This is a genomic window from Collinsella aerofaciens (assembly GCF_039758965.1).
GTDB classification, from domain to species: Bacteria; Actinomycetota; Coriobacteriia; order Coriobacteriales; family Coriobacteriaceae; genus Collinsella; species Collinsella aerofaciens_BR.
The window spans coordinates 1-48,051 of sequence record NZ_JBDMSL010000020.1 but is presented as its reverse complement, the minus strand read 5'-3'; the positions used below and the strand labels follow the sequence as shown (position 1 = coordinate 48,051).

General features: G+C 60.0%; 51 protein-coding genes. 39 read left to right on the top strand and 12 right to left on the bottom strand.

Annotation, left to right across the window (positions count from 1 at the left end; genetic code table 11):
- Positions 1-434: 434 nt before the first annotated feature.
- Complete coding sequence (locus ABHU32_RS07695) at positions 435-1,169, top strand: 3'-5' exonuclease (RefSeq protein ID WP_346979552.1); 735 nt, start codon at positions 435-437, stop codon at positions 1,167-1,169.
- 556 nt (positions 1,170-1,725) lie between these two features.
- Here ABHU32_RS07695 and ABHU32_RS07690 read toward each other — a convergent pair.
- Positions 1,726-2,817, bottom strand: coding sequence for a DNA cytosine methyltransferase (locus tag ABHU32_RS07690; protein WP_195520883.1), 1,092 nt, complete (start codon positions 2,815-2,817; stop codon positions 1,726-1,728).
- Between the two features lie 100 nt (positions 2,818-2,917).
- On the opposite strand from ABHU32_RS07690, the gene ABHU32_RS07685 reads away from it, so the two are divergent.
- Together ABHU32_RS07685 and ABHU32_RS07680 are read left to right on the top strand one after the other, a co-directional pair.
- Positions 2,918-3,181, top strand: coding sequence for a helix-turn-helix domain-containing protein (locus ABHU32_RS07685; protein WP_195520882.1), 264 nt, complete (start codon positions 2,918-2,920; stop codon positions 3,179-3,181).
- The gene (locus tag ABHU32_RS07680) at positions 3,174-4,823 is read left to right on the top strand and encodes a hypothetical protein (protein WP_346979551.1); all 1,650 of its coding nucleotides are present in this window, start codon (positions 3,174-3,176) and stop codon (positions 4,821-4,823) included. The genes ABHU32_RS07685 and ABHU32_RS07680 overlap by 8 nt, the downstream gene beginning before the upstream one ends.
- Before the next feature lie 285 nt (positions 4,824-5,108).
- Here the strand turns inward: ABHU32_RS07680 and ABHU32_RS07675 are convergent, their stop codons facing one another.
- From ABHU32_RS07675 to ABHU32_RS07665, 3 genes are all read right to left on the bottom strand, one after another.
- On the bottom strand, positions 5,109-5,531 hold the full coding sequence (locus ABHU32_RS07675) for a hypothetical protein (protein WP_346979550.1): 423 nt from the start codon (positions 5,529-5,531) through the stop codon (positions 5,109-5,111).
- A 380-nt stretch (positions 5,532-5,911) separates the two neighbouring features.
- Complete coding sequence (locus ABHU32_RS07670; RefSeq protein WP_346979549.1) at positions 5,912-6,898, bottom strand: hypothetical protein; 987 nt, start codon at positions 6,896-6,898, stop codon at positions 5,912-5,914.
- Positions 6,899-7,021: 123 nt separating this feature from the next.
- Positions 7,022-7,675 carry a helix-turn-helix transcriptional regulator gene (locus ABHU32_RS07665; RefSeq protein ID WP_089573552.1) on the bottom strand — a complete coding sequence of 218 codons (654 nt, stop codon included), beginning with the start codon at positions 7,673-7,675 and terminating at the stop codon, positions 7,022-7,024.
- Positions 7,676-7,952: 277 nt separating this feature from the next.
- Between ABHU32_RS07665 and dpaL the strand changes: the two genes are divergently transcribed.
- The 6 genes from dpaL to hydA all read left to right on the top strand — a co-directional run bounded on the left by dpaL (position 7,953) and on the right by hydA (position 15,165).
- A complete protein-coding gene (gene dpaL / locus ABHU32_RS07660; RefSeq protein WP_118266260.1) occupies positions 7,953-9,167 on the top strand; it encodes a diaminopropionate ammonia-lyase in 1,215 nt (404 codons plus the stop codon).
- Between the two features lie 74 nt (positions 9,168-9,241).
- Positions 9,242-10,627, top strand: a complete 1,386-nt coding sequence (locus tag ABHU32_RS07655) for a YgeY family selenium metabolism-linked hydrolase (protein WP_055252228.1) — start codon at positions 9,242-9,244, stop codon at positions 10,625-10,627.
- Positions 10,628-10,828: 201 nt separating this feature from the next.
- Entirely contained in the window at positions 10,829-12,031 is a 1,203-nt protein-coding gene (gene ygeW / locus ABHU32_RS07650) for a knotted carbamoyltransferase YgeW (protein ID WP_195644111.1), read from the top strand.
- A gap of 14 nt (positions 12,032-12,045) precedes the next feature.
- On the top strand, positions 12,046-12,996 hold the full coding sequence (gene arcC / locus ABHU32_RS07645) for a carbamate kinase (protein ID WP_343006237.1): 951 nt from the start codon (positions 12,046-12,048) through the stop codon (positions 12,994-12,996).
- A gap of 177 nt (positions 12,997-13,173) precedes the next feature.
- Entirely contained in the window at positions 13,174-13,788 is a 615-nt protein-coding gene (locus tag ABHU32_RS07640) for a nucleotidyltransferase family protein (RefSeq protein ID WP_346979548.1), read from the top strand.
- 9 nt (positions 13,789-13,797) lie between these two features.
- On the top strand, positions 13,798-15,165 hold the full coding sequence (gene hydA / locus ABHU32_RS07635) for a dihydropyrimidinase (RefSeq protein WP_346979547.1): 1,368 nt from the start codon (positions 13,798-13,800) through the stop codon (positions 15,163-15,165).
- Positions 15,166-15,284: 119 nt separating this feature from the next.
- Here hydA and yqeC read toward each other — a convergent pair whose 3' ends face one another.
- Positions 15,285-16,019, bottom strand: coding sequence for a selenium cofactor biosynthesis protein YqeC (yqeC, locus tag ABHU32_RS07630; protein WP_346979546.1), 735 nt, complete (start codon positions 16,017-16,019; stop codon positions 15,285-15,287).
- A 102-nt stretch (positions 16,020-16,121) separates the two neighbouring features.
- Here yqeC and yqeB point away from each other — a divergent pair, with 102 nt between their 5' ends.
- The 23 genes from yqeB (at position 16,122) to ABHU32_RS07515 (ending at position 30,695) form a co-directional block, all read left to right on the top strand.
- On the top strand, positions 16,122-16,916 hold the full coding sequence (gene yqeB, locus ABHU32_RS07625) for a selenium-dependent molybdenum cofactor biosynthesis protein YqeB (protein ID WP_346979545.1): 795 nt from the start codon (positions 16,122-16,124) through the stop codon (positions 16,914-16,916).
- Between the two features lie 9 nt (positions 16,917-16,925).
- Positions 16,926-17,969: an XdhC family protein gene (locus ABHU32_RS07620; RefSeq protein ID WP_346979544.1), complete on the top strand. Its 1,044-nt coding sequence runs from the start codon at positions 16,926-16,928 to the stop codon at positions 17,967-17,969.
- A 312-nt stretch (positions 17,970-18,281) separates the two neighbouring features.
- A complete protein-coding gene (gene rplE / locus ABHU32_RS07615) occupies positions 18,282-18,839 on the top strand; it encodes a 50S ribosomal protein L5 (protein ID WP_006235260.1) in 558 nt (185 codons plus the stop codon).
- Positions 18,840-18,918: 79 nt separating this feature from the next.
- Complete coding sequence (locus tag ABHU32_RS07610) at positions 18,919-19,104, top strand: type Z 30S ribosomal protein S14 (RefSeq protein WP_022094280.1); 186 nt, start codon at positions 18,919-18,921, stop codon at positions 19,102-19,104.
- A 119-nt stretch (positions 19,105-19,223) separates the two neighbouring features.
- On the top strand, positions 19,224-19,622 hold the full coding sequence (rpsH, locus tag ABHU32_RS07605) for a 30S ribosomal protein S8 (protein ID WP_006235262.1): 399 nt from the start codon (positions 19,224-19,226) through the stop codon (positions 19,620-19,622).
- Between the two features lie 33 nt (positions 19,623-19,655).
- On the top strand, positions 19,656-20,192 hold the full coding sequence (gene rplF / locus ABHU32_RS07600) for a 50S ribosomal protein L6 (protein WP_006235263.1): 537 nt from the start codon (positions 19,656-19,658) through the stop codon (positions 20,190-20,192).
- 75 nt (positions 20,193-20,267) lie between these two features.
- On the top strand, positions 20,268-20,636 hold the full coding sequence (gene rplR, locus ABHU32_RS07595; RefSeq protein ID WP_006235264.1) for a 50S ribosomal protein L18: 369 nt from the start codon (positions 20,268-20,270) through the stop codon (positions 20,634-20,636).
- A gap of 14 nt (positions 20,637-20,650) precedes the next feature.
- Positions 20,651-21,175 carry a 30S ribosomal protein S5 gene (gene rpsE, locus ABHU32_RS07590; RefSeq protein ID WP_006235265.1) on the top strand — a complete coding sequence of 175 codons (525 nt, stop codon included), beginning with the start codon at positions 20,651-20,653 and terminating at the stop codon, positions 21,173-21,175.
- Between the two features lie 2 nt (positions 21,176-21,177).
- Positions 21,178-21,360, top strand: a complete 183-nt coding sequence (gene rpmD / locus ABHU32_RS07585; protein ID WP_006235266.1) for a 50S ribosomal protein L30 — start codon at positions 21,178-21,180, stop codon at positions 21,358-21,360.
- Positions 21,361-21,363: 3 nt separating this feature from the next.
- The gene (gene rplO, locus ABHU32_RS07580; protein ID WP_006235267.1) at positions 21,364-21,813 is read left to right on the top strand and encodes a 50S ribosomal protein L15; all 450 of its coding nucleotides are present in this window, start codon (positions 21,364-21,366) and stop codon (positions 21,811-21,813) included.
- Entirely contained in the window at positions 21,807-23,093 is a 1,287-nt protein-coding gene (gene secY / locus ABHU32_RS07575) for a preprotein translocase subunit SecY (RefSeq protein ID WP_035137447.1), read from the top strand. The genes rplO and secY overlap by 7 nt, the downstream gene beginning before the upstream one ends.
- An 18-nt stretch (positions 23,094-23,111) precedes the next feature.
- Positions 23,112-23,738, top strand: coding sequence for an adenylate kinase (locus tag ABHU32_RS07570; protein ID WP_346979543.1), 627 nt, complete (start codon positions 23,112-23,114; stop codon positions 23,736-23,738).
- The gene (gene map, locus ABHU32_RS07565; protein WP_006235270.1) at positions 23,735-24,523 is read left to right on the top strand and encodes a type I methionyl aminopeptidase; all 789 of its coding nucleotides are present in this window, start codon (positions 23,735-23,737) and stop codon (positions 24,521-24,523) included. The genes ABHU32_RS07570 and map overlap by 4 nt, the downstream gene beginning before the upstream one ends.
- Positions 24,524-24,627: 104 nt before the next feature.
- Positions 24,628-24,846, top strand: coding sequence for a translation initiation factor IF-1 (gene infA / locus ABHU32_RS07560; protein WP_035137443.1), 219 nt, complete (start codon positions 24,628-24,630; stop codon positions 24,844-24,846).
- A 150-nt stretch (positions 24,847-24,996) separates the two neighbouring features.
- Positions 24,997-25,110, top strand: coding sequence for a 50S ribosomal protein L36 (gene rpmJ / locus ABHU32_RS07555; RefSeq protein ID WP_006363204.1), 114 nt, complete (start codon positions 24,997-24,999; stop codon positions 25,108-25,110).
- Between the two features lie 14 nt (positions 25,111-25,124).
- A complete protein-coding gene (gene rpsM / locus ABHU32_RS07550; protein WP_022094275.1) occupies positions 25,125-25,499 on the top strand; it encodes a 30S ribosomal protein S13 in 375 nt (124 codons plus the stop codon).
- Positions 25,500-25,513: 14 nt separating this feature from the next.
- Positions 25,514-25,918 carry a 30S ribosomal protein S11 gene (gene rpsK, locus ABHU32_RS07545; protein WP_006235274.1) on the top strand — a complete coding sequence of 135 codons (405 nt, stop codon included), beginning with the start codon at positions 25,514-25,516 and terminating at the stop codon, positions 25,916-25,918.
- Between the two features lie 19 nt (positions 25,919-25,937).
- The gene (gene rpsD / locus ABHU32_RS07540) at positions 25,938-26,534 is read left to right on the top strand and encodes a 30S ribosomal protein S4 (RefSeq protein ID WP_006235275.1); all 597 of its coding nucleotides are present in this window, start codon (positions 25,938-25,940) and stop codon (positions 26,532-26,534) included.
- A 32-nt stretch (positions 26,535-26,566) separates the two neighbouring features.
- Complete coding sequence (locus tag ABHU32_RS07535) at positions 26,567-27,508, top strand: DNA-directed RNA polymerase subunit alpha (RefSeq protein WP_006235276.1); 942 nt, start codon at positions 26,567-26,569, stop codon at positions 27,506-27,508.
- Positions 27,509-27,538: 30 nt separating this feature from the next.
- Complete coding sequence (gene rplQ, locus ABHU32_RS07530; RefSeq protein ID WP_055252240.1) at positions 27,539-28,006, top strand: 50S ribosomal protein L17; 468 nt, start codon at positions 27,539-27,541, stop codon at positions 28,004-28,006.
- Between the two features lie 92 nt (positions 28,007-28,098).
- A complete protein-coding gene (gene truA, locus ABHU32_RS07525) occupies positions 28,099-28,923 on the top strand; it encodes a tRNA pseudouridine(38-40) synthase TruA (RefSeq protein ID WP_346979542.1) in 825 nt (274 codons plus the stop codon).
- Between the two features lie 161 nt (positions 28,924-29,084).
- Positions 29,085-30,125, top strand: coding sequence for a glycosyltransferase family 2 protein (locus tag ABHU32_RS07520; protein WP_346979541.1), 1,041 nt, complete (start codon positions 29,085-29,087; stop codon positions 30,123-30,125).
- A gap of 132 nt (positions 30,126-30,257) precedes the next feature.
- Positions 30,258-30,695 carry an arginine repressor gene (locus ABHU32_RS07515; RefSeq protein WP_006235280.1) on the top strand — a complete coding sequence of 146 codons (438 nt, stop codon included), beginning with the start codon at positions 30,258-30,260 and terminating at the stop codon, positions 30,693-30,695.
- Positions 30,696-30,870: 175 nt separating this feature from the next.
- Here ABHU32_RS07515 and ABHU32_RS07510 read toward each other — a convergent pair whose 3' ends face one another.
- Positions 30,871-33,057 (bottom strand): transglycosylase domain-containing protein, encoded by a 2,187-nt coding sequence (locus tag ABHU32_RS07510; protein WP_346979540.1) that lies wholly within the window; start codon positions 33,055-33,057, stop codon positions 30,871-30,873.
- Between the two features lie 225 nt (positions 33,058-33,282).
- Between ABHU32_RS07510 and ABHU32_RS07505 the strand changes: the two genes are divergently transcribed.
- The 4 genes from ABHU32_RS07505 (at position 33,283) to ABHU32_RS07490 (ending at position 39,523) form a co-directional block, all read left to right on the top strand.
- Positions 33,283-35,193: a U32 family peptidase gene (locus ABHU32_RS07505; protein WP_346979539.1), complete on the top strand. Its 1,911-nt coding sequence runs from the start codon at positions 33,283-33,285 to the stop codon at positions 35,191-35,193.
- Positions 35,194-35,290: 97 nt separating this feature from the next.
- A complete protein-coding gene (gene tyrS, locus ABHU32_RS07500; RefSeq protein WP_346979538.1) occupies positions 35,291-36,502 on the top strand; it encodes a tyrosine--tRNA ligase in 1,212 nt (403 codons plus the stop codon).
- A 279-nt stretch (positions 36,503-36,781) separates the two neighbouring features.
- Positions 36,782-38,602 carry an adenine deaminase gene (locus tag ABHU32_RS07495; protein WP_346979537.1) on the top strand — a complete coding sequence of 607 codons (1,821 nt, stop codon included), beginning with the start codon at positions 36,782-36,784 and terminating at the stop codon, positions 38,600-38,602.
- Between the two features lie 126 nt (positions 38,603-38,728).
- Positions 38,729-39,523, top strand: coding sequence for a Cof-type HAD-IIB family hydrolase (locus tag ABHU32_RS07490; protein WP_346979536.1), 795 nt, complete (start codon positions 38,729-38,731; stop codon positions 39,521-39,523).
- 108 nt (positions 39,524-39,631) lie between these two features.
- Here the strand turns inward: ABHU32_RS07490 and ABHU32_RS07485 are convergent, their stop codons facing one another.
- The 6 genes from ABHU32_RS07485 to ABHU32_RS07460 all read right to left on the bottom strand — a co-directional run bounded on the left by ABHU32_RS07485 (position 39,632) and on the right by ABHU32_RS07460 (position 44,241).
- Positions 39,632-40,474, bottom strand: coding sequence for a Cof-type HAD-IIB family hydrolase (locus ABHU32_RS07485; RefSeq protein WP_346979535.1), 843 nt, complete (start codon positions 40,472-40,474; stop codon positions 39,632-39,634).
- Between the two features lie 87 nt (positions 40,475-40,561).
- Positions 40,562-41,980, bottom strand: a complete 1,419-nt coding sequence (locus ABHU32_RS07480) for a citrate synthase (RefSeq protein ID WP_346979534.1) — start codon at positions 41,978-41,980, stop codon at positions 40,562-40,564.
- A gap of 77 nt (positions 41,981-42,057) precedes the next feature.
- Complete coding sequence (locus tag ABHU32_RS07475) at positions 42,058-42,345, bottom strand: ACT domain-containing protein (RefSeq protein WP_006235289.1); 288 nt, start codon at positions 42,343-42,345, stop codon at positions 42,058-42,060.
- A gap of 396 nt (positions 42,346-42,741) precedes the next feature.
- Positions 42,742-43,449 (bottom strand): site-specific integrase, encoded by a 708-nt coding sequence (locus ABHU32_RS07470; RefSeq protein ID WP_346979553.1) that lies wholly within the window; start codon positions 43,447-43,449, stop codon positions 42,742-42,744.
- 18 nt (positions 43,450-43,467) lie between these two features.
- Positions 43,468-43,719 (bottom strand): helix-turn-helix domain-containing protein, encoded by a 252-nt coding sequence (locus ABHU32_RS07465; RefSeq protein ID WP_006235292.1) that lies wholly within the window; start codon positions 43,717-43,719, stop codon positions 43,468-43,470.
- A 9-nt stretch (positions 43,720-43,728) separates the two neighbouring features.
- Positions 43,729-44,241 carry a hypothetical protein gene (locus ABHU32_RS07460; protein WP_346979533.1) on the bottom strand — a complete coding sequence of 171 codons (513 nt, stop codon included), beginning with the start codon at positions 44,239-44,241 and terminating at the stop codon, positions 43,729-43,731.
- Between the two features lie 134 nt (positions 44,242-44,375).
- Here ABHU32_RS07460 and ABHU32_RS07455 point away from each other — a divergent pair, with 134 nt between their 5' ends.
- The 3 genes from ABHU32_RS07455 to ABHU32_RS07445 all read left to right on the top strand — a co-directional run.
- Complete coding sequence (locus ABHU32_RS07455) at positions 44,376-46,598, top strand: hypothetical protein (RefSeq protein ID WP_346979532.1); 2,223 nt, start codon at positions 44,376-44,378, stop codon at positions 46,596-46,598.
- Positions 46,595-47,344 carry an ABC transporter ATP-binding protein gene (locus ABHU32_RS07450; RefSeq protein WP_117638119.1) on the top strand — a complete coding sequence of 250 codons (750 nt, stop codon included), beginning with the start codon at positions 46,595-46,597 and terminating at the stop codon, positions 47,342-47,344. Before ABHU32_RS07455 ends, ABHU32_RS07450 begins: the two co-directional genes overlap by 4 nt.
- Before the next feature lie 279 nt (positions 47,345-47,623).
- Positions 47,624-48,051: hypothetical protein (locus ABHU32_RS07445; protein ID WP_346979531.1), on the top strand; the 428-nt coding region annotated here is incomplete at its 3' end.

Below are 48,051 nucleotides of genomic sequence, written 5' to 3'. Positions count from 1 at the left end.
ATTGTGGCATCCCGAGCCCGCGGAAAGAAGCTGCGCCGCGGGGGAGGCGGCCCAAATGGCTTTCTCATATCGTCTTGCTTCGTACGCTGCTTAAGTGCCTCGGAAAGTCCGATAAGCGCCGTGAGGAGCGAGACCAAAGCGGTCAGGAGCTTCACGAAATCAATCAGATCGGTCATGGGCATCACCTCCCGTCGCATGGAGGGCGCTGCCCGGCACATGGAACTGCCGTCAACAATAACCAGTCTATCAAACTGCAGCCATAAATACGAATATATGTTCGATAATAACAGCGATCTGGCCATCTCAAAACGCAGCTTTACGCAAGGATGCCGGGTAGCCGCGCTGGGCGATTTCATGTCCGCACGGGCGCCTATCCTTACGGCAATGTAGCCACCTATGTAGCAAGCGGCAGTTGACGGAGAGAGGCCGTAACCGTGTCAGCTGAAAAGACGCCGTGTATCTCGGCTATCGATACGACGAACTTTGCGCGCCAAATTGTGCTGGATTTTGAGTTTGCGCCGGTGCCAAAGCAGCGCCAGCGCCGCGGACTGCGCAACGAGATTATCGAGGTCGGCGCTGTTAAGCTCGATTACCACGGCAACGTGATGGGCGAGTTCTCGCAGTTTGTGCAGACGGAATATGCCGAAGGCGTTGCGTATCCCGTCCGCGAGCTCACGGGGATATCGGCCGTGGATACCGCCATGGCTGATCCTCTCTACGTGGTGATGAAAAGGCTCAACGATTGGATCGGTCGCTACTCCGCCCAGGTGGTCTGCTGGAGCGGGGCGGACCGGCGACAGCTTTTGACCGAGTGTCAGGCAAAGCACATCGACCTTTCCGCATTTCCTACGGACTGGGCCGACCTGCAGGCGTTTTACACCTCGATCATGGATGTGGGCAGCCACGGGTGCGTCTCTTTGGGTGACGCGGCAACGTGGTTTGGCATCGAGTTCGACGAGTCGACGTGCCACGCCCACAGTGCCCTAGCCGATGCCCGCGTGACCGCCAAACTACTCAAACAAGTGATGGACGGGGACTACCGCGTGAGTCCGCACGCCCAGGAGATCCGCCAGCGATGGGGGATGGGCGAGTGCGTTCAAACACGCCTTTCCAGCAAGTGCCCTGAGCTGAGTGATCTGCTGCTGCAGCTGAAGTTGGAGGGGAGGTAAGGAGATGTGCTGAGAACGGTGGTCGAGTGTTGGATATACCTTGGCATCAAGGCCAATTTGATAGATCAACGCATGCAGATAGGCTGCCTACCGATAGTCCCAGGAATGACCTTCGATTCAAGTCGCCAGGTTTCAAGCTGTATATCATTTGGAACATCTGAACGGCTGGCGGGCTTGGAGGGTTCACGGCTGTAGCGTGCCGTGAGTGAGTTCGGCTCTCGCTTTAACTTGGGGCCTCGCTGATTTCTCATGCGTGACGTTTAGAATCTGATGCAAATTAAAGGCCGTATGCTCTTTTGCGGGACATGTTGTTGAACGACCGGCTTCATAAACCTGTAGCAGCTTCTCAGGGCAGATGAAAAGGGGCTAAAAACTGCTTATTTTGTTCGTGATATACGATGCTATTCTGCCAGGACTAACAACTTTCTCAAGGACGTTCCGGATCGCATTCGCGATTTGAGTTATCGACTGGACCTTGCAGACCTCGAGCGGGAGAGCTTGGATGAAACCCTCGGCAAAGTTTTGGGGCGGTAGCCACATTGCGGGCCCTTATTGTCTAACCTAGCTCGTCAAGCAGAGAGGGGTTTGCGTCTATATCCATGCCAAGGGCTTCTGCGACAGATTGCGCAACCGCAAAGGCCATCTTGGGAGGAACGGCGTTTCCAATTTGCCGATAGCGGGAGCATTGCGAACCATACCAAGGCATATCCCTCGGGAAGGTCTGTATGGTGGCGGCTTCCTGGACCGAGATGCGGCGAAGGCGAGGAGGAACGCTATCGGCTACTTTCCCGCCTTTCTGAAGCTCTTCGTGGTATTTCTCGACCCATTGGGTCGCTCCGGTTTCGAGCGTCTCTTGATCGACAATCGGCGTTCTGTTCCCGCCCATTGAGGCGGGAAGCGTCGGCGCGGGCTTGTCCATGTCCATCGGGCGGCCTTGGCCGTTGAACAGCATGCCTGCAAACGGCGACGGGCGGAGCACGGGGCTTTTTGCCGTAGTTACCTTCGCCTTGCAAGTCTGATCATTGCCCGGCTCGCCGAGAGGAGGCAGCCCGCGCAGGGCGTCGGCCACACCCACCCATTCCTTGACTGTCGGCTGCGGGTAGTTGTACTCGATGCAGGGGTCCTTGATCCCGACAAGGAACATGCGCTCTCTGGTCTGCGGGACGCCGTAATTGGCACTGTTCAGCACCTCAAGGTTGGTTTTGTAGCCAATCTCTTCCGCCTTCTTGCGGATGTCGGCAATAGTTCCAGCCCAGCGTTTGTTCTTGGCGAGTGCCTTGACGTTCTCCATCACGAACGCTTGGGGCTGGACCCTCTCGACCATGCCGAGGAAGTCGAAGACGTGACGCGAGCGGGGGTCGTTCGGGTCCATCTTCCCCGCGACCGAGAAGCCCTGACAGGGCGGTCCTCCAATGACTAGCTCCGCCGAACCCCTTCCGGGCAGTTCCTCAACCTCCCTAATATCTCCCGTGACTATCCTGTGGCTCAGTGTTTTGCCGGTCTTCTTCGAGATCGCGTCCATCGCGGCAGCGTAGGTTTTCATGGCGTCCGGGTTGATATCGTTCGCAAATACGGGGGTGAACCCGGCGGCGATGAAGCCGAGGTCGAGACCGCCCGCTCCCGAATAAAGGCTGACGAAACGCTTCATTAAAGCAATCCTCCTGAATAGTAGAGCTCATTCCAATATGGAATGAACTCATGAGATGATATCATATACAAGCATGGGTTGCTGCCGGAAGGGGGCGTTTATGGAAGACTTCAATCTTTCTCTCGGGAGACTTATCGCTAAATGGCGGAGACGCTCCGGGATGTCACAGGCGGCGCTCGCTGAGGCAACGGGATGCCAGCAAGCGTCGATTTCGAAACTGGAAAGCGGCTCCAAGCGCATAACTGTCTCTGAGCTTTCTCAAGTGCTTTGTGCCTGCGGATTAACCTTCAGTGCGGTAAGCGACGATCTTGATGGCCTTATCGCTTATGAGCCTCAACCTTTATGGGAGCGTGTAAATGAGTAGCAGTGCAAACATTTCTGAAATATGCGAAGCGCTTCTGGCGGCGTCCCTGCCTATAGATCCGAACTCGATGGAAAGCGCCGCGATTCAGGTTGCGGACTATTACGAGAACGGCCCTGAGGAATCCAGGATTCCCGCCGAAGAGATCTCCGATCGCTTCGGCGAGATGTGGAGCTTTTGGCTTGAGAACTACGATAGTCCCTCAAAGGAATTGAAGGACGTCATTAGCGCCGCGGTTGGCGTCGACCATGAAATGGAAGAGCTCGCGAACGGCTACTTCAAGCTCGAAGAAAAACTCGAGGAGAAGCAGTTCATGGCAAGGAGTCATGCAATCGCTTTGATTGGCTGTGCTCCGCTCATTCGTACCCTTGTCGTGGAGCAACACCTCGGTCTCGATAGGATTAGAGGCATTCTTAACGTTCCTGCCGCAACTTTCGACGCCATCAATGCTGTAATCAGTTCTATCGGTATTGACCCGCCCTTCGGCTCTGAGAGGATAGCCGGAATACATGAAACTGACGTTTCAGACGTCGCCGCCCTGTTTGGTGATATCGAACCTGACGTCGCTGGAGAAACTTTCCGAGGCCTTCTCGGATCGTTCTCGAGATGCGATACGCTTGCCGACGATGTTATCGACTTGGGCCTCATTCCTTTTGAGCCGTACCAGTTTATGCTCTACTTTGAGTTGCTTACGCTTGAGATGGTTGACAGATTCCCCGGCAGGGCGATTTACGAATGCACGCCCCGTTCGAGCAATGTAAAGGCGCTTTGGAACTCCATGTATCATCCCACTCAGGAGAATCCATACCTCAACAACGCCAAGTCCGTCTATTCACTTGACGAAGCATGGGCCGAAACGAAACTCTCCCGGCAGACTGGGAACGGCTCGATTCTGCTTGCCGATGTCTTTAGCATTCTGGCAGAGTTGCCCTACACGACGAGAAGACGCGTTGCTCACATTATTCGTTGTTATTTGATTCTCATTGCCGATTCTCGTCAAACGAAGACGCCTTTGGAGCCGATCGGCGTCGATTCCATCAAGGCTTTTGTCAAGCGCGTGGGGATCTCAAACAGTTTAACCAAGGGCGTTCTCGATCAGAGGCTGGTAGATTTCCTTACCCGCTGCATTCATCCGGAAGAGGGCTGGTTCGCAAGGGGTCTCGGCTCTTCCGTGAACGAGACGAACGCTTCGGGGCGCAAATATGGCGATGTTGAATACTTGGACCTTTCAAATCGTGCACATATCGAGGCCTATGAGGCACACGGTGGCGGTCTGCGGGATGAGTACATTCAGGCGCACATTAACTCCCTGCATGAAACTGTGCGCTACCACGAGCACGAGGCGAAGTTGCGCAACGAACCCTACGACATGACCGTTAGAGTCACGTACGTTGCCCATGACGTTTCGAGACTGATTGACTTTCATGATGGATGCACAAAGGAAATCGAGGGCATTCCGTTCGAGTTTCGCTTTATGACGTACGTCGATTTGCTCAACGCTGCTGGCGGCATCGATGTCGTAATCGGAAATCTGGCGGATTTTAATGAGTTGATTCATCAGAGGATCTCTAGGCTTCCCGATGCGTATACGTTGAAGCGGCGCTATCAGGAGATTACTGGATTGGGATTATCCGAAAAGAATTAGTTGCTGGGGCCCGCGTTCCGAGCTGTGGTGGTTCGGAACGCGGGCCTCTCTGTGCTTCCATGTAGCATAAGCGCTCGGGTATCTGTGCTTATTTTGACGTGTTGGATCCATTGGAGATGGGTGCGATTTGTATTCAGCATCTCTTTACTGCTGCGCATCTAGCCGCGGCATCAATGAACTTCGCTAGCGCTTTCGGACTGTCAAAAGGCATACACAAGTGTCAGTCTTTTGACATCGCGTGGCCTGAGCGGCGGCGTGCAACGGCTGCACGCCGCCTGCGTCTGCCTACATCCCCGCAACCCCACGCGCGGCGCTCAGCAGCTCGTACTTCCTCTGGCTCCACTGCCGCAGCTCGGCTGTGCGTACGGCGTCGCGACACAGGTCCAGAAACACCTCAGCTCCCTCGCAGAAGCACTCGCGGGCAAAGTCGCCCGAGCCGCTTGCGACGCACGCGCCGTCGGCAAAGAGCTTCCAGCTAGACGGCTCACGCAAATCGTCTCCGAACAACTTAATCTGTAGCACATGCGGATTGCCAGCAGCGCAGAGCTCTTCCTCGAGCTTCTGTACCGTGAAGCGCATCTGGTGGGAGAGGCTGTTCTTGACCATGGCCGAGGCATAGCCGCTCGGCTCGTCCAGAAGATGCATTCGTTTTGGCTTGGCTGCCAGGTTGTGGAAGTTGCGCTCACTGCGCACGGAGAAATTGTCCATACGGACTCCTTTCATCAATGTTGGCAGGGCCACCGTGCCTCTTGGCCGGTTGGCGTCGGGATCGTGGAGCCAACTCTCTACCCCGACTCTGGATAAAACGCGCCCGCTCCTTGCGGGCAAGATGGAGTCTATCAACGTGTACGGACTCAACGTGTACGGACAGAAATCAAGCGCCATCCGCGAAATGACGCGCGGATGGCGTTGGTTTCCCAAGTGATTATTTGGCTTTCATCCGGAAAAGTGTCGAAATCAGCCGTGTAAAAGTACGGAAAAGTGTCGAAATAGGCACCTTAAAACTTCGGAAAAGTGTAGTTGGATGACAAAACAGCACTTAGAAGCCGATGCTGGATGCGGGATCCTGCGGCTGCCTTCAGCCCTCGCTACTCGTCGTCTCCGTCGTTGGGGTCGCCCTTGAGGGTGTTGATGTCCAGGTACTGGTTATCGTCCTCTTTTTGCTGGGTTTCCGACTCCGCTTGGGTGGGGCCGCGGAACAGCTGGAATCCCTCAAACGCAATGACACCGAGCAGGGCAATGATAATGGCGATAAAGGCAACCTTGACTGCCTGCGGAAATTCCGAGAAACGCTGCGCCTTTTCCTCGGCGTAATAATCGGCGAAGCGCTCTTCGCCCGTGCTTTTGGTATACGCCGGCGCGGACGCGGCCTCCGGGTCATATTCCGGTGCGGGCGTGGCAGCGTACGGATCGTTGAGATAATCGCTCGATGCGGTGCCATAATCCTCGGTCTCGATGCGACCGTTGCCAGCATAGCCATCGGAATAATCGGAATATGCCGCACCGCCCTCATAGTCCGCGGCGCTCGTGTTGGCGGCAAAAAGCGGGTTAACTGGAACGTCGAGCGCCGGCATGCCGGTAGAGGTCTCATCCAGATCGGCTGCAGCCCAGGAATCGTAGGCAACCTGATGGGCAACGGGCTCATCGAGCCTTGCGACCGGAGGCTTGCGTGCCGCAGGAACAGGCAACTGCTGGGCGCTGTACATAACGGTGCTGTCGGCCGATTTGCCCTGCGTCGCTGCAGCGAGAAATGCCGCCGTCTCGGACGGGTCGCTTGCGGGGCGGGGAGCGGGCGTGGGCGGCGAAGTGGGTGCGGGCGTAGGCGCGGGCGTCGAAACAGGCGACTGCGCAGGAGTCGGCGCAGATGCGGTCTTAGGCGCAAGTGCGGGATTGGGGTTTGACGGGCGAGCCCCGCCGCTCATGAGTTCGTCGGCGGTCCACGGGCGATCATCCATCACGTCGTCAAGGCTCAGCGAAAACAGGTCGTCTTCACTCTCATCGAACATGTGGTGCACATGTCCACCAATTGCCGGAATCAATCCGCGACCGGTGCATGATGCCTTGCTCAACGCCATTCTGTTCCATCCTTTCGAAATACTAATGACATCGATTATATGGAACTTCCCAAGCTGCTCGGTCTTGGATTCGTGCTTTCCAGAACTCGCGCCCAAAAGGGGAGGGGCAATCCATGCGAGTGCCTACTTGTCGCCGGCCGCCGCCTTGGCCTCATTGAGGTAGCTATAGAAGCTGTACTTGGAGATGCCAAAGAACTCGCAGGCGCGCTCGCTCGACTTGGAAATGAGGAAGGCGCCGCGACGGTCGAGGTAGCCAATGGCACGAATGCGCTCGTCTTTGGTCATGAGTGCCGCGGGCTTGCCCACAAACTGCTCGCACTCGTGCAGCAGGTCCTCGAGCAGGTCGCCGATGTTCTTGGTAATGGGCTCGGGCTCGGTATAGCCCGTGCCGCCGGTGCCGGTAAAGGCGTCGAGCGAACGCTCAAAAGCCTTCATGAGCGTAATGTCAAAGTTAATGCCCAAAATGCCGACGGGCTTGCCCTCATCGTTGCGGATAAAGATCGTCGACGATTTGAGCAGCTTGCCATCGGTGGTTTTGGTGAGGTATGGCTCGCGGTCGTGTACGTCGGTGGCGCCCTCGTGCATGGACTCAAACACGATATGGCTGGGGCCGTCACCCAGTTTGCGCCCGCTGACGTGGCCGTTTTCGATCACTACGATGGAGTGGTCCACGTCCTCGGTCTCCAGATCGTGGACGACGACTTCGCAGTTGGGGCCAAATTGGAGCGCCAGGCCGTGTGCGAGGCGCTTGTAAAACTCAATCTGTGCGGGGGTCATGGGTGCCTTCCTAAAAATTAGTTTGGGCACACTTTGCCATAAACCACATCTGTTCGCAAACAAATCCATCAACAAGGCAATTCATGACCGTTCGGCGGCGAAAAAGTACCGATTACGGCAACAAACAATTTGTTAGGTTTGCCAATCAAAAAGTGTGATAGAACAGTGCTAACAAACTTTTTGTTTGGCATCCACATAAAAGTTCAGTCGCATGAATGGGAATGGGCTGAAACGCGTATGCGGGGGCCGGCAAGAGAGGACTTAAGGAGTTCACCGTATGGCCGATAAGATCCAGTGGGCGGGCAACACGATGCCCAAGAGCGATGACAAGCACTTGGGAATCATGAGCCTCGACCACGTGAAGAAGGCCCGCGCCTTCCACCAGTCGTTCCCTCAATATACCGTCACCCCGCTTGCCCGCCTGGACGGTCAGGCTGCGCGCTTGGGTCTGTCCAACCTGTGCGTTAAGGACGAGAGCTATCGCTTTGGCCTCAACGCCTTTAAGGTTCTGGGCGGATCGTTTGCCATGGCCAACTACATTGCCGACGAGACCGGCAAGGACGTTGCCGAGTGCACCTTCGATTACCTGACCTCCGATCAGCTTGCCAAGGACTTTGGCCAGGCCACCTTCTTTACCGCTACCGACGGCAATCATGGCCGCGGCGTGGCATGGGCTGCCAACAAGCTGGGCCAGAAGGCCGTCGTTCACATGCCCAAGGGTTCCACCAAGCCCCGCTTCGATAACATCGCCGCCGAGGGCGCAACGGTGACCATCGAAGAGGTCAACTACGACGAGTGCGTGCGCATGGCCGCCGCCGAGGCCGACGCCTGCGAGCGCGGCGTCATCGTTCAGGACACCGCCTGGGAGGGCTACGAGAAGATCCCGTCTTGGATCATGGAGGGCTACGGCACCATGGCTTCCGAGGCTGCCGAGCAGCTGCGCGAGATGGCCATCAACCGCCCGACGCACGTGTTTGTCCAGGCTGGCGTGGGTTCGCTCGCCGGCGCCGTGGTGGGCTACTTCACCAACCTGTATCCCGATAACCCGCCCACCTTCGTCGTGGTCGAGTGCGCTCCGGCCGCCTGCCTGTACAAGGGCGCTGCCGCCGGCGACGGCGATCCGCGTATCGTGGACGGTGACATGCCCTCCATCATGGCCGGTCTGTGCTGCGGCGAGCCCAACATCCTGGGCTGGGATATCCTGCGCAACCATGCCACCGCCTTCGTGTCCTGCCCCGACTGGGTCACCGCTCGCGGCATGCGCACCCTGGGCGCCCCCGAGAAGGGCGACCCGCGCGTCATCTCCGGCGAGTCCGGCGCGGTGACCACTGGCCTGGTCGAGACCCTCATGCTCGATCCCGAGTACGCCGAGCTCAAAGAGCTCATCGGCCTGGATAAGACGAGCTCCGTGCTCTGCTTCTCCACGGAAGGTGACACGGACCCCGATCAGTATCGTCGAATTGTTTGGGAAGGCGAATATCCCACTTGCTAATCGTTGGGGCGGAGTAAATAGGTATCGCTCCGCCACCTCACAGGTAGATTCCTTCGTTTGAAAGGTTATGAACAATGGCTAAAGAACTCGATTTCGACGCTATCAAGGCTGCTGCTGAGTCTCATCGTGCTGATATGACTCGCTTCCTGCGCGCTATGATCTCTCACCCCTCTGAGTCCTGCGAGGAGGGTGAGGTTGTTGCCTGCATCAAGGCCGAGATGGAGAGCCTTGGCTATGACGAGGTCAAGGTCGACGGCCTGGGCAACGTCATGGGCTTTATGGGCGAGGGCGACAAGATCATCGCCATCGACTCCCACATCGACACCGTCGGCATCGGCAACATCGAGAACTGGGACGCCGATCCCTATGAGGGCTACGAGACCGACGAGATCATCTACGGCCGCGGCGGCTCTGACCAGGAGGGCGGCATGGCTTCCGCTACCTACGCTGCCAAGATGATGAAGGACATGGGCCTCATCCCCGAGGGTTACAAGATCATGGTCGTCGGCACCGTCCAGGAAGAGGACTGCGACGGCATGTGCTGGCAGTACATCTACAACAAGGACGGCATTAAGCCCGAGTTCGTCATTTCCACCGAGCCCACCGACGGCGGCATCTATCGCGGTCACCGCGGCCGCATGGAGATCCGTGTCGACGTTCACGGCACCTCCTGCCACGGCTCCGCTCCCGACCGCGGCGACAACGCCATCTACAAGATGGCCGACATCATCGCCGACGTCCGCGCCCTCAACAACAACGGCTGCGACGAGTCGACCGACATCAAGGGTCTCGTCAAGATGCTCGACCCCAAGTACAACCCCGAGCACTTCGAGGATGCCCGCTTCCTAGGCCGCGGCACCTGCACCGTCAGCCAGATCTTCTACACCAGCCCCAGCCGCTGCGCTGTCGCTGACTCCTGCGCCATCTCCATCGACCGTCGCATGACCGCCGGTGAGACCTGGGAGTCCTGCCTGGACGAGATCCGCAACCTGCCGGCCGCCAAGAAGTACGGCGACGACGTGAAGGTCTCCATGTACATGTACGACCGTCCGTCCTGGACCGGCGAGGTCTACGAGACCGAGGCTTACTTCCCCACGTGGATCAACAAGGAGACCGCTCCGCACGTCAAGGCCCTCGTCGACGCCCACAAGGCCATGTTTGGTGACGAGCGCATCGGCTGCGAGCCCAGCATGGACAAGCGCACCGGTCGCCCGCTGTGCGACAAGTGGACCTTCTCCACGAACTGCGTCTCCATCCAGGGCCGCTACGGCATCCCCTGCGTGGGCTTTGGCCCGGGTGCCGAGTCTCAGGCTCACGCTCCCAACGAGGTCACCTACAAGGACGACCTGGTCACCGCTGCCGCCATGTATGTGGCTGCCCTGAACCTCTACGATCCGAGCCAGGCCGATGGCGACGCCACCGTGTTCCGCGCCGGTCTGACCAACAACAAGATCGACTAGTCCCATTCCTCGATTTTGTTGAGCCGGGGACAGTTTATGCCCCCGGCGCCTCCTGTTGACTTGGGGCCCGCGGTCGTTATCTCCCATGCTTCCTCAACGGTAGCGGGTCCTCGTCATAGCGCTCTGCATGTTCTAGCCACACGCGCATGCCGGAGCACATCTACTCATTGCGATCGTTTCACCTTTAGAAAGGACATTTACATGGACGCCAAGTTTACCGAGCTCGTCGAGCAGCTGAACGGCCTCGATTTTAAGGGTATGTACGGCAGCGACTTCCTGCACACCTGGGATAAGACCACCGATGAGCTCAAGGCTCTCTACATCGTCGCCGACGCCCTGCGCGAGCTGCGCGAGAACAACGTCTCGTCCAAGATCTTCGACTCGGGCCTGGCCGTCTCCCTGTTCCGCGATAACTCCACCCGTACGCGCTTCTCCTTCTCTAAGGCTGCCAACCTGCTCGGCCTTGAGTTGCAGGACCTGGACGAGAAGAAGTCCCAGATCGCTCACGGCGAGACCGTCCGCGAGACCGCTACCATGATCTCCTTCATGGCCGACGTCATCGGCATCCGCGACGACATGTACATCGGCAAGGGCGACGCCTACATGGCTGAGGTCTCCGAGTCTGTCCAGCAGGCCTACGAGGACGGCGTTCTGGATCACCGTCCCACGCTCATCTCCCTGCAGTCCGACTCCGATCACCCCACGCAGTCCTCTGCCGACATGCTCTACCTCATCAACGAGTTTGGCGGCCTCGAGAACCTCAAGGGCAAGAAGGTTGCCGTCACCTGGGCCTATTCGCCCTCTTACGGCAAGCCGCTGTCCTGCCCGCAGTCGCTGATCAGCCTGCTGCCCCGTTTTGGCATGGACGTCACCCTGGCTCACCCCGAGGGCTACGACCTCATGCCCGAGGTCGTCGAGCGCGCCAAGAGCTATGCCGCCGAGTCCGGCACCACCTTTAAGCAGGTCAACACCATGGCCGAGGCCTTCGAGGGCGCCGACATCGTGATCCCCAAGAGCTGGGCTCCGTTTGCCGCCATGGAGAAGCGTACCAACCTGTACGCCGAGGGCGACGACGCCGGCATCGCTGCGCTCGAGAAGGAGCTGCTTGCCCAGAACGCCACCCATCAGGACTGGTGCTCCACGACCGAGCTCATGGAGAAGACTGCCAACGGCCAGGACACCATCTTTATGCACCCGCTGCCCGCCGACATCTCCGGTGTCTCCTGCGAGCACGGCGAGGTCAACGCCGACGTCTTCGACATGCACCGCGTGGGCATGTACAAGGAGGCCAGCTACAAGCCGTACGCCATCGCAGCCATGATGTTCCTGCAGAAGGTTGCCGATCCCGCCGCTACCCTCAAGGCCCTCGACGAGCGCAATACCGCCCGTTGGTTCCAGGCCTAAAGCTGGGCTGAGAAATGGCTAAGCGTATCGTTGTCGCCTTGGGCGGAAACGCCCTCGGTGCCAACCTTCCCGAGCAGATGGAGGCCGTCAAGACGACTTCCAAGGCTATCGTCGACCTGATCGAGGAGGGCAACGAGGTCGTCGTCGTGCACGGCAACGGTCCCCAGGTGGGCATGATCGCCAACGCGATGGCTGAGCTCACGCGCTCTAATCCTCAGAAGTACGTTCCCTGCCCCTTGTCCGTTTGCGGCGCCATGAGCCAGGGCTACATTGGCTATGACCTGCAAAATGCGCTGCGCGAGGAAATGCTCGACCGCAATATCGACAAGGGTGTCGCGACCGTGCTCACCCAGGTCGAGGTTGCGGCGGACGACCCGGCCTTTGCCGACCCGGTCAAGCCGATCGGTCCGTGGATGAGCGAGGCCGAGGCCAAGGAGCTGGAGGCCGATCGCGGCTATCAGTTCATCCACGACGAGAAGCAGGGCTTCCGTCGCGTGGTTGCCTCGCCCAAGCCCGTGAACATCGTCGAGCTCGACACCATTAAGTCGCTCGTCGAGTCCAACCATGTGGTGATCTCCTGCGGCGGTGGCGGCATTCCCGTCACCAAGTCCCAGGGCAACCACCTTAAGGGCGCTGCCGCCGTCATCGATAAGGACTTTGCGGCCGAGAAGCTCGCCGAACAGCTCGATGCCGATGCCCTGGTTATCCTGACGGCCGTGGAGAAGGTTGCCATTGGCTTTGGCACCGACCACGAGCAGTGGCTCGACACGCTGACCGCGGCTGACGTAAAGCGTCTGTCCGAGGCCAACGAGTTTGGTCGCGGCTCCATGCTGCCCAAGGTCCAGGCTGCCTCGACGTTTGCCGAGAGCAAGCCGGGCCGCACGGCGCTCATCACGCTGCTCGAGAAGGCGCGCGATGGCCTTGCCGGCAAGACCGGTACCACGTTTACCGGCGACGCTGAGTAGGCATATCTGCACCATTGAGGAGGGTGCCCTGCGTCGCGGGGTGCCCTCCTTTGTGCTATGGGGAGCCAGGGGGCGTTCGCTGGAAAACGAGTGCGTGCCTGTTCCGACGGAGTGCGAGCTTGCTATGGTGGGTATAGCAACTATGGTGTCCAAGGCAGCCAGGGGAGGTTTGCGGAGATGAAACTCGGTTGCGTCATTATGGCTTCGGGCGAGGGCAAGCGGTTTGGCTCTAACAAGATGCTCGCCGATATCTATGGCGAGCCGCTGATTGCCCGGACCATCGATTCGGTTCCCCGGGGCTTTGACGTCGTGGTTTCGACGCGTTGGCCCGAGGTCGCCCGGATTTGCGAGGACAAGCATTGCCCGTGCGTGCTGCACGATGGCGAGCTGCGCAGCGAAAGCGTCCGTGCGGGCCTTTCGTGGGGAGTCGAACGCAACTGGAAAGGTTGCCTCTTTTTGCCGGGCGACCAGCCGCTCGTGAGTTCGGATTCTTTTGATGCCATGGTTCGTGCGTTTGACGAGCGTGGCCGCAAGCATCCGGTGCGTCTTGCGTGCAACGGTGAGCCTTCGAGCCCGGTGCTCTTTCCGGCAGAACTGTTCGATGCACTTATGTGTCTTGAGGGCAAGGACGGCGGCGGCTCGATCCTTATGGACCGTACCGACGTGGTGCTGGTCGATGCGCGTGCCTACGAGCTGTGGGACGTCGATACCGCCAAGGGACAGCGACGCATAACGGAGCATATCGCCGCCTGCTCGTATTTTGATCGCGTGGCCAACAGCATCAATCAATAAGGAGCAATTATGATCATCATCAAAAACGGCGCGCTCGTGACGCCCCAGGGGCTTCGCCGCGCTGATCTTGCCATGGATGGCGATAAGATCGTGCGGATCGCCGGGGCGATTGAGCCAGCCGAGGGCGATACCGTCGAGGATGCCGCGGGCTGCTGGGTGTTTCCCGGCTTTATCGACGGCCACACGCACATGCAGTGCTGGACCGGCATGGATTGGACAGCCGATAGCTTTGAGACCGGCACGCGCGCGGCTGCCTGTGGCGGTACGACGACCATTGTGGACTACGCGACGGCCGATCGCGGCGTGACCATGCCCGATGCCTTGGCCGAGTGGCATCGCCGTGCCGACGGAACCTGCACGGCTAACTACGCCTTTCATATGGCGCTCGCCGAGTGGAACGAGCGCAATCGCGTCGACCTTTCGGCCATGCGCGAGGCGGGCGTATCGTCGTTCAAGACCTACTTTGCCTACGATCATCTGCGCCTGGACGATGCCGAGACGCTCGAGGTGCTCGAGGAGCTCAAGCGCTTGGGCGGTATCCTGTGCGTGCATTGCGAGAACGGCACGCTGGTGAATGAACTGCAGAAGCGCGTGTTTGAGCATGGTATTCACGGGCCCGAGGGCCATGCGCTCAGCCGTCCAGACGTGTGCGAGGCCGAGGCCGTGAGCCGTCTGCTGTATCTGGCGCACTTGGCCGGGGACGCTCCGGTCAACGTGGTGCACCTTTCGACCAAGCTGGGGCTCGAGGCCATCCGTGCCGCCAAGGCGCGCGGGCAGAAGAATATCTATGTCGAGACCTGCCCTCAGTATCTGATGCTCGACGATACTTGCTACTTGGAGCAGGGTGAGGACGGCTTTGCGGGTGCCAAATATGTGATGAGTCCGCCGCTGCGCCATGCCGGCGACCGTGCGGCTCTGCGCGAGGCGCTTGTGGCCGGCGAGATCGATACGATTGCGACCGACCACTGCAGCTTTAACCTGCATGGGCAAAAGGACCGCGGGCGCGACGATTTCCGTGCGATTCCCAACGGCGGGCCCGGTGTGGAGCATCGTCCCGTCGCGATTGCCACGAGCTTTGAGGGGCAACTGGGCCCCGAGGATCTGTGCCGCTTGATGAGCGAGAACCCGGCGCGCGTCTTTGGCATGTATCCGCGCAAGGGCTGTCTTGCCGAGGGCGCCGATGCCGACGTGTGCGTGTGGGATCCGAGCGCTCGTTGGACGATCAGTGCCGCGACGCAGCATCAGGCCGTGGACTACACGCCGCTCGAGGGCTTTGAGGCACACGGCCGCGCCAAGGCTGTGTTTGTGAACGGCGTGCTGGCTGCGCGCGACGGCGAGCCCACCGGAGCCCAACCCGGCCGCTACGTCCCCCGCTAGCAGGAAGATCACCGGATTCCCCTCCGCAGTTGCGGTGGAATAGTTCCTGTTTAGCCGCCAAATAGGCCGTTTCAGGAACTATTTCACCGCAACTTATAGGTCTGCTGGGGCAGCGCCGGCTATTTGAGGCTGGTGGCGACGACGGAGCGGCCGAGGGCTGTCTCGAAGCGATCGGCCATAGCCGGGTCGCTGAGCGTGTCGACTTGGTTGAGCATGATGCGGGCATTGCTGAGGTTCAGCATCCGTAGCTCGGCATTGAGCACCATGGCGACGCGCTCTGGGGTGGCAGTGTCGGTGGCCTCGCAACCGCAGCGCTCGCAAAAGAGCTCGGGGCGGTGGACGGCTTCGTTGATGGGCTTGCCGAGCCCCAAGGCGCCGACGATCCAGACAACGTTTGCCGTGGCGGCGGGAATTACCGGCTCCCAGGCGGCATGCGCTTTGAGCGGGAGTCGCTTGCTGCCATCTGCCTCGGCCAGCACATAGTCAAAGCGCCGTGCCAGCTCGTTGAGCGGCTCGGCGGGGGCGGAGAGCTTGCCTGTCTCCGGGTCCAAAACACCCGCCTGGCAGATACTTCCGCGGTTCATGCCCGCGCATGCCTCGCAGGTGCAGCCGGGAACATGCAGGGTCCCCGGCTTCCAAGGCGCGGCGTCCAGGCGACGGCTCGACCCGTCCCATGGCACGCCGGCGACGGGAAACATGTGCGTGGTGGTACAGAGGAGCACGCGGCCGCCAGCGCGCATAAGCTCAAGGCCCAGCGTCTTCAGCAATGTCGACTTGCCGCCACTGCCGATAATTGCGGTAATGCCCGGCTCGATCTTGAGCGCGGAGGCAAGATTGCCGCTAACCGTTTCCATCTGTTCACCGCCGTATAATACTGTGATAATAAATAATCATCAGAGTAGCGGTCGAACCGCTTTTGCTCTGCTCAAACCGTAGCACAGGGAGGTGCCCCGGGAATGCTCGTTTATATTCGCGGTGCCGGCGATATCGCCACGGGCGTCGCCGCTCGCTTGGTGCGCGCTGGCGTGTCGGTCGTTATGGCCGATATCGCGGTTCCCACGTGCATCCGCCGCACAATCAGTTTTTGCGAGGCCATTCGCCTGGGCGAGGTCGAGGTCGAAGGCATTCGCGCTCGCTTGGCACAGACGCCGGCTGAGGCGCTTGCGATTACCGAGGCCGGAGACGTCGCCGTTGTGGTGGACCCCCAGACCAAGATGCTCGGCGAGCTGAAACCCGCTGCCGTGGTCGACGCGATTCTGGCTAAGCGCAACTTGGGCACCACGCGCGATATGGCTCCTGTCGTCATCGCCGTGGGGCCGGGCTTTACCGCGCCGGTCGATTGCGACGCCGTGGTCGAGACCATGCGCGGGCATTTTCTGGGCCGCGTCATCACCCAGGGTTCGCCCCAGCCCAACACGGGCGTGCCAGGCATTATCGCCGGCTATGGCAAAGAGCGCGTTATTCACAGCCCCGCCGCCGGCGTGTTTCGGTCCGACCGCGCAATCGGCGACATCGTGAGTGCCGGAAACGTGATTGGCTTCGCGGGCGATACGCCCATGTGCACGCAGATCGATGGCTGTCTGCGCGGACTTTTGGCGAACGGCGTGCAGGTGACTGAGGGCTTTAAATGCGCCGATGTCGATCCGCGCGGCGATGCCAGCTATATCAACTACATTTCGGACAAGGCGACGTCGGTCGGCGGCGGCGTGCTCGAGGCACTCGCCATGCTCACCGATGTCTTTAGAGGATAGAAGGCGGCAATGGAAAAGCTCGATGTTGTGAATGCGGCGCTTGCCGCCCTGCGTGCTGGCGAGACGTGCGAGCTCGTGGTCGTGGCCGGTACGGCGGGGTCATCGCCGCGCGGTGTGGGCGCCTGGATGACTGTCTTTGCCGATGGCAGCCAGGCGGGCACCATCGGCGGCGGCAAGATTGAGCTCTTTGCGCTGGATGAGGCGCGCGAGCTCCTGAGCGCGGGACAGTCGCGTCTGGTCCGCTACACCATGGGCGGCGAGAACTCCGATACCGGCATGATCTGCGGCGGAGCCATCTGCCTGTGCTACCTGCATCTGGATGCGACTCAGGCGTCGTTGTTCCAGGAAATAGCCGACGTCTTGGCCTATCGGCGCATCGGCGACTTCGTCATCGACTTTGAGCCGTTTATCGCGAGCGCGCTCGAGGGCGATGTAGCCGAGTACCATGGCGAGGAATCGCGCCGCACCATTGCGGGCTGCCCCGGGCTTTCGCTGGTGGAGGAGGGGAGTAGGGTCACCTACACCAACGCGGCCTCCGAGATTCCCGCGGCGCACATCGAGACGCTCTGCCCCGAGGGCCTGACCTATATCTTTGGCTGCGGCCACGTGGGCGCTGCGACGGCGCGGGTGCTCACGGCGGCGGGCTTTGCCGTCGTGGTTTGCGACGACCGTCCCGGCACGCTGACCCCCGAATGGGTGCCCGGTGTCTACGACCGTCGTCTGGTCGACTACAAGAACCTGATCAAGCAGTGTCCCATCGGCCCGCGTGACCTGGTGGTCGTCGCCACGGCGGGTCACAAGTCCGATATCGACGTGGTGATTCAGGCCATGCGCGCCAAGCCTGCCTACCTAGGCTGCTTGGGATCGCGTCGCAAGACGGCCTTTGTGTGCGCCCGCCTGGAGCAGGAGGGCTTTACGCAGGAGCAAATCGACGAGCTGCACCTGCCGATCGGCGTTGCCATTCAGGCCGAAGATCCCGAAGAGATCGCCATCTCCATCGCCGCCGAGATGATCCACCTGCGCCGCACCAAACTCGTCCCCCGCAAGCGCTAATCGCATCCCCACCAATTAAGTTGCGGTGAAATACGGACTGTTTAAGCCTGTTAGGCCGCCAAACAGTCCCTATTTCACCGCAACTGCTTGTTGGGACCCATTTGTGCGGGGGAGTTGTGGAGTTGTGCAGGCAGACGAGGTTTTTCTGGAAATACGCTCCCGATGCGCGTATAGTACCGATTGTTTTGTCGGCTCCTGCTGCGTCGAGTCCAAACCGCGAAATGCCATGAGCGGCGCGGATGCAGCCAGGAGGCACGAGGACAACCCATCGTGGCCACGCCCCGTGCTTAAAACCCCAAGAAGGAGTGAACAATGGCAGAAGAGAAGTATGTGCCGCGTCTGAAGACCAAGTACAACAACGAGGTCAAGCAGCAGCTTCAGGACAAGTTCCAGTACGAGAACGTCATGATGATCCCCAAGTTTGAGAAGATCGTCGTGAACATGGGTGTCGGCGAGGCCGCTACCGATTCCAAGGCCATCGACGGTGCCGTGCGCGACCTGCGCGCCATCACCGGCCAGCAGCCGATGATCACCCGTGCCCGCAAGTCCATCGCTACCTTCCGCCTGCGCGCCGGTATGCCGATCGGCTGCAAGGTTACCCTGCGTGGCGACCGTATGTGGGAGTTCTTCGATCGTCTGACCTCCGTCGCGATCCCCCGTATCCGCGACTTCCGCGGCATCTCCGCCAAGAGCTTCGACGGCCGTGGTAACTTCTCCATGGGCGTCACCGAGCAGCTCATCTTCCCCGAGATCGACTTCGACTCCGTCGATCACCAGCGTGGTATGGACATCACTTTCGTGACCACCGCCAACACCGATGAGGAGGCCAAGGCCCTTCTGGACGCCTTCGGTTTCCCGTTCAAGAAATAGGTTCACCTGCCCTATAAGCGCCGTTCCCACAAGGGGGCGGCGCTTGGGGCGAACAATACTCTATGTGAGGAGGATATAAGTGGCTAAGACATCGATGATCGTCAAGTGCAATCGCAAGCAGAAGTTCTCTACTCGTGAGTACACGCGCTGCCAGCGCTGCGGCCGTCCGCACTCTGTGTACCGCAAGTTCGGCCTGTGCCGTGTCTGCTTCCGCGAGCTTGCACTCAAGGGCGAGCTTCCCGGCGTTAAGAAGGCCAGCTGGTAAGTCACTACCAGCGTTTCAAGCATCAGTTTGGAACAGGGAAAACGCGCTAAAAAGGCTTTGCCGTTAAGGGCGGCGAAGAACCAAGAGCACGTGTTCATCAAGAACGAAGGAGAATCTGTATGAACCTTACAGACCCGATCGCAGATATGCTTACGCGCATCCGTAACGCTAACTCTGTGAACAAGGCCACGGTCTCCATGCCGAGCAGCAAGAAGCTCGTCGAGATCGCTCGTGTTCTGCACGAGGAGGGCTACATCGAGGGCTACGATGTCGAGGACACCGTTCCCCAGAAGACTCTGCACATCACGCTTAAGTATGGTCCCAAGAAGGCTAAGGTCATCAACGGCATCCGCCGCATTTCCAAGCCGGGCCTGCGTAAGTACACCGGCGTTGCCGACATGCCCCGCGTCCGCGGTGGCCTTGGTACCGCCATTATTTCCACCAGCCATGGCGTCATGACCGACCGCGATGCTCGCAAGCACAACGTCGGCGGCGAGATCATCGCTTACGTCTGGTAATTCGCTCGGTAGGTAGAAGGAAAGGAGATCACCGTGTCTCGTATCGGTAATAAGCCTGTCCAGATTCCCGCCGGAGTCGAAGTGGCAGTCAACGGCAACAACGTTGTCGTCAAGGGCCCCAAGGGCCAGCTCGAGCTCGATGTCTTTGAGAAGCTCGCTATCAACGTCGAGGACAACGTCCTCACCGTTTCCCGTCCCGACGACGAGCGTGAGACCCGTGCCCGCCACGGCCTCACCCGCGCCCTCATCCACAACATGGTTGTTGGCGTTTCCGAGGGCTTCGAGAAGAAGCTCGAGCTCGCCGGCGTCGGTTACCGCGTGCAGCAGAAGGGTAAGAACCTCGAGTTTTCCCTGGGCTTCTCGCACCCCGTGATCGTCGAGGCTCCCGAGGGCATCACCTTCGAGGTTCCCGACAACACCCACGTGAACGTCAAGGGTATCAACAAGCAGCAGGTCGGTCAGATCGCCGCTGAGATCCGCGGCCATCGTCCTCCCGAGCCTTACAAGGGCAAGGGTATCCACTACGTTGGCGAGCACATCCGCCGCAAGCTGGGTAAGGCCGCCAAGTAGTCGTAACCGACTCACTCGCATAAGACCAGCACCCCGTCAGGTGCTGGCAAGATCAACCTTTTTAGGAGTTTACGTATGAACAAGCATAAGGCGAAGCTGGAAGGCCTCAAGCGTCGTCAGCGTCGTGTTCGCGGCAAGGTCTCGGGTACCTCCGAGCGTCCGCGTCTTCGCGTGACCCGTACTAACGCCAACATCTATGCCCAGATCATCGACGACAGCAAGGGCTCCAGCCTGACGCTCGTCTCCGCCTCGACCCTCGAGGCCGAGTTCAAGGGCACCCACACCTCGAACAAGGAGGCTGCGGAGAAGGTCGGTCAGCTCGTTGGCAAGCGCGCCATCGAGGCCGGCATCACCAAGGTCGCCTTCGATCGCGGTGGCCGTATCTACCATGGCCGCGTCAAGGCCCTCGCCGACGGTGCTCGTGCCGCCGGTCTCGAGTTCTAGGAGGTATGTAGCACATGGCTCGTAATCAGAAGCAGCAGCGCGAGGCCTCCGAGTTCGAGGAGCGCGTCGTTTACATCAACCGCGTGTCGAAGACCGTCAAGGGTGGTCGTCGCATGAGCCTCGTCGCTCTCGTCGTCGTTGGCGACGGCAAGGGCAACGTCGGCGTTGGCATGGGCAAGTCCGCTGAGGTGCCCATGGCCATCTCCAAGGCATCTCTCGATGCCAAGAAGAACATGTTCCACGTGCCGGTGACCGAGCAGGGCACCATCCCGCACGAGGTTCTCGGCCACTTTGGTGCCGGCCGCATCATCATCAAGCCCGCTGTCGAGGGTACCGGCGTTATCGCCGGCGGCGCTGTGCGTCCCCTCTTCGAGCTTGCTGGCATCAAGAACGTCCTGTCCAAGTCCCTCGGTACCGACAACGGCCTCAACATCATCAAGGCTGCCGTCGAGGGCCTCAAGGAGCTCTCCAGCCCTGAGGACGTCGCGGCTCGCCGTGGCCTGACGGTCTCCGAGATGTTCGTCGGTAAGGAGAACTAAGCATGGCTGACACCATCAAGATCAAGCAGGTCCGCAGCACCAATGGTTGCAAGCAGGACCAGGTCCGTACTGTCCGTGCCCTCGGTCTCCACAGGATCCGCGAGGTTCGCGAGATTGCTGACAACGAGTCCGTCCGCGGCATGATCTTCAAGGTCAAGCACCTTGTCGAGATTGTAGAGGAGTAGCAAATGCAGCTTCACGATCTTACTCCCGCGCCCGGTTCCACCAAGAACCGTAAGCGCGTCGGCCGTGGCAATTCTTCGGGTCACGGCACCACTTCTGGCCGCGGCCAGAAGGGCCAGGGTTCCCGCTCTGGCGGCACCAAGGGTGCCGGCTTCGAGGGTGGCCAGACTCCGCTGGCTATGCGCCTGCCCAAGCTTCCGGGCTTCCGCAACCCCCGTCGTATCGAGTACACCGCTGTTAACGTTGAGCGTCTCGAGCGTAAGTTCGAGGATGGCGCTGTGATCGACGGTGCCGCTCTTAAGGCCGCTCGCATCACCAAGAGCGAGTTCGAGCCCGTCAAGGTGCTCGGCAATGGTGAGCTCACCAAGAAGTTCACGGTCAAGGTCGACAAGGTCAGCGCTTCTGCGCAGGCCAAGATCGAGGCCGCCGGCGGAAAGGTCGAGCTGCCGTGCTAAATGGTCTTAAGAATGCTTTCCGCATCAAAGAATTGCGCGAAAAGATTCTTTTTACCATAGCTATGCTCGTCGTGTACCGCATTGGTGCGCACGTTCCTGTGCCCGGCATTCCCTTCCAGGGGATGCTGGGCCTTTTCTCGACCGATAACAATTCGGTCGCCGCAGGTGCTATGGCCCTCCTGAATCTTTTCTCTGGCGGCGCGTTGAGCTATGTGTCGGTGTTCTCTCTGGGCATCATGCCTTACATCACCAGCTCGATCATCCTCCAGATGCTCCAGGCCGTCGTGCCTTCCCTGCATGAGCTTGCCCGCGAGGGCGAGGTCGGTCAGACCAAGATTACGCAGTATTCGCGTTACCTCACCCTGGCTCTGGCAATCCTCAACTCCGTGGGTTACCTCTTCCTCTTTAAGAGCTTCGGCATCAGCTTCAATGGCGCCGGCGCTCCCGAGATCATTTTCGACCTCATGATCGTCGGTACGCTCACCGCGGGCGCCATGCTGATCATGTGGATTGGTGAGCTCATCACCCAGCGCGGTATCGGCAATGGCATGTCGCTGATCATCTTCGCGAACATCATGGCCGGTCTGCCGCAGGCTATCTTCTCCAGCACCGAGGGCAATGCCGGTGGCATCATCACCATGGTGATCATCTGCGCCATCATCCTGCTGGTTATCCCGCTGATTGTTTTCCTTGAGCGCGGCCAGCGCCGCATCCCGGTCTCCTACGCCAAGCGCGTCGTGGGCCGTCGCATGATGGGTGGCCAGACCACCTACCTGCCCATCAAGGTCAACACCGCGGGTGTCGTGCCGATCATCTTCGCTTCGGCGCTGCTGTACTTCCCGGCTCAGATTGCCGTGTTCTTCCCCGGCATCGGCTGGATCCAGGCAGTTGCCTCCGCGCTTTCGACCGGTTGGCTCAACTGGGTGCTCAACGTTGTCCTCATCGTGTTCTTCGCGTACTTCTACACCTCCATGGTGTTCAACCCCGATGACACGGCAGATAACCTTAAGAAGCAGGGCGGCTTTATTCCGGGCGTCCGTCCGGGTAGGGCTACCGCGGCCTACATCAAGAACGCGCTCAACAAGATCACGCTTCCCAGCGCTGTCTTTTTGGCGCTCATCGCCATCGTGCCTTCGATCATCTTCTCCTTCACGGGTAACCATCTGATCCAGGCATTTGGCGGCACGTCCATCCTCATCATGGTCGGCGTCGTGCTCGACACGGTCGATAAGCTCGAAGGCCAGATCAAGATGTATGATTACGATGGATTCTTTAAATAGGCTAGAGGAGGATTGCTCATGAACCTCGTATTGCTCGGAGCTCCGGGTGCCGGTAAGGGCACCGTCGCACAGGAGCTCGTCGCCGAGTTTGGCGTCGCCCATATTTCCACGGGCGACCTGCTGCGTGCTGCCGTCAAGGGTGGCACCGAGCTTGGTATTCAGGCTAAGAAGTACATGGACGCTGGCGAGCTCGTTCCCGACCAGCTCGTGATCGACCTTGTCAAGGAGCGCCTTGCCGCCGATGACGCCCAGCAGGGCTTCATCCTCGACGGCTTCCCGCGCAACACCGCCCAGGCTGTGACGCTCGATTCCGAGCTTTCCGCCATGAGTCGCGAGATCGACTGTGCCCTTCTGGTCGATGTGGCCCCCGAGGTCATTATCGATCGTCTGTCTTCGCGTCGCACCTGCCGCGCCTGCGGTTACACCGGCACCGCTGCCGATGCTACCTGCCCCAAGTGCGGTGGCGAGATGTATCAGCGTGACGACGACAAGCCCGAGACCATCAAGAACCGTCTCGACGTCTACGAGAAGTCCACGAGCCCGCTCGTCGACTACTATCGTGGCCAGGGTCTGCTCAAGTCGGTCAACGGTGACCAGGCTCGCGAGACCGTGTACGGGGATGTCAAAGAGGCTCTCGGTCTATGATCAAGATTAAGTCTGCAACGCAAATCGAGCAGATGAAGAAGGCAGGAGCGCTATCTAAGATGGCGCTCCGCCACGTTGGAGCCATGGTGCGCCCCGGCGTTTCGACTTTTGAGCTCGATCAGCTCGCGGAGCAGATTATCCGCATGCATGGCGGCACCCCGGCCTTTAAGGGCTACGGCGGGTTCCCGGGGACCATATGCGCATCGATCAACGATGCCGTGGTCCACGGTATTCCCAATCCCGACATGATCCTGCGCGATGGCGATATCATCTCCATCGATACGGGAGCCGTTGTCGACGGTTGGGTCGGCGATAACGCATGGACGTTTTTCGTCGGCACCCCCACGCCCGAAGCCAAGGCTTTGTGTGAGGTCACGCGCGATTGCCTTAAGGCTGCCATCGAGCAGGCTGTTCCCGGTAACCATATCGGGGACGTCGGTTATGCCGTTCAGTCCCTCGCCGAGTCTCACGGTTACGGCGTGCTTCGTGATTATGTTGGCCATGGCATTGGCCGCGTGATGCACGAGGACCCCAACGTTCCTAACTATGGAAAGAAGGGGAGGGGCGTTCGCCTCCAGGCCGGCATGGTCATTGCCATCGAGCCGATGGTTACGATGGGTTCCAACCATGTGAGCACGGGCTCCGACGGTTGGATTGTTACGACCAACGACCACCTGCCCGCCGCGCACTACGAGAACACCGTCGCCATTACCAATGACGGTCCGGTGATTCTCACCACGGATGCCCAAGGTGCTTGGTGTTCGCTCCAAGGCGGAGAAATGTAACAAGTTCCACTTAGTTGTGGAGCCATTACGAAGTTATTACGATGCGTGCATACGTGTTGTAGAATACTCAATCGCTGTCGTTTTCTAGAGAAAGATGATTGCTTGTGAAGAAGGAAGACGCAATTGAGCTCGAGGGTACGGTAAAGGAACCGTTGCCCAACGCCATGTTTAAGGTCGAGCTCGAGAACGGTCATTCGGTTCTGTGCAACATTTCTGGCAAGATCCGAATGAATTACATCCGTATTCTCCCCGGTGACAGGGTTGTCGTGGAGCTTTCCCCGTACGACCTGACCCGCGGCCGCATCACCTATCGCTACAAATAGCGGCACGCATACACGCACTCCATTTCCGACTGCAGGCTTAGCTCAACCTACGGTCGGATTGTGTGTGAAGACCAGCCATAGTTTTAAACGCCTGCGGCTGGGCGAGTAGATAGTAGGGAAGTAGTTTGAGCGCTACCGAAAGGAAGAACGATGAAGGTACGTCCTTCGGTCAAGAAGATGTGCGATAAGTGCAAAATCATTAGGCGCCATGGCAAGGTCCTCGTCATTTGCGAGAACCCCCGTCATAAGCAGCGTCAGGGTTAAGAGAGGAGACTACGTTGGCCCGTATTAATGGTGTCGACCTCCCGCGTGAGAAGCGCGTTGAGATCGGTCTGACCTACATTTACGGCATCGGCCGCACCACTGCGACGAAGATTTGCGTCGAGTGCAACGTTAACGTGGATACCCGCGTTAAGGACCTCACCGAGGATGAGGTTAACGCCATCCGCGATTATATCGACAAGAACCAGATCATGGTTGAGGGCGACCTCCGCCGTGAGCGCAACCAGAACGTCAAGCGCCTTATGGACATCGGCTGCAACCGCGGCCTTCGTCACCGCAAGGGCCTCCCGGTCCGCGGCCAGCGCACCCACACTAACGCTCGTACCCGCAAGGGCCCGAAGCGTCAGATCGGTGCTAAGAAGAAGAAATAAGGAGCGCTAGATAGATGGCTACTGCTAAGAAGAACGTTCGCGCTGCCCGTCTGAAGCGCGCGGACCGTAAGAACATTTCCGTGGGCCAGGCTCACATTCGTTCTACGTTCAACAACACGATCGTTTCAATCACCGATCCCCAGGGCAACGTCATTTCCTGGAAGTCGGCTGGCCAGGTGGGCTTCAAGGGCTCCCGTAAGTCCACGCCGTTCGCTGCCCAGATGGCTGCCGAGGCTGCTGCCAAGCAGGCCATGGAGCACGGCATGAAGAAGGTTTCCGTCTTCGTTAAGGGCCCCGGCTCCGGTCGTGAGACCGCCATCCGCTCCCTCCAGGCTGCTGGCCTCGAGGTCTCGAGCATCCAGGACAAGACCCCCATCCCGCACAACGGCTGCCGCCCCAAGAAGCGTCGCCGCGTGTAACTGAAAGGATCGTATCAATATGGCAATCGACAGGACTCCTGTTCTTAAGCGCTGCCGTCAGCTCGGGATCGATCCCGCTGAGCTCGGTTACAGCAGCAAGAAGGAATCTATCCGTCAGCCCAAGCGCCGTCGCAAGGAATCTGAGTACGGCATGCAGCTGCGCGAGAAGCAGAAGGTCAAGTTTATCTATGGCGTTCTGGAGAAGCAGTTCCACGGCTACTTCAACAAGGCCCGTAAGATGAACGGCGTCACCGGTGAGAACCTCATGATCATCCTTGAGTCTCGCCTCGACAACGTCGTCTTCCGTCTTGGCTTCGCCCGCACCCGCAAAGAGGCTCGTCAGTCCGTCCGTCACGGTCACTTCACCGTGAACGGCAAGCGCGTGGACATCCCGTCCTACCGCGTCAAGGCCGGCGACGTCGTCGCTGTCGGCGAGAAGTTCCGTGACCTCCTCCCCATCAAGGAGGCTCTGATTTCCTCCGAGCGTTTCGAGGTCCCTGGCTGGCTCGAGGTCGATATCGAGAAGCTGTCTGGTAACGTGCTCGCTCTGCCGACGCGTGAGCAGATCAGCGGTGATATCAACGAGCAGCTCATCGTCGAGCTCTACTCTAAGTAGTCCATCCGGGCTGCTGAGGCTGGAGGTAATACATGTCAGAATTCATTAGGCCTCAGGTTCAGGTCGAAGAGATCAACGAGACGTCTGCTCGTGTCTCCGTCGAGCCGCTCGAGCGTGGCTACGGCGATACGCTGGGTAACTCCCTTCGTCGCGTTCTTCTGTCCTCGCTCGAGGGTGCCGCCGTCGAGGCTATTCAGATCGATGGCGCGCAGCACGAGTTCATGACCATCCCTAACATGGTCGAGGATGTCACCGACATCGTCCTGAATGTCAAGGGTCTTGTCTTCAGGGCTCTCGGCACGACCGACGAGGCGACCGCCACCATTTCGGTTGACGGCCCCTGCGAGGTCACCGGTGCGGACTTCTTTATTCCGTCCGAGTTTGAGCTGGTCAACCCCGAGCAGCACATCGCTACGCTCACCGAGGGTGGCCATCTCACCATGAGCATGCGCATCGGCTATGGCCGCGGCTATGTTTCTGGCGAGGCCAACAAACGCGACAACGATCCCATCGGTGTGATCCACGTCGACTCGCTGTACTCGCCGGTTTCCCGTTGCGCCAAGCTCGTTGAGGCTTGCCGTGTCGGTCAGCACACCGACTACGACCGCCTTGTCCTCGAGATCGAGACCAACGGCTCCATCGCCCCGCGCGACGCCGTGGTCCAGGCTGCCAATATCATTAACCAGCATATGGCTGCCTTTATGAACCTTGCCGAGACCCCCGAGGTCGAGGAGGAGGCTTCGATCTTCGCTCCCGAGGTCACCAACGACAACGCCGAGCTGGACAAGCAGATCGAGGATCTGGACCTTTCCGTCCGTTCCTACAACTGCCTTAAGCGCGCCAGCATTCACTCGGTCCGTCAGCTCGTTGAGTTCTCGGAGAACGATCTGCTCAACATCCGTAACTTCGGTGTTAAGTCGATCGAGGAAGTGAAGGACAAGCTTGAGTCCATGGGCCTGAGCCTGAAGGCTTAATGCTTCGCATATTTGAGGAGAAACTAGACCATGCGTCACAACGTTAAGAAGGGCCTGAAGCTCGGCACCGATGCGAGCCACACCAAGGCCATGAAGAAGAGCCTGGCCAAGGCCCTCTTCGAGAACGACCGCATCAAGACCACCGAGACCCGCGCTAAGGCGCTGCGTTCGGTCGTCGATCCGATCATCACCTGGGCCAAGAAGGGCGACCTGCACTCTCGTCGTCTGGCCATCGCCAAGCTCGGCGATAAGCAGCTCGTTGCCGAGATTTTCGACAAGGCTGCTCAGGGCATGTGGCAGGACCGCAACGGCGGTTACACTCGCATCATGAAGCTCGGTAACCGCAAGGGCGACAACGCTCCTATTGTTATCATGGAGCTCGTCACCGAGCCTTGCACGCCTAAGGCCAAGAAGGCTGCTCCGGCCCCCAAGAAGGCCGCTGCTCCCAAGAAGGTCGAGGCTGTCGAGGAGACCGCTGCCGAGGAGACCGCTGAGTAGACAATCCGTCTGCATAGGCTATATTCGAGGGGTACGTTCGCGTACCCCTCTTTTTTTGTCGCGATACCGTTGATTGTTTGTTGGGAGCGCCCATGACCGCGCCGTCTGATTTCAATTCGATTCCAGAGCTCGATGCCACGCTCGTATTCCGCGTGGCCTACGATGGCTCGTCCTATAGCGGCTTTGCGGAGCAGCCGGGGCAGACGACGGTTGCGGGCGAGCTGCGCCGTGCCATTGAGACGCTCCTGCGCCGTCAGATCGACCTGACGTGTGCGGGTCGTACCGATGCCGGCGTGCATGCGGTGGCGCAGTACATCAGTGTGCCCGTAACGGACGCTGAGCTGGCTTTGACGCGCCGTAGATGGCTGAGGGCTATGGATGCGCTGCTGCCCAAAGATATCGCCATAAACGAGGTCTACAAGGCCCGTAAAGGCTTTTCTGCACGCTTTGATGCGCGTTCCCGTACGTATACGTACCGTATTGCCGACCGCGATGCGCGCCCCGTGCTCTCACGCGTTGCGGTGTGGTGGCATCGCTATCCCTTGGATGTCGATGCTATGGCTGCCGCGTGCCCTGCGCTCTTGGGCGAGCAGGACTTTAAGAGCTTTTGCAAGGTGGCGTCTGCCGTGGGCAAGCCCACGCACCGTTGCGTGATGCGTGCCGAGTTTGGCCACGAGGTCGCTTTTGGCGAGGATATCCTGACCTTCACTATCGAGGGCAACGCGTTTTTGCACTCGATGGTGCGAACCATTGTGGGCACGCTCGTGGAGATCGGCATGCATCGTCGCGATCCCCAGTGGATGCGCGAGGTCATTGATGCCTGCGACCGAACCGCTGCGGGTCCCACAGCGCCTGCCTGCGGCCTTACGTTTATGGGCGTGGATTACGGCCCCAACGAGCTTGTCGTGCTTGACTAGGGGAGTGCCCGGCGCGTCCGTACCTGTCACATACTATGTGTGAGCTGCGCGTGTGCAACATCTGTTCTTGGCGTGCAACATGTTAGGCGGCTCGTTGCTTTTATAGCTCGGGTGTACCATGAACGACGGTTTGATTTGGCGCTGTCGAGAGGACGGAAAACTTGGTTCGACGTGGTTCGCATCCGCGACTTTCGGTGATCCTTATTGTTGAGGGTTCGCCCAGCTATGCGATGCGCGCGCTCGAGAGCCTCCAGAACCAAGACCTCTATGACCTGCAAATTGTCGTGGTTTGTCGCGACGTTGCGCCGGGCGTGCGCCATTCGCTCGAAGTTGCCGCAGGCAGGGATATTCACATCGATTTGATTGACGTCGAGGATTCGGCGCGCGGAGCATGTCTCAAGGCCGGTTTTGCCGCCTCGCGTGGATTGCAGATTGTTGCCATGAACGCCGACGAGTGGTTTGCCCCACAGTCCCTTTCCAAGATGGTCGATGTTGCGTGCGATGCTGCGGCAGACATGGTGATTCCCACGGCATCGCTCGACTGCTACGATGCTCATCGCGAGCGTCATTCGCGCGTACTGGATGCCACCTCTCTTGCGATCGATGACCGTGCCTCTTTGGCGGCTGGTCTGCCTCAGATGATTTCCGGCGGCCTGATTGCCCAGACTTCCGGTGTGATGTACAGCCGTTCGCTGTTCGAGACGTGTTTGTCGCGCGACCGTGTGTTTCGCTCGATTGGGTTTATGACATGCGCCCTTTCGCAGGCGCAACGCATATCCGGGTGCGGTGGCGCCTGTTTCCATGCGGTGGCGCCACGGCTTACAGATGCTTTTGACCCCACATTGTTTGCCAAGCTTACCGATGACGCCCGGGCGCTCGACGAGCTCACTGATTCGCTTGCAGAGGCGAGCGGCGACACGCAGCTAAAGGTTGCGAGCCATATGTTTTACTTCGCCGGGCTGGTCGCCTGCATCGAAAATTTGTGCTTGAGCCCGCATGGGGTTTCTTCAATCGAGCGTTCCGCTCGTATGCGTGATATGCTCGATGCATCTCGAACTCGTCAGATGGCCGCGGCACTCAAGGATAACCATCGTGGACTCGGCCTGTTGTTTGGACCGATTGCCAGTGCCAAGCCTGCGCGTTGCGTGATGTATACGCACCTGGCCGCTTTTTTTAACCGGACGGGCCTCAAAACTGCTTAAGACGGCTATGTTCGAAACAATCTTGCATGGAATTGTTTCGAAATGCGTTCTTATTCACAAATACCGTCAAATAGCGCTAAACTATTCAATCACTGATTGATTGTCTCCGCCATCGATGGAGTGAGGTTTTGTATGGCTAAAAAACGCAATGGGCGCCAGGATGCCATCAGAGATATCGTGCGCAACAAGGATGTTCGCACGCAGCGCGTGCTGGTGGATGAGCTTCGTGCTATGGGTTTCGATTGCACACAGGCAACCGTTTCGCGCGATATTGCCGATATGGGTCTGCGCAAGCTTCCCGAGGGTATCTATGTTCTGGCCGAGGACTTGCATCTGCAGCGTATGGTTTCCGAACTGGTAACGGGCGTTCTGCGCACCGACAACCTGGTTATGATCAAGGCTCAGCCCGGCACCGCTTCGGGCATTGCCGCTGCGGTCGATGCCGCCGAGCTGCCCGACGTGCTCGGCTCGCTCGCCGGTAACGACACCATCTTGGTTATCGCCCAGACCGCCGAGGACGGCGAGCGCCTGGAGGCGTTGATTAACAAGCTGAGCAACTCTCGCAAGTAGGCGAGAACCGCGTCGTGCAGGCGGCTACAGAGCCTTGTAAGGGGGCGTCGACGATGGTCGGCGCCCTATTTTATTGCCGTATCGTGTTGAGGCGCGTGCGAGGTTTCTCGTGACAAAAAGGCGCCCGAGCAGCATTTGATCTGCTCGGGCGCCTTTGATTGGCTATGGCTGGTGCCTACTGACCCGTAGAGGGGTCGGGCGTTGGGGTAGGTGTAGGTGTGGGCGTGGGGGAGCCACCCTCGCCGCCTTCACCGCCACTACCGTCGCCGCCCGTCGAGCCGCCGGTCGTTCCGGTGCCACCCGTGGAGTCACCGCCCGTGGTCTCGGTGGTCGTGGTCGTAGTGGTGGTCGTCGTAGTCGTGGATTCTTCCTCGTCTTTGTCCTCGGCGTCGCTATCCGACTTCTTGGTGTTGTTGGTGCCGTAGAACTTCCAGACGTTGTTGTTCTTATACGTGGGGGCAGTGCCCGTCGGGAACTCCTCGCGGTCGGTGCCGGCAAGGACGGTGTTCATGAACTTCTTAAAGACGGGCAGGTTGGTGCTGTCGCCCAGCAGGTCCGTGCCGTACTTTTGGATGGGGATCTCGCCTGCGGAGTAGCCGGTCCACAGGGCGCATGCAAGCTGCGGGGTATAGCCGCAGAACCACAGGTTGGTGGTGTTGTCGGTGGTACCCGTCTTGCCGGCATAGGGCTGGTTGACGCTCAGAGCGCCGGCGGCACCCGTGCCGCTACCCTGCATAACACCGGTCAGGACGTCGGTCACTGCCGCGGCCTCGCCGGTGGAGAGCACCTGCGAGGGGTTATCGGTGTGCTGGTACAGCACCGAGCCGGTACGCGAATCGATCTCGGTGATGGCGATTGGCTGGCGATAGTAACCGCCGTTGGCGAACGTGGCGTAGGCCGCGGCCATCTCGAGCGGCGAGATGGAGCCGGTGCCGAGCGTCATGACGGGAACGTCCTCGATATTGTCCTTAGTAGGATCGATGCCGAGCTTTTTGACGAGCGACATGATCTTGTTATTGCCGATAGCCTCTGCAACCTGGATATAGCCGGTGTTGGAGGAGTATGCCGTCGCCTGCTTGAGCGTGATGGTGCCGTAGCTTTGGTTGGCGTAGTTTTGCACCTTGGTCGTGGTGCCCTTGGCTGTAAGAGGCGAGTTGCAGTTGAGGGTGACGTTGGGGTTCATGCCGTTTTGGATGGCGGTGGCCAGCGTAAAGGCCTTAAACGTGGAGCCCACGGGACGCTTGGCCGTGGCGTGGTTCACGTGGTTCTCGTCGGCGTTGTAGTCGTATCCGCCCACCATGCACTTGATGTAGCCGGTCTTGGGGTCGACGACGACCATGCCCATGTCCAGGCCGTCGAGCGAAAGCGTGTCGAGCTGGGCGCGCACGGCCTCCTCGGCAGTCTGCTGCATCGTGGGGTCGATGGTGGTCTTGACGGTCAGGCCGCCCTTAAAGAGCACGTCGGTGGAGAACTCTTGCTCCAGAAGCTTCTTAACGTAGGCCACAAAGTAGGGCTGAGAGTAGACGTCGACACCGCTGCCCGAAATCTCGGTCACGTTGAGCGTGATGGGCTCGGCCTGGGCGGCATCGTGCTCCTCCTGGGTGATATGGCCCAAGCGCAGCATGTTGTCGAGGACCTTGTTGCGGCGGGAGAGCGCTAAGTCGGGGTTGACCGTGGGGTCGTACTGCGACGGCGAGTTGGGAAGGCCGATGAGCAGCGCGGCCTCGCTCAGGGTGAGGTCGGCGGCGCTCTTGGACAGGTAGGTCTCGGCGGCGGCCTCGATGCCGTAGGCACCGTGGCCGTAATAGATGGTATTGAGGTACATCATGAGGATCTCGTCCTTGGAGTACATCTCCTCCATCTTGATGGCGATATAGGCCTCGCGCACCTTACGCTCGATGGTCGAATCGAACTGCTCCTCCTGCAGGATGGTGTTGCGTACCAGCTGCTGGGTGATGGTCGATGCGCCCTCGTGGCCACCGGAGACGGTTGCCACGGCAGCACGCGCGATACCCCACAGGTCGATACCGCCGTGCTCGTAGAAGCGCTCGTCCTCAACGTCGACGGTGCCCTGCAGCACGTACGGAGAGACCTGGTCCTTGGTGACGGACTTGCGGTTTTGCGTGTAGAAGCTCGCGATCTTGTTGCCGTTGCAATCGACGATCTCGGTGGGTTCACTCACCAGATAGGCGTTGGCGTCGGTATAGTCGGGCAGATCGGACAGCCAACGGTTGACGTTGCCGATCATGCCGATGCCAAACGCTACGCCCGCGATGAGCAAAAAGCCCAAGAACGAGAGCAGGATCATGGGCAGGGCGTGCGTCTTGGAACGACTGCGTCCCTGTCGTTGGCGAGGACCCATATATTGACCTCCAGGTATGTCGTGCCGGGCGGCGGGTGCGCCGCTGGGGCAGGATGGACATAAGTTATTACACGATAAACCAAACGAGGCGCGCGAGGCCTCGTGTATGCTGGATGACGGCATTTTTCAGAGTGAATGCATACCTTGTTGGTAAGGAGTTTGCCGATGGCGATTCGGACGATGGGGCCGAGTGGACAATATGGGAGGAAGCCAGGGGCTGCCGGGATGGCGCTGCCCGAGCTGTTGGCGCCTGCGGGCGGGCTCGATCAGATGCTCGCTGCCATCGCGGCGGGCGCCGATGCCATCTATGCGGGCCTGGGCGGGTTTAACGCTCGCGTGAGCGCACGCGGCTTTACCGACGACGAGTTTTTGCGCGGCTGCGCCGCGGCGCATGCGCACGGCGTGCGTGTATACGTGACACTCAACGTGTTTGTGTTCGATGACGAGTTGGCCGACGCGGTGGCGCTGGGGGCGCACGCACATGAGTTGGGTGCCGATGCCCTGATCGTGGCGGATGCCGGTCTGGCCTGCGCGTTGCGCGCGGCGATTCCCGGGGTCGAGATTCACCTGTCCACGCAGGCGGGCGTCCATAGCGAAGGCGCCGTGCGCCTGGCTGCCGACGAGCTCGGGGTCGAGCGCGTGACGACCGCCCGCGAGCTGGCGGTCGACGAGATTGCCGCCCTGTGTGCTGTCGGCGTGCCTATCGAGGTGTTCTGCCACGGAGCGATTTGCATTGGATATTCGGGCGCCTGCGAGTTTTCGGCCCTGCGGCGTGGGCGATCGGCGATGCGCGGCGACTGTACGCAGCCGTGCCGCTTGGCGTACGACCTGGTGGACGAGGCGGGGGAGAGCGTCGTTTCCGTGGAGGGCGATCGTCTGCTGTGCCCGCGTGACTATCTGGGCATTGCGTACCTGCCCGAGCTTGTTGGGGCCGGGGTGGTGTCGCTCAAGATCGAGGGGCGCATGAAAAACCCCGACTACGTGTTCAACGTGGTGCGGGTGTGGCGTCGTGCACTCGATATGCTGCGCGATGGCACGTGGGATGCCGCTGCCGTATCGGCGCTCGAGCGCGAATTGGGCAGGTCGTTCAACCGTGGATTTACCGACGCGTATCTGCGGGGGCGTTCGGGCGCCGAGCTCATGAGCTTTGAGCGTGCGATTAACCAGGGCGTGCGCGTGGGCCACTTGGTGACGGTGGGTCACGAAGAGGTGACCGTCGAGCTCGATGCTGCCGTGGCCGCGGGCGACACGCTCGAGATTCGTTTCTATCCGGGTGCCGATGCACGTCCCGATGTGCCCAAACGCTGGCCCCAGGTGCCCTGCCCGGTGGACGCGGCGGCAGGGGAGCGCATTGTCGTGCACTGCAAGCGTAAGGTGGATGCGGGATGCGAGGTGTACCTGATCCGCAGCGCCGGCGTGTTGGAGCAGACGGCGACGGCGCTGGAGCGCATGCGGGTCGAGGCGGACGCGGTCGTACCCGTTCCACGAGCCGTTGAGATGCTGCCCTTTGAGGGCGCCGTGGCTGTTGGCGACGTGCCCGAGGCGGCGTTGACGGAGCCGTCGGAAAAGGGGGCTTCCGCTCGCATGGTTTTTGCCTGGCAGCTGATGGATGCCGACCCGTGTGGCGAGCGCGATCTGTCCGATGCGACCGTGGTGCTCGACGAGGTCTGTCGCGCAGCCGATGCCTCGCGTATCCGCTCGCTTATGCGGCGTGCCGGGCGCGTCGTCTGCCGTAATCTGGGACAGGTGGCGATGGCGCGTGAGCTGGGCGTGGCGTTTGACGTTGCGGCACCGGTGTTTTGCGCGAACCGGGTTACGCTTGCCTGGCTACGCGGGCTCGGCGCGGGCCGTGTGTATTTGCCTGCCGAGCTTGTCGCCGACGACGCGGAGCGTGTTGCCGAGCTTGCCGCTTGCCCCGGTGTCTTGGGGCCTGTCGACGCCGACCGCCCCGAGCTCATGGTGTGCGAGCACTGCTTGCTGACCGCCGAGGGCGCCTGCGCCACGGATGTGACGGGGCAGGTCCGTTGCCGTGACTGCTCGCGCCGCCAGCAGGCGCGCTTTTTGGTCGAACGTGACGGCACGCGTTTGCCGGTCGTTATCGACGCGTGCGGCAGGACGAGGATTTTCCTGTCGTAGGTGTTCGGCCGCGCCGTTTTGGTTATTATTAGTGGGTTTATGAACTTCGAGCACCGCCGTATCCGGTGAGGGTGCTATAGCAAAAGGAGGATACCCAATGCTGTCTGTCGACGAGCAAATGCGTATCATCACCTCGGGCGCAGCGCAGATCGTCCCCGAGGCCGACCTTCGCAAGAAGCTTGAGAAGGGCGAGCCCCTCAACATCAAGCTCGGCGTCGATCCCACCAGCCCCGACCTGCACCTGGGCCATGCCGTGCCCCTGCGCAAGATGCGTCAGTTCCAGGACCTGGGCCACAACGTCACCCTCATCATCGGTAACGGCACCGCACTGATCGGCGATCCTTCGGGCAAGAACTCCACCCGCCCGCAGCTTTCGCAGGAGCAGATCGAGGCCAACGCCGAGACCTACGTGAGCCAGGCCATGAAGATCCTGGATCCCGAGAAGACCACCATCGTGCACAACGGCGACTGGATCCTGTCGATGGATCTGGCCGGCCTGCTGCAGGTGTGCTCCAAGTTCACCGTCGCCCGCATCCTCGAGCGCGATGACTTTACCAAGCGCTACCAGTCCCAGACGCCGATCGCCCTGCACGAGTTCCTGTACCCCGTGATGCAGGCCTTCGACTCCGTTCAGATCAAGGCCGACGTGGAGATGGGCGGCACCGACCAGCTCTTCAACCTGCTCGCTGGTCGCGAGCTCATGGAGAAGATGGGCATGGAGCCGCAGATTGCGCTTACCATGCCGCTGCTCGAGGGCACCGATGGCGTGCGCAAGATGTCCAAGTCCTACGGCAACTACATTGGCCTGACCGATGCTCCCAAGGATATGTTCGGCAAGACCATGTCCATCCCCGACGAGATGATCGGCAAGTACTATCGTCTGGCCAGCTCGCTCACCCCGGCCGAGGTCGACAAGATCGACGCCGCCCTGGCCGACGGTTCCGCCGACCCCTATGAGCTCAAGCGCGCGCTGGGCCGCGACCTGTGCGACACCTATCACGGTGCCGGCGCCGGTGACGAGGCTCAGGCCGAGTTCGACCGCGTGTTCAAGGAGGGCCAGCTTGCCGACTTCCCCGAGAAGCATGTCGAGCTGACCGTCAACGACGAGGGCCAGATCTACCTCGCAGGCCTGCTTAAGGACCTGGGCCTTTCGGCGAGCGCCGGCCAGGCCCGTCGTGACATTGACGGCGGCGGCGTCAAGATCAACGGCAAGGCCGTGGCTCCCAAGAGCTATAACATCGACCCCAGCGCCCTCAAGCCGGGCGACACCCTCTCCGTAGGCAAGCGCAAGGGCTTTAAGTTGGTCTAGCAAGTAGGTCAACCTAACATGTGCAATAGGGCCGCAGCCGGAACTCCCGACTGCGGCCTTTTGAGTTGCGGTGAAATAGTTCCTAAAAATGCCATACGGGCGCCCAGGCAGGAACTATTCCACCGCAACTTTTTTCTCCGTCCCCAAGGGATCATTTGGCGGTGCCGTTAAGCGGATGGGATGTTAGCGGGACCTTCTTTTGGGCATACAATTGCTATTGGCTTGCTGTGGTGAAGGCTCGTCCGCTCCGCAGCGTTTTCTACGGTTAAAGGAGTATGTATGTCCGTTGAGGTCATGAGGTCTGTGATCGAGGCCGCCGAGGGTCGCGTGCCCGTCGACACGCTGTTTACCAATGCACAGATTGTCGACGTATATGGCCAGCGCGTGGCGCCTGGTAGCGTTGCCGTCAAGGATGGCGTAATCGTCGGCGTGCTCTACGACGGCCGCGACGATGCCGCCGGCACCTACGAGGCGACCGAGGTCATTGACTGCCAGGGTCGCTATATCGCCCCCGGCTTTATCGACGGACATCTGCATATCGAGTCCTCGAACATCCGTCCAGCCGAGTATGCGCGTATGGCGGCGACGCGTGGCACCACCACTGCCATTGCCGACAGCCACGAGATCGCCAACGTAGCGGGGCTCGACGGCCTGCGCTTTATGATCGAGGACGGTCGTCGCGTGCCCATTTCCATCAAGTATATGATGCCCTCGTGCGTGCCCGCGCTGCCCGACGAGCAGGCCGGTGCCGTTATTTCGGCTGCCGATATGCAGGCGTTTTTTGCCGAGCATCCAGGCGATGTCTTTGGTCTGGGCGAAATGATGAACCTGCCGGGCGTCTTTATGGCCGACCCCGAGACCTGTGCTCGCATCGATGCTGCCAACCAGACGCCGTCCAAGCAGGTCGACGGCCATGCGCCGCTCGTTGCCGGTAAGGACCTCAACGCCTATGCCGCAGCGGGCATTATCGCCGACCACGAGTCGACGATTCCCGAGGAGGCGCTCGACAAGCTATCCCGCGGCATGTATGTGATGCTGCGTGAGGGCACGTGCAGCCACGACTTGGCCAATTTGTCCCCGATGCTGCTGGAGAATCCCGCGCGCGCCCGCCGCTGCTGCTTTGCGACTGACGACCGCGCCCCTTCCGATGCGCTTGCGACCGGCATGATCGACAATGCCTGCCGCGTGGCGATTGAGGCCGGTATCGACCCCGTGGTCGCTATCTCCATGGCGTCCCTCTCCACGGCCGAGGCGTTTGGCCTGGACCACGGTTGCCGCGACCCGCACGAACTGCGTGGCGCCATCGCCCCGGGCAAGCGTGCCGACCTGCTGGTGCTCAATGACCTGACGTTTGCCACGGCTCCGCATCGCGTATATGCCGCCGGTGCTCTGGTGGCGCAGGACGGCACCTTTGTGGGCGAGATCGCACCCGAGATGGCCGAGGTCGCAGCGCTTGCCGATGAACTGCGTGCTTCCGTTAAACTGCCGAAGCTATCGCTCGACGTGTTCGACTATGCCTTTAAGCCGGGCGAGGCCGTGATCGACGTGGTGCCGGGTAAGGCCATCACGGGTATGGCTCGCCCCGAGAACGCCGAGGGCCTGCGCCGCATTATGCTGATTGAGCGCCACGGCCGCGGCGTGTCACTGCAGGCCGAGGGCGCCGACGGCGACGGCCCCGCTGGCCTGGGTCTTGTTGGCAAGCACATCGGTCGCGGCTGGGTGCGCGGCTTTACCATCACGGGCGGCGCCATTGCCTCTACGATCGGCCACGACTCGCACAACGTGTGCGTGGTGGGCGACAACGCGGCCGATATGATGGCCGCCGTTGAGGCCGTGGGCCAGGGCGGCCACGTGCTGGTGTGCAACGGCGAGGTCGTGGCGCGTATTCCGCTGGCACTCGGCGGTCTGATGAGCGAGGGCACTGCCGAAGACGTCGCCGCGCAACACGACGACTTTATGGTCAAGGCGCGCGCCATGGGTATTGAGCCGCCGCTCGACCCCATCATGGGCATCATCTTCCTGCCCCTGCCGGTGATCCCGACGCTCCGCATCCGCCCTGAGGGCATGTTCGACGTCACGACCTTCACCTACGCCGACTAGTCATTGGGGACGTTCTTAAACGACTAGTTGTAACGTTTGCGCCCGCGGAGTCTTATCTGAGCTCCCTTTGGGTACGTTGGAATCGGATACACGTTCGATTCCAACAAGCCCGAAGGGAGCTTTTCTATGTTTAAACTGATTGCATCCGATATGGACGGCACGTTGCTTGACGAAAACGGCCAGGTGCCTCCCGAGACCTACGAACTGATTCTGGCGCTACACGAGCATGGCGTGCATTTCGCCGCATCGTCAGGCCGCCGCTACGATCGCCTGTGCGAGTTCTTTGCGCCCGTTCGCGACAAGATGGACTTTGTCGCAGCTAACGGTGCCCAGGTCTACGCCGACGGCAAAATGGTAGACCGCGAGGTATATTCGCACCTGGCGATTCGAAAGCTCGCCCAGGCCGTCGCGACGTTTCCCAATCTGCATCTTGCGCTCTTCGACCGAACCAAGTCCTTTTTGCTCGATGACGAGTGCAAGTTTGTGCGTGAGGTCGATAAAGACCTTCCCAATGCCGAGCGCATTTGGGAGCTGCCCGAGCCCAGCGTAAATATCATCAAGGCGAGTATCTTTTGCGACGACGGTGCCGTTATGGACAGTGCGTACGTGCTGCAGCGCGAACTCGGTCAGCTCTTTACTTTCGCGCCTTCGGGCAACGCGTGGATCGACGCCATGCAGCCCGGCGTGTCGAAGGCCTCGGGCATCGCGCAGCTCGCGGAGCATTACGGCATTGGGCGCGACGAGGTCATGGCGTTTGGCGACTCGATGAACGATTACGAGATCATTCGCTTTGTCGGCACGGGTTGTGCGATGGAAAATGCACGCCCCGCGCTCAAGGCCGTTGCCGATCGCGTGGTGGGGCGCAACCGCGACCACGCCGTCCAGCAGGAGCTCCGCCACGTTTTGGAGAGCCTCGCCTGATCCGGCAGTTGGGGACGTTCCTTTTCCGCCGGCAGTGGGGGACAGTCCTTGCAACTTTTTCGCGAAGAGTGTCCCCAGTGACTAGTCGTTTAAGAACGTCCCCAATGACTAGGCGAGGGCAGCCATGATGGCGCGGGCGACGCCGTCGTGGTCGTTATCGTATTCGGTGATGGCGTCGGCGGCGTCGCGGTCCTCGGGCTCGGCGTTGATCATGGCCATGCCATGGCCCGCCGCCTGCAGCATGGGGATGTCGTTGATGTTGTCGCCGAAGGCCCAGGCGTCGGCAAGACGCTCGCCCAGATGCCCGCATAGCCAAGCCAATGCCGTTCCCTTGGTGGCGCCCTCGCCCATGACCTCGATATTCATGGCGTACGAACGCGTGACCTCAATGCCTCCGAGCGTTTCGAGCTCCGCCGCGATGGCGTCGCGATCGGCCGGGTCGTGCCAGTACATGGCGATGCGTTCGAGCGTCTCGACCTCGTCGATCTTGCTGTCGATATCCATGTCGATCGGCGTTCGTGTGCGCTTGAGCGAAGCCGCGATGTGGGGGTCGCCGCCGCAGAATTCGTCCAGGCGCGTGTAGAGCGAGCGGGGAAGGAAGCACTGCCCGTCCGCGAAGATATCGAAGGTGACGTCATGGCCGGCGGCGATGCGATGGACGCGGTGGGCGATGGCACGGTCGAGCGGTCGGCTCAAAATGCGCGTAGCGTGTGAAGTATCGGTGGGCGTACCGTCGTCGAGCTGCCAGACGCTGGCACCGTTGGCGCAGACCGCGTAGTGTACGGCGGGGTGGGCGAGGATGGGCTCAAAGATACCCGACAGCGGGCGCCCCGTGCAGGGCACAAACTCAATACCGCGGCGCGCAAGCTCGTCGAGCATCGCCCAGGTGGCGTCGCTCATCTGCTTATCACTCGTCAGCAGTGTTCCATCCATATCGGAAAACACAATCATTCGTTGCGATCCTTTCTACTGGCATAAAAAGCGTGGCCGAGGGCGGTGATGCCCTGGCCACGTTCGGGTTCTATAACGGTCCGCGTCTTAGCGATCGGCGAGCGGCTTGTACTCCAGCGGATCGATCACCGGACGGTATGCCGGGCGGATGATGCGATGCGCGCAGAAGAGCTCTTCCATGCGGTGCGCCGACCAGCCGGCCATGCGGGCGACGGCGAACAGCGGCGTAAAGAGCGTCTCGGGCACGCCGAGCATCTTGTAGATAAAGCCCGTGTACAGGTCGATGTTGGCGCAGATGGGCTTGGTCATGCCGTGATCACGCATTACTTGCGGGGCCAGGCGCTCGATACGCTCGATGAGCGCGAACTCCTCGCCCAGGTCCTTCTTGGCGGCAAGCGTGCGCGCGTAACGGCGGCACACCTCGGCACGCGGGTCGCTCAGCGTGTAGACGGCGTGGCCCATACCGTAGATGAGGCCCGTGCCGTCGAAGGCCTGCTTGTCGAGGATCTTGCCCAGGTAGGCTGCGACCTCGTCCTCGTCCTCCCAATTGGAAACATGCGCACGGATGTCCTCGTGCATGGACACGACCTTGGCGTTGGCGCCGCCGTGGCGCGGGCCCTTGAGCGAGCCGATGGCCGCGGCGTAGGCGGAATACGGGTCGGTGGCCGAGGAGGACAGCACACGGCAGGCGAACGTGGAGTTGTTGCCGCCGCCGTGCTCGGCATGCAGCATGAGCATCACGTCGAGCAGCATGGCTTCGTCGCGGGTGAATGCCATACCGCCGCGCAACACCTGCAGGATGGTCTCGGCGGTGGAGAGGCCGGGTGTGGGGTGCGGTACATGAACCTCGGAGCCGCGGCGTTTGGCGACCGAGGCCATATGCGCGAAGGCGGCGATGCGGGGGAGACGGGCGAGCATTGAGATGGCGACGTCGATTTCGTGCTCGGGTGTAATGGCGTCGGGCTCGGCGTCGAAGGCGTAGAGCAGCAGCACGGCGCGCTGAAGCACATTCATGATGCTCGACGACACCGTGGTCATGGGGAACTCGCGGACGTATTCGTCGCTCAGATGCCTAAAAGCACCCAGGCGTTCGCAAAAACCGTCGAGTTCCTCTTTGGTGGGCAGCGAGCCCGTGATGAGCAGGTAGGCGACCTCTTCGTAGCCATAGCGATCCTCGGCCTGGGCGTTGTTGACCAGGTCTTCGATGCTGTAGCCACGAAGCGTGAGTTTGCCCTGATCGGGCACGACCTTTCCGTCGACCTTGTTGTAGCCATGCACATCCGAGATACGGGTGAGACCCGCGACCACGCCCGAGCCGTCGGCATTGCGCAGGCCGCGCTTGACGTTGTGCTCTACGAACAGGTCCTCGTCGTACGGGGCGGTCGGCAGGCCGTGGTAGAGGTTTTCGCTTTCGGGCGAAATCTGACGGCTCGCCTCGTAATCCAGAACCAGGCGGCTCAGGTGATCGTCGAAGCGGTAGTAGATTTTCTTGGCGTCGTAGGCCATGCGCGCTCCTCTCCGGTCCGCTTTGGGGCCGCGCGCTTGGACGATATGACGTCAAGCTGCCCCGAGCGGCTTGTTCGCTACAGGCGGTACATAAAGTTAAAGACGTCCTCGCGCTGAATGGACACGTTGACGCCCGAAAGCTCGCCGGCCTCGGCCAGCGCCTTCTGCAGCTCGGCGAAGTCGAGCTTGGACTCGGCGGTATCGGCCAGCATGGTCATGGTGAAGATGTCCTCGATAATGGACTGCGTGATGTCGCGGATGTCGACGTTGGCCTCGCCTAGGACACGGGTGACGCCGGCGACGATGCCGGGGCGGTTCTTGCCAAGGACGGTGATGACGATACGGGAGGACGAGATCTCGGCCATGGGAAACCCTTTCGCGTGATTGCGGCGCGCGCGGGGCGCTCCGCTACGGTACAGTGTTCATCATTGTACCTGTCTGGCGCAAAAAAGGCGCGCTCGCTGCGGCGTTACATGCCTGCAACATGAGCGTAAGGGGGAAGGCCGTACGGGGAAGAGCCGTCTTGCGCGTGTCCGGCTCGTGTTGGGTTGATTTCCGATCTCAGCCGAACACATTGAGCGGACAGGCCGTTCCCGCAGTCAGCCGAACGCCTCCGACGGCTGATTCCGAACTGGAAGCGGAGGGCATCCCCGCCCTTCGGTAGGGGATACCGCTCCGCGGCGCATGCCGCGGGCGGCGCCCCTATCGGACCACCGTGACCTCAGTTGGGATGGGCCCAGCACTGCCGCGTACTCGGTGAGCTAGAGCCAACTGTTCGTCTTCACGTCGCGTATGGCGATATTTCGGTCGTCCGGCTCGGTGATGCCGTAGCCGAACGCCTGGAGCGTCTCGATGGACTCCTGGATCCTCTGTTGGAACATGGGACCCGGATCGACCCTCGGCCCGAGGTGCCCGCGCCAAAGGCACGGCGTGGCGCGCAGCATGTTATGGATTTTGGAGATGGGCTCGATGTCGGCGTAGACGTTGAGCGTCGCCATGGTGTCCTTGTGGCCGAGGATCGATTGGAGCGCCTTGATATCGCCGCCTTGGCGGATCCACTGCGTTGCGAACGTGTGGCGAAGGCCGTGGAACGTGATCAGCTCGTCGTTGGTGCCCATGAGGCCGTTGGTCTCCGAGAACGTCTTGAACGCCCTGCGGATATAGCTTGTCGTCGCGAAGGTCGCGCCCGGCTCCGACAGGATGTAGCAGTCCCCGATCTCGACCGCCCCGGTAAGGCCGCGCAAGCGCAGCTTTCCGCAGTCGATCTCGTGGGTCTCCTTCAGGAAGGGGAGTAGGCCGACCGGGTCGATGGGGATACCCCTGGCGTCATGGGTCTTGGTGTCCTTGATGAACGAACCCATTCCCTTCGCGTACGCCACCGAGTGTTTGATCGAGATCAGGCCCGTCTCGAAATCCACATCGCACCACCGAAGGCCGCAGACCTCGCCGATTCGCATCCCCGTGTGCAGGGCGAGTACGACCGCCCTCTAATCCTCGGCGGACCAATCGAGTCCGAACTCCTTTCGGGCATCCTCTTCGCTCATGACTTCGAGAAGGTCTCCGGGTTGGCAACGAAGGGCGAGGCATAGCTGCTCGAGTGTGTTGAAGCGAATGCCGCGAATATGCCCTTTTTTAATACGGGACAGGTTCACGGGCGTGGTTCCAATCCTTTCGGCAAGTTCGTTCGAGGAAATCTTTCGCTCGGCCATGATCTTGTCGAGGCGAACAATTACGGGCATGGCGTTTCCTTACGCAATCTCGTCGGAGTCGAGGTACAGCTCTCGGGCGTACAAGAAGAGCTGGGAAAGCATGAACAGGACGATGCCGAGAACCAGAGAGGTCCAATCGAATGATGAAGCGATCTCTTGGGCGCCGACGGCCCCCTCGCCGCCAAACATCGAAACGGAGGTTTTGAGTGGGCCGGCGTAGAGGCTGGTGGCAGCTTGAACAACGAAGAGAATGCCGAGCACCTTCAAGCATGTCGCAGACCCTTTCTTGAAGGGGTCTCCGCTCTTGATCGTCCACACGAGAACGGCGCTGAGGATGGTCGTAGCGATACCGATGACGGCAGGGACCAATGTCGAGATCGCAAGGGCTGGATACGCGGGGGAGTCTGCAATTACAGGGTTGTCGAGCACTTCGATTGCTGGCTTTAAGGAGAACGCCACTTGTGCGATGGCGGTGGCGCAAAGGGTCGCAGAGGCTATCGCACATGCGATGCGGAAGGAATGAAGCCGGGGAGTGCGATTGTCGGAACTCATAATAACCTCCGAAGAATTTAAAAAACTCAGGTTACTTTTTAACAGTTTATGTTAAATTGACTTTGCCGGCAAGTAATAAGGCCGAGCATTTTGTTCGGCCCCTCTGTTCCGACTGGATGAGGTTAAGGTTGGCGATGAATATGCTCAAAATCTCGAAGGCGATCTTTAGGTCGCTTCTCTCCTCCAGGTCGCTCTGTGTTGTCGTTGTTGCGTTGATGGTTCTTTGTGCTCTGCCCGTCTTCAGGAGCGCGGCTGGCATCGACGGACGGGTCGAATACCTCGAGTCGGGAATAACCCGTGTTGAGCAGGAATTGTCAGCATCCTATGCGGATGCGCTTGTGAATGCGGGGGAGGACGGTGTCTATACCTCTTCATCAAGCATGCCCGCGCTTCTGTACCCTCTTGCCGCGGGACGTCTTATCTTGGCACCGCTCTCTCCCCTACTTCCGTTTCTGCAGATATCGGATGGAGAGTACACCTATTATGACGGATCGAAGGAGTACTTGCTATGGGTCGCAACGGCCGTTGCCGTCTCGTTCCTTGCCGCGCGTCTTAACAAACGTGAAAAGCTCATCATCCAGGCACCGATGGGCGAGCTGGGTAGACTTGTTGCATCGAGCGTATGGGCGAGTGTTTTTGCAATGCTTGCCGTCCTCGCCATCAATCTTCCAGGGATAATCGCCGCGCTTGTGAAGAATGGCCCGGGCTCGTCGTTCTATCCGATAGGCTACATTCAATATGCGACTCCGGTTATCAAACCGGCTTGGCTGGTGTTCGCGCAGACGGCCATCTTGCAATTCTTGGTGGCAGCGTTCATCTCGCTTGTCGTTCACCTTGCCGTGAAGATTGCCAATAACCCTACGCTTGGAATCGTGTTCGTATGTGCCCTGATGGGGGTGACGATGGTTCCCGGGTATTACGGAAGATCCATCGCTTTACGTGAGTTCGCCCTGTTGAATCCCCTTACGTATGCGAACACTGAGTTGACCGTCGGCGCCTATAGCCCGTACCCGACAACGCAGATAGTGAATCTGCCTGGACTTTGCTTCGAGCGTGGCGCGATTGCCCTCGTATGCGCAATCGGGATCGAGGTGCTGGCAATTAGCCTGCTTTGCGTTGCTGGAAAGAGCGGCTGCGCGTGCCCGATATCCCCGATTTGTCTTGAGAGAGGTTCCTTCATTGCATCGAGAACGGCAACTCGTTCGAGCGCTTGTGCCTCCGCCGTTGCATACGTAAGAACGATGGGGAAACTGCTCCTGCGTTCTCCTACCCTCGCCGTATGCGCGATTGCAATGTCGACGACGATGCTGGCCCCGGCTCTGGTCGAGATGTTTCCTGACGCTGATAACGTTTCCGCTGTTCGGTATAGGGATGGGGAGCTCCGTTCAATAGATCGGTATCTAGAGCAGAACGCTGCGAATATGGACGTCGAGGGCAAAGCGGCCCTGGAAGACATGCGGGATGCTCTTTCGGGTTTCGTGTACGCGCCTATGCCTGCGGAGGGGTTTCGAAGCCTTGCGACGTACGAGCGCGCTCGAGGTGAGCTGGGCGCGGCAGATGCGACTCTCCTGCAATCGATCGGAATCGAGCCGGAGACTCCTTCTCGTGCGGAGGCGCGCGCCCTTCTGCTTGAGTCGATCGCGAGCTTGCCGGACCCCAAGGTTTACGAGTTAAGTACGAAGATGCCCCCATTAATCCTCCTTTCGTATCTCCAGGCAGCGCTTCCCTCCTTATTTTTGCTGTTGCCCGTGGTTGTCACATCGCTCGCGTGCACCCACCTGCAGTGTCGTTCCCTTCTGGTTCTCCAGATCCCCGCAACAGCGCATGTGCGTTTTCTGACGGCTGTTGCGCTGGCTCTCCTGCTTGGCTTGGTGCTGCTTTTGGTGTCGATGGTTCCCGCTGTCGTTGTGTCCGTGATTAAGAACGGTGCGGGTGGATCGGAGTATTCCGTCGCTCTCATTCGGGCGGGAGCTTCGACAACGTCCACGGTGGGGGAGGCGGTGTTGTGCAGTATTCCGTTGCTGGTCATGGCATACGGCGTGATTTCCGTCGTCGCTGCGTTGACAGCGGCGATTAGCCGCAACCCCGTTGTCACCGGAATGGTTTGCGCGGTTCTCTTGGTGTTGGGTTCGTTGAGCGCTCATGTTGAAAGCGTGGGCATGGGCGTCGCGCTGCTGGCTCCATTCGCCTCGTTTGATTCCGCTTCCCAGGTGGGGACGATTGGGTTCCTTGGGCGAGGGACGAACGCGATGCCTTTTGGAGAGGTCGTCGGCGCATCGGGCGCTCTGCTGGTGGTCTTGGGCGCCGTATCTCCGTTGATGGTGCGCCTGAGTGTTCCAAAGATCGAAAGGGGATGATCTCGATGATTGACCTTCAAACGCTGACGATCTCTTATGGAAAGAAGGTGCTCGTAGATTCGGTGAACGCTGAGTTTGCCCCGGGTACGGTCTACGGTCTCGTCGCTCCGAACGGGCATGGAAAGACGACGTTGCTGCGTGCGATGGCAGGTTTGCCGGGTCCTCGCGTGGACGGGAGCATCGTTCTGGATGAGGTGCAGGGTACGGGTGCGAGAGAGGTCCGTTCTATGATCTTCTATGCACCTGGTGAGGGGACGCTGCTGTATCCCGGATTGCGTGCGGAAGATCACCTCAAGATGGTTTGCGATATGTGGCCGCATGCTCGCGATATCGAAGAGATAGTGGAACAAACGCAGATAGGCGAGTTCGCGAAGATGAGGATCTGCACTCTGAGCCAGGGCATGAAGCAGCAGCTTACCCTGGCGATTGCGTATGCGACGGGCGCGCGGTACCTTCTATTAGATGAGCCCATGAACGCGCTCGACCCCAGCAGGGTGGACTTGCATTCCGAGATTCTCAGGAAGCTGGCCGATTCTGGTACGTGCATCATCATGTCATCCCACATCTTGGATTCGGTCGATAGGCTGTGCGATGAGATTCTGTTTTTGAAGGATGGGAGGCTCATTAGAAGCATTCCGCAAGATGATGCTGCGCCGAAGTCTCCTGGATCCCATTTCGCAAAGCCTGCCGGACGCGCCGAGGGTGCGCTAAGCACGTATCGGCGACTTTACGAAAAGGGCGGGTAGAAATGCAAGTTAAAAATCTATGTGGCCAATGTGATACCGTTGAACCCGCGTATCGATACCGTTCAGTCATTCGCCTCGCCCCCGTCGCACGTATCTTCATCCGGTCTGTTACTTTTAATCTAACGATTCTTTGAGGAATGCAGGTGCTTCTGAATGTACTGTCGACTTCTTCTCAAACTAATCCTAAGAGACAAGGCCGTATGGATTTGTACGCTCGTTCTCGCTGCAGCCTTTTCCGTCCCCATTGCGTTCAATTCACCCATCTACGGGCCCTTCTTTATGAAGCAGGGCATGCAGGGCTTTGTCGACGCATTCAATACGCGCGCGCCCCAGGCCAGCGGCACAGACCTATCTCCAGAGCAGCAAGCTGACGCGGAGCTTGCAAGATACGCGAACGCCGCCCTCGCCGCTCAAACCGACGCCGCCTTTCTCGACTCTGCCGAGAGCTACTACGCGCTCATGGACGAGGGCTTCCAATCCGGGTCCATCGTGGGGGACCAGGAGACCAATGACGCAGAGCTCGCATATTGCCGCGCTCTGAGCAGCTCCGGCATCGCGGATATCCCGGCCTCCGCAAACGACCTGCCGTTCCTCTCCTTCCTGCCCTACGCCATTGCCCAGGCGCCGTCCTTCCTTCCCTTCATCCCCTTCCTTCTCTCGTCGATACTCGTGCTCGGCGCCACAAGGCCCGGGACCCTGGCGGCAAA

Coding starts and splice junctions, on each gene's coding strand:
- ABHU32_RS07465 (WP_006235292.1), bottom strand. CDS start 43,719: ATGCCCGTAATTGTTCGCCTCGACAAGATCATGGCCGAGCGAAAGATT.
- ABHU32_RS07505 (WP_346979539.1), top strand. CDS start 33,283: ATGGCGCTGCCCGAGCTGTTGGCGCCTGCGGGCGGGCTCGATCAGATG.
- rplO (WP_006235267.1), top strand. CDS start 21,364: ATGCAGCTTCACGATCTTACTCCCGCGCCCGGTTCCACCAAGAACCGT.
- ABHU32_RS07510 (WP_346979540.1), bottom strand. CDS start 33,057: ATGGGTCCTCGCCAACGACAGGGACGCAGTCGTTCCAAGACGCACGCC.
- truA (WP_346979542.1), top strand. CDS start 28,099: ATGACCGCGCCGTCTGATTTCAATTCGATTCCAGAGCTCGATGCCACG.
- dpaL (WP_118266260.1), top strand. CDS start 7,953: ATGGCCGATAAGATCCAGTGGGCGGGCAACACGATGCCCAAGAGCGAT.
- rpsD (WP_006235275.1), top strand. CDS start 25,938: ATGGCAATCGACAGGACTCCTGTTCTTAAGCGCTGCCGTCAGCTCGGG.
- ABHU32_RS07570 (WP_346979543.1), top strand. CDS start 23,112: ATGAACCTCGTATTGCTCGGAGCTCCGGGTGCCGGTAAGGGCACCGTC.
- ABHU32_RS07640 (WP_346979548.1), top strand. CDS start 13,174: ATGAAACTCGGTTGCGTCATTATGGCTTCGGGCGAGGGCAAGCGGTTT.
- rplE (WP_006235260.1), top strand. CDS start 18,282: ATGGCAGAAGAGAAGTATGTGCCGCGTCTGAAGACCAAGTACAACAAC.
- ABHU32_RS07620 (WP_346979544.1), top strand. CDS start 16,926: ATGGAAAAGCTCGATGTTGTGAATGCGGCGCTTGCCGCCCTGCGTGCT.
- ABHU32_RS07680 (WP_346979551.1), top strand. CDS start 3,174: ATGAGTAGCAGTGCAAACATTTCTGAAATATGCGAAGCGCTTCTGGCG.
- ABHU32_RS07490 (WP_346979536.1), top strand. CDS start 38,729: ATGTTTAAACTGATTGCATCCGATATGGACGGCACGTTGCTTGACGAA.
- ABHU32_RS07675 (WP_346979550.1), bottom strand. CDS start 5,531: ATGGACAATTTCTCCGTGCGCAGTGAGCGCAACTTCCACAACCTGGCA.
- ABHU32_RS07515 (WP_006235280.1), top strand. CDS start 30,258: ATGGCTAAAAAACGCAATGGGCGCCAGGATGCCATCAGAGATATCGTG.
- ABHU32_RS07670 (WP_346979549.1), bottom strand. CDS start 6,898: ATGGCGTTGAGCAAGGCATCATGCACCGGTCGCGGATTGATTCCGGCA.
- yqeC (WP_346979546.1), bottom strand. CDS start 16,019: ATGGAAACGGTTAGCGGCAATCTTGCCTCCGCGCTCAAGATCGAGCCG.
- rplR (WP_006235264.1), top strand. CDS start 20,268: ATGAACAAGCATAAGGCGAAGCTGGAAGGCCTCAAGCGTCGTCAGCGT.
- ABHU32_RS07685 (WP_195520882.1), top strand. CDS start 2,918: ATGGAAGACTTCAATCTTTCTCTCGGGAGACTTATCGCTAAATGGCGG.
- ABHU32_RS07480 (WP_346979534.1), bottom strand. CDS start 41,980: ATGGCCTACGACGCCAAGAAAATCTACTACCGCTTCGACGATCACCTG.
- ABHU32_RS07690 (WP_195520883.1), bottom strand. CDS start 2,817: ATGAAGCGTTTCGTCAGCCTTTATTCGGGAGCGGGCGGTCTCGACCTC.
- ABHU32_RS07495 (WP_346979537.1), top strand. CDS start 36,782: ATGTCCGTTGAGGTCATGAGGTCTGTGATCGAGGCCGCCGAGGGTCGC.
- map (WP_006235270.1), top strand. CDS start 23,735: ATGATCAAGATTAAGTCTGCAACGCAAATCGAGCAGATGAAGAAGGCA.
- ABHU32_RS07460 (WP_346979533.1), bottom strand. CDS start 44,241: ATGAGTTCCGACAATCGCACTCCCCGGCTTCATTCCTTCCGCATCGCA.
- ABHU32_RS07655 (WP_055252228.1), top strand. CDS start 9,242: ATGGCTAAAGAACTCGATTTCGACGCTATCAAGGCTGCTGCTGAGTCT.
- ABHU32_RS07475 (WP_006235289.1), bottom strand. CDS start 42,345: ATGGCCGAGATCTCGTCCTCCCGTATCGTCATCACCGTCCTTGGCAAG.
- arcC (WP_343006237.1), top strand. CDS start 12,046: ATGGCTAAGCGTATCGTTGTCGCCTTGGGCGGAAACGCCCTCGGTGCC.
- tyrS (WP_346979538.1), top strand. CDS start 35,291: ATGCTGTCTGTCGACGAGCAAATGCGTATCATCACCTCGGGCGCAGCG.
- ABHU32_RS07485 (WP_346979535.1), bottom strand. CDS start 40,474: ATGATTGTGTTTTCCGATATGGATGGAACACTGCTGACGAGTGATAAG.
- yqeB (WP_346979545.1), top strand. CDS start 16,122: ATGCTCGTTTATATTCGCGGTGCCGGCGATATCGCCACGGGCGTCGCC.
- rplQ (WP_055252240.1), top strand. CDS start 27,539: ATGCGTCACAACGTTAAGAAGGGCCTGAAGCTCGGCACCGATGCGAGC.
- rpsK (WP_006235274.1), top strand. CDS start 25,514: ATGGCTACTGCTAAGAAGAACGTTCGCGCTGCCCGTCTGAAGCGCGCG.
- rpsH (WP_006235262.1), top strand. CDS start 19,224: ATGAACCTTACAGACCCGATCGCAGATATGCTTACGCGCATCCGTAAC.
- ABHU32_RS07665 (WP_089573552.1), bottom strand. CDS start 7,675: ATGACCCCCGCACAGATTGAGTTTTACAAGCGCCTCGCACACGGCCTG.
- hydA (WP_346979547.1), top strand. CDS start 13,798: ATGATCATCATCAAAAACGGCGCGCTCGTGACGCCCCAGGGGCTTCGC.
- ABHU32_RS07535 (WP_006235276.1), top strand. CDS start 26,567: ATGTCAGAATTCATTAGGCCTCAGGTTCAGGTCGAAGAGATCAACGAG.
- ABHU32_RS07455 (WP_346979532.1), top strand. CDS start 44,376: ATGAATATGCTCAAAATCTCGAAGGCGATCTTTAGGTCGCTTCTCTCC.
- ABHU32_RS07450 (WP_117638119.1), top strand. CDS start 46,595: ATGATCTCGATGATTGACCTTCAAACGCTGACGATCTCTTATGGAAAG.
- ygeW (WP_195644111.1), top strand. CDS start 10,829: ATGGACGCCAAGTTTACCGAGCTCGTCGAGCAGCTGAACGGCCTCGAT.
- rpsE (WP_006235265.1), top strand. CDS start 20,651: ATGGCTCGTAATCAGAAGCAGCAGCGCGAGGCCTCCGAGTTCGAGGAG.
- rpmJ (WP_006363204.1), top strand. CDS start 24,997: ATGAAGGTACGTCCTTCGGTCAAGAAGATGTGCGATAAGTGCAAAATC.
- rpmD (WP_006235266.1), top strand. CDS start 21,178: ATGGCTGACACCATCAAGATCAAGCAGGTCCGCAGCACCAATGGTTGC.